Below are 57,671 nucleotides of genomic sequence, written 5' to 3'. Positions count from 1 at the left end.
CATTCATAGGCTTTTAAAAAAGGCTGCAAAGTTAAACAGAATCACCTCTAAAACACCAGATTTAACCCTATGTTTTTACTTTTTTGCGTATTCATTATTTTTGAAGGAGGTTTTTTTGAAAATTATAGTCCATTCGGTCTAAAAAAGATTTACAAGTCTTGTGTGATTGAGTTATTTTAAAAAGACCAGGTGTTCTAAATAAGAGTCTATATAGACTTTTAAGAAATGAGTAAGCAGCAAATTGATAAAGGTGTGTTATGAAAATTGATTGGCAAGTTCCAGCAATTCGAGCGGGATATAAAGGTAAATTAGATAAGCTAATTGGCCCTGGGGCAACACGTGCAGAAAAAGATGTGCAGACTTACATTCCCTTTATTGCCGCTGGTATCTTAGCTTTCTGTGTGTATCAAACAGGGATTGACTGGAGTTGGGTTCAATATCTGATCGCAATTTTATTGACTGTCGATATGCTAGGCGGGGTCATTACTAATGCGACTTCAAGTGCTAAACGCTGGTTCCACCGTGAAGGTGAAGGTTTCAAGCAACACATGAGCTTTATTAGCATTCATTTTATTCAGCTAACGATATTCAGTTATTTTTTCCTTGAGTTTGATCTCTGGTGGATTGCTTCTGCTGGGGCTTATATGTTGCTTGCTTCGGCGGCAATTCTACTTACCCCGCTTTATCTACAAAGACCTATCGCGCTCACTTTGTATTCTGTGAGCCTTATCTTGAGTTTGTATGTGTTTGAGACGGCTGTAGGGCTAGAGTGGTTCTTGCCTGTGTTTTATTTGAAGCTGCTGATTAGCCATATTTTAAGGGAAGAACCATATCGACCAGAACACGAAAGTAGCAAGGACGCATAGCCTTGATAATTCAGGCTTTGATAAAGGAAAAGAATAGGAGGTAAATGATGCAAGCAAAAATTCTTCTTGCCGGAGCAACAGGTTATTTAGGGCGTTACTTAGTACAAGCGTTACTTAAACAAGATAAAGGCTTTGTTGCTTTAGGTCGTTCACTTAAAAAGTTAGGGGCTATGGGGCTTGGTGAAGCGCAAATTAAATTGGCTCAGGTTACTGATCCTATGAGCCTTGCTGGCTGCTGTGACGGTATAGATATCGTTATTTCTTGTGTTGGTATTACTCGACAAAAAGATGGCCTTAACTATATGGATGTGGACTATCAAGCCAATATCAATTTGCTTGAAGAAGCAGAAAGGTCAGGAGTAAAGAAGTTTATTTATATCTCTGCTTTCAATGCGCCTAATTATCAATCGGTACGAATGTTGTACGCTAAAGAACAATTTGCGCAGCGCTTATTATCTTCTCAAATGCTAGAGCCCTGTGTGATACGGCCTAATGGTTTCTTTTCTGATATTGAAGCCTTTTATGCCATGGCAAAAGCAGGACGTGCCTATTTATTTGGGTGGGGAGATGTGAAAGTGAATCCTATTCATGGGGAAGACCTAGCACGCTTTTGTTTAGAAGCTGCTGAGCTAAGCTCTCATCAGGGCTCTCAACCTACAGATAGCGATTTAAATGACTCACCACATAAGGCCAAACAAACATGGCGGCCTAGACAAGATAAACGTGAATTAGCCATTGGTGGTCCAGATATTTTCAGCATAAAGGAGCTGGCGCAACTTGCCTTTAAAGCAATGGATAAACCAGAAAAACTCATGTACTTACCAGATTGGGTAAGAAAATTAGCTTTGGAAGTGGCGAAACAATTGCCAGAAAGAGTGGGTGGCCCAGCTGAGTTCTTTTTAACTGTCTCTGGTCAAGACATGGTAGCGCCTGCTTATGGTGAACACCATTTATTAGAGCACTTTAAAAGCTTGTCGTGAGCAGGGCGGAGAGACACTAAGCCGTATCTCTTAGTGTCTATTAGGTTGGCCTTTTTCTAGCCAAAAGTAAAAGATCGCTAACCCTACAAAGACGGTGGCTGACATGAAAATAGGGGTATACAAGGCAAGGCCTGATTCGAGTAAGGTTCCAAAGCATAAATAACCCAGAGGTACGGATAAAAAGCGAATTGAGGTAAAGAGAGTCATGGTTCTGGCAAAAAAGCTTTCTGCCACTTGAGTTTGTATCAAGGTGACTTCTATTGGGCCTGCAAAGCCAATACTTAGCCCTATGAAAAATAGCGGAATCAGAATGAGTATTTGGTTTTGAATAAATGGGATGGAGGCTAGCGTGAGGGTAAGGCAAAGGTAACCAACTAGTATGATGTTTTTTGCCTTAATATGCTTACCAAAAAAGCTGTAGGCGAGTGAAGACGCGGTTGTGCCTGCGCCAAAGCAGGCCATTGAAAGACCAAAGTTAATCACAGAGTCAAACACTAGCTTATTCATAAAAGGTAAATAAACTAGCAAAAAAGGTGTGATAACAATATTGACGATAGCACTAATAAAAAGCACAGCGCTTACCTGATTCAGAGAACGAATATAAGTTAGGCCATATTTAAAGTAACGCCAACTTAAATGAACTACCTCTTGCTGGTCAGCCTTTTCCTGGCTGGTTATTACATGATCAAGACTCTGGTATTTTTTAAGCAAAATCAAAGTAAAGGCAACAACCAAGAAACTTGCCGCATCAAAATACAAGGCAGTTATTGTCCCTAAGCTAGCAACAATAATGGCTGCGATAAGTGGGCCTGCTAGATCGCAAACATTTTCTATCGATGTGTTTAACCCATTGATAAAACTCTTGTCATAATTTCCTTTTGTAATTTCTTTCATTAAGAGCACATCTTTCGCTAAACGTCCCGGAGAATCCAGTAATGTACTTAGGGCAAGCAAAACGGCTAAGAGAGCAAAATTTAGCATATCTAAGCGATAGAAAAGGGGAATAAGTAAGACGCTTAAAAAGTTAACAAAGTCGGAAATGATAGATGTTCTAAAGCCGCCAAACCTGTCGACTAAAGGAGCACTAAAAAAGGTTGAGAGAATTATAGGTAAAATTTTGGCAGACATAACGGCAGCGACTAACCCTGGGCTATCCGATATTTCTAGGATTAACCAAGGTATGGCAACTTCTGTCAGTGCATTACCTAAAATCGTTATGCCATTGAGACTTAAAAGGGTGAAAATTGGCCAAGAAAACCCTTTAGTCGCTCGCTGAGATAGCCGCTTCATTAAAATCCTTTTTAATATTAATTGAATATATTAAGAGAAATGAGAGCTATTCCTCGTATTTAGGGCAGCCATTTTCCGGATGGATGATGAGGGCATTTTATGCTGCTTTAGTGCTATCTGTCATGCCTCTTCAGGTAATTAAAACATGAAGACTTTGTTACTAAAAGTGCTTAAAAATCGCTAAAAGCATAATTTAAGTAAATTTCAGGCATGATAAAAGAGCAGTAACACATAGTAAATGGATGTAGGCACAAACAAGATAAAATTATCCTGTTTGTACCTGTACTCATTTATTTCTATTTTTGGGGAGGGAGTCTGAGATTAGATTTTAAAGGTTGAAATCAGGTCTCTTAATTTTTCCGTCTGATTTTGCATCTCATTGCCAGCTTGTACTGTAGATACAGCATCATCAGAAGTTTGCTGTGCGACGGCACTTATCTCGACCACGTTATGCATGACATCTTGAGTGACTTTTGCCTGCTCTTCTGAGGCGGTAGAGATTTGTACTATCATCTCTTGAACTTGTTTACCGGATAGCGTGATTTTATTTAGAGAATCGCCAGAGATATTAGCTTGCTTAATGGTTTCCTCTACTTTGGTTTGGCTCTTTTGCATCATGCCGACAGCTTCGTTTGATCGTGTTTGAAGTGCTGTAATTATTTCATTAATGCTGGTGGTTGATTCTTGCGTTTTTGACGCTAAAGATCTGACCTCATCTGCGACCACTGCAAACCCACGCCCTTGCTCTCCGGCACGTGCCGCTTCTATCGCTGCATTCAAGGCTAGTAGGTTGGTCTGCTCTGCTATAGTCGCGATAACTTCTGATACTGAGCTTATCGACTGACTTTCTTGCTGAACTGTGGTGATGACATCAGATGCATGGTTAATATCTTGAGATAGCTCCTCTATGGTGGCGACTGTGTTTTTCACATTCTGCTGGCCATCTAATGTGATTTGTTGCGACTCTTCTGTAATTCTCGCGCATTCACTTCCATTTTCAGCAATATCATTCACGGTTGCTGTCATTTCTTCTATGGCTGTGGCGACTAATTCAAGCTTTTCATTCTGGGAGGTGATGTTAGTACTCGTATCATTTGCTACACCCAAGGTTTGGTTAGAGGATGTGGCTAAACTCTCTAATACGGACTGAATATCACTGACAAGTTGCTTTAAATTATTGCTCATTGTGATCATAGACAAATACAGACCACCGGCTTTTAAGTTCTTGTCGAATCGAGTCGACAAGTCACCATTTGCTATACGGTTTGCAAGATCTGCCATGTCATGAGGTTCACCACCAAGAGGTGTTGTGATGGAGGTGCTGATCAACCAAGATAGTAAGCTACCTAAACTGACAATTAAAAATAAGCCAAAAAACAAAATACTATAAAGAAAGTCGACATTTTCCATTAAGGCAGCATGATCATTCTGTGACAAGGTGATTTGAGATGCACGCATGTCAGCCAAAATTGCCTGAATTTGTCGTGCTTTTGGCGCGGCTTTTGTGCCTAACCAAGCGTTTGCCTTGTTCCAGTCATCACTAGCACGAGAGGTGAACATTTGATCAACAAGAGGGCGGAAGTACTCTCTATTCTCTTGATACTCGTTCCATTCTGTAATTTGACTATTTGATAAAAGTTTAGACTTTGTTGTTAAAATTTCGAATTGTGCTTCGTTCTTCTGCCATAAGTTAAGAAAGTTGGTTTTAAACTTTTCATCACCAGATAGAAGGTAGGCACGAATATTGGCTAAGCCTAAGGCAAACGAAGCGCGACTATCGGCAAGAGTTTTTAGCAGGGCTTTGCGCTGTGGGTTTGAAGCCTGATCCATTTCTAATTCAATTAGATTTGTCAGAGATGCGATGGTTTCAGCGGCTTTTGGCGCCGCTTGGTTTAACAAAATATCAAAAGAGGGGATATTATCTTTTGTATGAGCGATATCTTCAATTTGCTGCTGAGCATTACGAAACTCTTTAATGAGAGTATTCATGCCTTTCAGTTTTTCTATATTAGCCGCCACTGTCCAGTTAGCTGAAAACTGGTTTAATGCAGTGAGTGCTTTATCAATATCTTGCCAGCCAAGTTGGCGCTCATTCTTGAAAATATCCGCCTTTTTAGGATCATCCCCAAGAATCAAATAACCTCTTAAGCCAGATAAACTCTGATTAATACCACTGGTTAACATTAAGCCAGCTTCAACAGTGGGCGCTCTAACATTTAAAAGTAGCTCTTGATTACGTTTGGTTTTTTCTAACTGAATATAAACAAGAGAGGTACTAATTACTGCTATTGCAATAATTAATCCGAAACCGAGAATTAGCTTTTTTTTTGTCGCAACACTGTTTAAGAACTGCATAAATTGACTCTAAGAAAATGAAAGTTGTGGCTGGTTTGAACATACTGAGTAAATGAAGTTGAGCACTTAAACATAAGTTAGGTAAACGTTAAGTGAACGCCATGATAGTTATGAGAATTATTAGGTAAGTTTTTAGAAAAAACTCTAAAAACTCTGATAAGAGTATCTATATCAAGTAGTTGGAAGGTTCGTAGTACTCAATCTCAGTATTTAAAATGAGGTATGAAAGGGGGTTTACAAACAACTAAATAAGAATGATAATCATTTAAAGTCTTGAGTGAGGTTGTTTTTATGTTGCAGCTTAAACCTTTTGTACCTTTAGAAGATCATTCACAGCAGCTTTTACCTTTGTTGTTAGCCGCTGTTGAAAGCGAATGTCTGAGTAGCCATTTGTATTATCACTTGCTTAATGAGTTAACGGTTTTGACGCCAACTTTGGTTAAGGGTCTTCAAGCCTCATTGGTTGAAACGAATACCCATCATGAAGATATGCTTAAGGTTATTAAGCGGTTAGGGGGTAAACCTCGCACTAAAACAGCAGCAACTCGTTTTAGTGTCATGAAGCTAGAGCCTTATCAGTTGATCAATATGCTGTACGAATCAGATGCCTTTTTAGCTGCAACCTATACGGATATTTGTACTTTAACCATGGAATACGATTACCAAATTTTTGATTTGTCTTATCGTAATTTGTCGGAAAAAGTTCAACACCTAGATCAAATCAAACCCATTCTTCAAATCCATGCAAAACAGGCGAATAAAAAAAGAGAAACGTATCATGACAACTAGGGTGTTAAAGAAGCTTAACCTAGCAAAGCTTTCTGTGATTCTGCCAAGCTTTTCTGCGGCTGTGACGAAAAGTCTGCTGCTTTTTAGCATTATTCTTTGTGTGCTTGTTTCTCTTTACCAGATTGATCATGGGCTTTTTGATGTCATAGTATCCGCTTTAGCTGATGCTTATCTTGGTGTCAGTATCTTTATTGCTTTAACTTTGGGGGGCTTTTACTTTCTTGATCAATGTTTTAAAGCCGACCTTACCCAAGTATTGAATCAAGGAGGGCCTTTACAAGTGCCTGTTGCGGCATTTTTAGGGGCATTACCTGGCTGTGGTGGCGCAATCATTGTTGTAACTCAGTTTGTGAATGGAAAAATGAGTTTTGGCGCTTTAGTTGCTGTTTTGATATCGACCATGGGTGATGCGGCATTTTTATTACTTTCTAAAAAGCCTGATATAGCGTTATTAGTCTATGGTGTGAGTCTAATAGCAGGGATAGTGACAGGTTACTTGGTTAACTGGTATCACGGTCATAATTATTTAAAGACAAATAGCCCAGGGCCTAAAAATGACGCTTATGTATTGCCAAGGCTTCCTCCTCTATTAGTATTTATTTTCATTCTATTATTAGCTCCCGCTACTGTGTTTGGTGTACTGGAAGCCTTTCAGTGGGATTCAAATCAGCTTTTTGGAGAGTGGGCTCACCTTGAGCCAACAAAATGGTTCGCTTTTGTTGGTGCGCTTTTATGCATCTTAGTTTGGGTGTCTCAGCCGCTAGACTCATGGTCGGCTCGTTTTGCTGAAAAAGCAGAAATACGTTATTTAAAAGAAACGGTGGTGGCAGAAACTAGCTTTGTTTCTGTGTGGGTAATAGTTGGCTTTCTCGCTTATGAGCTGCTGATTTATGCTACAGGTATTAATCTACAAGCTGCGTTTTCTAGCTTAGGTGGCGTGACTATCTTGTTAGCTATTTTAATAGGTTTTATTCCAGGCTGTGGCCCCCAAATTGTTATGACAAGCCTTTATATAAATGGTGTTGTGCCTTTATCCGCACAATTGGCAAATGCGATTAGTAATGATGGTGATGCATTATTTCCTGCGTTAGCCTTAGCGCCTGAAGCGGCCGTAAAAGCCACTATTTATAGTGCAATCCCTGCATTTATAGTCGGTTACACGAGTTTTTATATGGGTTATTAATTACTGTCTATCGGCAAAATAGTCTCTAATAAAATCGAGAAAAACACGGACCTTCAAAGGAACGTAATCGAGTTTTTGATAATAAGCCCATAAATGAAAATCTCGGCTGGTTAAATGTGTGAGGATTGGCTGTAGCTTATTCTCCGCCAGTTCTCGGGTAATAATCATACCTGGAATATAAGCTATCCCTTGAGCGGCAATAGCGGCTTGTATAATCACCTCAGTATTATTTGTTAAGAGTTTAGACTCAAGCATGATGCTCGCTTCACTCCCTTTACTATCAATAAATGACCAAGTATTAGGAGACGTTAACCCGTAGGGCAAACAAGCCTGATGTTTTAGATCCTCTAAAGTCCTGAGCTCTGATGTTTGTGCCTTTGCTAAATAAGAAGGTGAGGCAAAGAGAGCGTTTTGGTATCGGCAAATAGGCAGGCCTACCGTTGTGGCTGTGTCTAATTTCTCCAACATGCGACAGAGTGAAATATCAGCTTCAGCAAGAGGGAGCTGAGTATATTCAGCTGTCTGCAATACGACCTCTATTTGCGGATGAACTTGCCTAAATACTGTTACCACATCTAGCAATACCCTTGTTAGTACGGGCTGGGGTGCTGCTAATCGTAAGATACCTTTAGCTTCTTGCCCTAGGCTTGCTGTCTCATCAAGCAAACTTTGCCATTGGCCATCAAGGTGGCGCATCTGCTTATAAAAATTTTCACCTGCTTCAGTTAATGTCATACGACGAGTGGTGCGCCTTAACAGCTGCACGCCTAAGGCATTTTCTAATTCGGCCAGCCTTTTACTGACAACCGAGGGGCTTATATTTTTTAAGCGAGCAGCACCTGCAAGAGAGCCTTGATCGACGACTAATAAGAACAAGGAAGCTTGCTCAAACTGATTCATATACATTCCAAAATGAGAATAGTGAAGTTCTAATTTTATCGATTATCTATTAATTGAAATTAATTAACATGGTTTTTTATCGATTTAAGAGGAAATGACAATGTACGTAACTGAAGTATTGAGTTGGCAAGCAATGGCGAATGTATCAGATCAAGATATGATTAATGCTGTTGAAGGCTTGTTAGCTGATCTTAAAACCTTACCCGGATTTTTATTCCAGAATCTCAGTAAAGACAGCAAAGGACGATGGGTAGAAGTCTACTTTTGGCAAACAGAAGAAGATGCTCATAACTCAAATAGCTTGATGGCAGATAAAGTATCTATGGCTAACTTAATGGGGCTGATAGAAGTAGAAAGCATTAGTATGGAGGTGATGTCGCCTTTACAGGATTCAGGGGCTTTGACTTTAAATTCTTAGTTTTCCTTGCACTAATACTTAACGGCCCTTCAAAATACTTGCCTCTGATTGGGTCGTTTTGTAGTACTTGCCTAGCGCTTTATCACTGGCTCGACGCTCAGCTAAATTAGCGGAATTAAATGCATCTTCTTTTAAGAGTTTTTGATAATTTGCCAAACGCCTTAGCTCTAGCTCACCTTTAGAGATAGCCTTTTCTATCGCACAGCCAGGCTCTCCTTGATGTTGGCAGTCGGAAAATCGGCATTGGGCAGCGATTGTTTCAATATCTGAAAAAGTTGTACTGATACCTTCTTTGCTATCTGTTAGCTGTATTTCTCTCATACCTGGAGTATCAAGAATTAAACCCCCATTTCTCATAACCATAAGAGAGCGACTCGTAGTGGTATGGCGGCCTTTACTATCCTGCTCTCTAATTCCATGGGTTTCTTGTTTAAGTTTACCTAGCAACGTATTGGTGAGTGTGGATTTCCCTACGCCTGATGAACCTAATACAGCAATGGTATTACCTTGTTTTATCCAAGGTGATAGCTGTTCAATACAATTAGGGTCTAAGCAATTTAAGGCCTCAACAATGATTAGAGGGTCAAGGCTTTGTACTGCTTGAATATAATCTTGAGGTGAACTCGCCTGATCGCTTTTGCTTAAAATGACGACTACATCTGCTGATGACTCGTGTACAAGTGATAAAAAACGCTCTATACGGTTGAGGTTAAAGTCTTCGTTCATTGAACAAAGAATAAAAGCCGTATCTACATTGGCTGAAATAAGTTGTTTTTGAAGCTTGCTGCCTGCAGCTTTGCGAGAAAAACTGGTTTTTCGATCCAGTAAACGAATGAAGTCTCTTTCTTGATCTCTATCTAAATTCTTATTTTCTTTTTTACTAAGGAGTAACCAGTCTCCAACTGTCATTTCAGGCATTTTATGGTTTAAGCTTAAGGTGATAATGCCTTCTTCTGTAGCGACTTTAACCTCGGATCTGTGTTGCTCTATAACACGGCCAGCCTCAGTACTTTCCCACTCTTCAAGACTAAGTTGCTGTTGAAAGAATGCTTGCCAACCTAAGCTGGTAAGTGAAATCAAATCCGTCATGATAATTGTCCTGATGATTCAAATGCACGCACTATAAAGGCGTTTAAGTCGTCTTAATCTTAGTGGTTCATGGATAAAAATGATTGAACAAATGCGTCAATTTGTTAGATGTTCTGAGTAAGAAATACTTAAGAATAGATATTATATTTAAGAAAGGTGCGATGGGCAGGGGTTTAGCTTAAATGTATTGCGTCACCAAATGCTAGTTTGGTGTCAATTTAGGTGACGCAAACAGTTAGCGCTGATTAAGCACTATAAATCACAAAAACTTTACGTAGGGTTTCATGTACTGTCCGGTTGCCACACCAGCCAACTGGGAATACAGCACTTGAACCTGCTGTTAGCGTTACTGGCTCGCCGCCATCTTCTACTACTGTCATGCTGCCAGAAAGAACATAAATCACCTCACCGCGCGTGGTAAATTCCCAGCGTGACTCACCTTCTTCACATTCCCATGTACCTGATTTAATTGATTCATCTTCCGTGTTGTAAAAAGCGTGGCTACGGGTTGTTATCTCGCCTGTAAGAGCTTCAGCAGTAGGTTGTTCTAACGGTTTTTCTGTTAGTTGTGCTTGCGTCATTTCGCCTGCGCGATAGTGAATTGTCATGCTGTTATCCTTTTAAAAAGTATTTAAACCAAGTAATACGTATCTATCCTATTGATTAATAAGACTAATATAATATTTCTTGAGTTTTAGTTGATGTTGTTTCTGTGTTGCAAGATAACAGCTTGGATTCGACGCTATTTATTTAAGTGCGTTAAAATATTAGTGAAAAATCACAGATTCATAATGTGGAAAAAAGAGGGGTGTTGTGTCGTTAACTTATTGTTTCTGAATTAAGTTCACTTAATTTACAAAAAGTTTGCACTAATTCTATAAAAATGTTTAAATGCGAACCGTTATCATTATCAATTAGTAATTGGCAGCTAAACATGTCTTCAATTAAACCAACGATTAGCGATACTTCTTTGGTATCGACAGAAAAGTTAATGCAGGGAAAAAGCGAATTAACCATAGTTCATAACGAACAGCATTACAGGTTACGTATCACACGCAATGGAAAGCTGATACTAACGAAATAACTCTGCAGCGTGACTGCAAACAAAATAACAGAACCCCTTTATCTTGCCTAAGATAGCCACCTTTTTCGGCAGCCAGTTAGAGCAATTTAAATCAATTTTTAAAAAATAGATTTAAAGCAAGGTGTTAGCGAAAGCGCTATGAGCGCTGAAACTTAACCAATAACAGGTTGTATCCCAAATGAGAAACAAGGCTAAATTAATTGCCGGCGCAGTCGTGCTTGCAAATACTACAAACATCAGTGCAGTTGAAACTGAAGACACCATTTTTGTAACCGCTAAAGCGCCAATCGCTGCAGAAGAGTTTTCTGGCTCGGTGAGTGTCGTGACTTCTGAACAAATCAAATTAAGTGGTGCGACTACCGTTTCAGAAGCCTTGGGCAAATTGCCTGGTGTATTTGTAGGTGCGGGTACTGGCAATGCGCAAAACGAAATTCGAATCCGTGGTATGGCAGGTGAATACGGCTTGATCTTGATCGACGGCAAACGAGTACCAAATGCCGAGCGTAATATTTCCTCAAGCCCTGCAAACCGTACTAACTGGGTGAGTATCGAAAATATTGAGCGTATTGAAGTGATTCGTGGTGCAGCCTCTAGCTTGTATGGTGCTGATGCATTATCAGGTGTCATTAACATAATCACTAAAAAAGCAGGGGATGAATGGCGTAACAGCATTACTGTATCTGGCGGTGATGTGGCAGGAGAAGGTGGGGCATACTCAGGTATTAACCTTGCAACTTCTGGCAAAATTAATGACACCTTTGATTTCAGCCTCAACCTTGATCAACAAACTGAGGATGAAATTCTAAATAGTGATGGTACGTCACAGCGTTCTGAGCGTGATCTAACCAATACTCAAATGAAGTTGGGCATTAACCTAGATGAAGAAGAAAGACTTGAACTGGGTGTGATTTATGGGGAAGAAGAAGCAAAAGCGGTAGATGATAATCTAGAACAAGAAAAAACACTCTTGTCCCTTGATTATACGAACACCTTTAATGGCTTTAATACAGCGGTTTCTGCCTCTGCAGGTCGTGATAATGTCGATGACGATGGCACAGATTGGGTTATCGAAGATAAGAATTTAGGTTTTGATCTTGATGGCTCTATTAGTGAAAGCCAGTATATCAATGCGGGTATTAGCTATCGTGAAGAATCGGCAGAGCGTGATAATTTAAACTTCTCTGATACGTTCAAATCGAGCTCTTTATACGGTCAAGATGTTATCAAGCTTAATCAAGATAACTCACTGACACTAGGCTTCTCCTTTGAAGATCATAACAAATACGGGTCTGCCTTTAGCCCTAAACTCTACTGGGGGAACACACTAAGTGATGAGTGGGGGATTAAACTTGGTTACTCAGAAGGTCGTATTGCGCCGGCTGTGCGAGAAGGCTCATCTGATTATGTCATTAATGCTGGCCCAACACGAACCTACCGTGGTAATGACGATCTAAAGCCTGAAGATAGTAAAACCACTGAATTTAGCGTGAGCTATGGTGGAGATGACGTCTTTGCTTCTATTACTGTCTTTAATTCCGATGTTGAAAACCTGATTACCACTCAAGACGTTAATAGCAGTGCAGCTATTTCTGACAATGTTTATAGCAATGTTAACAAGGCAGAAATTCGAGGACTCGAAGGCGAAATTAGCTGGGATCTGAATGCCATTTCTCAACTGTCCTTTAACTACACCTACACAGATGCGGTGAATAAAGATGGTGGAGATGATGATGGAAAGCAAATTTCTGATCGTCCTAAGCATGTTGCCAATGTCACCTACAATCAGGAAGTTAACAGCATAGATGCCAGTGTTTATGTGGCGCTTCAAGGTGTTAGTTCTCAGTACACAGATTCAGCCAATACCAATGAAGTAGCAGGTTACGGTACCCTAGATTTAGGCTTAGTAAAACAAGTAACTGACAACTTGGAGCTAAGAGCCAACATCATCAATATCAATGATCGCGTGGTTTTGGATGATAGCAACAAAGCTATTCATGCCGGTAGAGAGCTACGTTTGGCGATCACGGGTAACTTCTAATCTTCAAACTAATGAATGGGCTAATCAGTAGTTAGTCCTTTCTTTTTGATAGCAAAAATAGACAACTTACAAGATATAAACCTCAAAGAGACCTAGATATGCAGTTACTTAATACCATATTTGAATCGGCAGCCAATAAAAATAGCCTTCCATTAAAAGCCAAATACGAAAGGCTTATGCAGGATCAGCCAAAACTTCGTCGTCGTGATGCAGCAGAACAGCTTAATGTTGCAGAGGCGAAGTTATTAGAAGCCCAATGTGGTTTACGTAGTGTGCGATTATCAAACAAATTCGCCGCTATTATTCGTGATTTTCCAAGTCTAGGTTACATCATGACTTTGACACGTAATGACAGCGCCGTGCATGAGCGTAAAGGTATTTACGATAATGTCAGTATCAATGGACCTATGGGATTGGTGATTACGCCAGATAGAAAAATTGATTTACGTATCATTATTAGTCGTTGGGATTCAGGTTTCGCTGTAATCGAAGATTTAGATTCAGGCCCCCGTTATAGCTTGCAGTTTTTTGATGTTGAAGGCATAGCAATTCAAAAGATTTACCTACAAGCCGATAGTAATTTTCAGGCATTTGAAGCGCTAGTAGATAAGTACTGTAAGCTTGATAGCCCTGCATTGACCCTGAAACGCGACCCAGATGTGATTGAGTACGCAGCAGACAAGGATGTGGATACAACTGCGCTGAAAAAAGAATGGGGTGAGATGAGTAATGTGCACCAATTCTTTGGTTTATTAAAGAAGCATCAAATCTCCCGAGTACAGTCTTTTAGGCTAGTTGGCGCACCACTAGCTCAAGAGTTTGATCCAGAATTGATCGAGCCATTGTTAAATGAAATTGCGGCAACAGACTTATCTATCATGTGCTTTGTGGGTAACCGCGGCAATATTCAAATTCATACGGGTCCGATCAATAAAGTGAAAAGGCTAGGTCCTTGGCTAAACATACTTGATCCAGAGTTTAATCTTCATCTGTTAACGGCCAATATTGAATCCGCATGGTTGATCCGTAAACCAAGTGTTGATGGAACTATCACTTCTGTCGAATTATATGACAAAGCGGGTGAGACCATTGCTCAGTTCTTCGGTCAAAGAGAAGAAGGAAATCCAGAAAATGCGCAGTGGCGCGCTTTTGCAGAAGGCTTGATTAAAACGGAAGCAGTGGCATGATGAAATCCATTTCAATTGCCTTAACTATGTTGTTAGCAAGCCAGTTTGTGCTTGCTGATGAGGTTAAGCGCATCGTCTCTGCAGACGGGTCATTAACAGAAATTGTCTATGCTTTAGGCCAAGAGGATAAACTTGTAGGGGTAGATACCACGTCAGGTTTTCCTGTGAGCGCTAGATCTCTGCCTCAAATTGGTTACAAACGTAATATTTCTGCTGAAGGGGTTTTATCATTAGAACCACAAGTGCTGATAGCGACACAAGATTCAGGACCGGATAAGATTCTAGACCAAATAGAAGGTGCGGGTGTTGAAGTCTTTAAATACAGTGCTGAACCTAGCCTCAATGCTGTACGTGAAAAAATCTTAGCGGTCTCAGCGTTATTAGATAAAGAAGCCGAAGGCGAGCAGTTGTGGCAGAAAATAGAGCTTGATGTCATAGCGGCGAGACAAAATCTGGTCAATATCCAAGACAAGGTAAAAGTCTTATTTGTGCTGAGTATGCAGTCTGGTAGTCCTGTGGTGTCAGGTGCTGATACTCAAGCTGCAGAAATTATTTATCTAGCTGGTGGTGTTAATGCGGCTCAAGGTTTTAGTGGTTATAAACCTATGCCTGTCGAAGCGGTTATTGCGGCTCAGCCTGATATCATTTTAATGATGGATCGAGGTGGCGATCATGGTGCGAGTATCGAGCAACTTAAAGGTGCTGGATTTAGTCTAACACCTGCTGGCATAAACCAACGTCTTGTTACTATGGATGGTATGAAAATGTTGGGCTTTGGTCCGCGTATTGCCGACGCGATTCGTGAGCTTGGGCAAGCGTTTTATCCTGCAGAGCAGGAGATAAACAAGCTATGATCTCAACCCTGTCTACTCCCATAAATGAATCTTTGCTCAGTGCGAGAGAGCGGCGAGTTCGTTTTGCAACTCTCTTACTGATTATCGCATTAGCGGTCTCTTTTCTAGCTTCCGTGGGTATTGGCCCAATGCAAGTTAGCATGCTGGATTCTCTAAGTGTGATTACAGCCAAATTAGGTCTGCACGAGTCAAATGTTAGTGCCACTGTGGATACCATCATAAGTGCAATTCGTTTGCCTCGAACCTTACTCGCTATTTTGGTTGGTGCTGCGCTTGCTGTTTGTGGTGCAGCGATGCAAGGCTTGTTTCGTAATCCATTAGCAGACCCAGGTCTTGTGGGAGTGACAGGTGGAGCCTCCTTAGCCGCGGTTTCCATGATAGTACTTGGTGGCACTAGCCTGACTTTTATCAGTGAATGGTTAGGGCAATATAGCTTGATGGTGGCGTCATTTTTAGGAGCGCTATTAACCACTAGCCTAGTGGCTAGAATCGCAACGACTAAATATGGTACGTCTGTAACGAGTATGCTTTTAGCAGGCATAGCGATAGGCATAGTGACAGGTGCCGCAGTCGGTTTTCTAACTTACCTAGCTGATGATAGCCAACTGAGAACCTTGACCTTTTGGGCTATGGGAAGTGTTGGTGGAGCCACTTGGCAAAGTGTACTGACAGCTGGGTCTTTCATTGCTATTCCCTTGGTTTTAATTCCACTTTACGCTAAAGAGTTAAATGCACTTTTGTTAGGTGAATCTGAAGCGAGGCATTTAGGCATTGATGTTGAGAAAGTAAAACGTCGCCTGATTCTTCTAACTGCCATTGCGGTGGGGGCCTGTGTTTCTGTCTCAGGAATGATAGGGTTTGTTGGTTTGATAGTGCCGCATTTAGTACGTCTAACCTTAGGGCCAGACCATAGGTACCTCTTGGTGCTAAGTGCCTTGTTAGGTGGTTTGTTCTTGCTTGTTGCGGATATCGTTTCTCGTACGATTATTGCGCCAGCAGAGTTGCCAATAGGGTTAATTACTACCTTGATTGGCGGGCCCTTCTTTATTGGTATGGTGGTATATCGCGCTAGGAGCAATGCATTATGAGCCTTGAAGTTAAAAACCTAAGTTTAAAAATAGGTACTAAGAAACTGCTATCTGATATTAATTTTAAATTAGGCAGTAATGAAGTGGTTGCGATTCTAGGGCCAAATGGTGCTGGTAAATCGACATTGTTTAAGGTGCTTAGCGGGGAGCACAGACATTATGAAGGCCAGGTCATACTCGAAGGAAAAGATTTAAAAAGCTGGAAAGCATCTGATGTTGCAAAACTATTAGGTGTTTTACCTCAATCATCAGCCTTGGCGTTTCCCTTTAGCGTGAGTGAAGTGATTAACCTAGGGCGATTACCTCATAGTACAGGTCGTGTACTGGATCATCAGCTTATCACTGAAGCCATGTCAAAAGCAGATGTTTCTCATCTAGCGGATGCACTTTATCCCTCATTATCTGGAGGGGAAAAACAAAGAGTTCAGCTTGCTAGAGTGCTAACCCAAATTTGGCAAAAAAATGATTTAGGTGAGCGTTATTTGTTGCTAGATGAACCCACATCAGCGCTTGACCTTCCTCATCAGCATCAAACCTTAAGCTTAGCTCGTGATTTAGCGAAGGAAGGTGTGGGGGTTTTGGCTATATTGCATGATCTCAACCTTGCAGCCCAATATGCTGATCGGATTATTTTACTGTCAGAAGGCTTATGTGTAGCGCAAGGTGACGTGAAAACCGTACTGACACCTCAACAAATTGAAAGCCTCTATGGCATTAAGGTAACTGTCATGTCGCACCCAGAGCATCATTACCCACTGGTGGTTGCAAGCTAATCTTAGTCAACATTAGGTACTCTTTCATTGAGGGGAAATAGGCTAGAAGAAGCTTAGGGAGAAGTGAGCAAAAATACTCACACTCCCATTTTTTATCGCTACAAATAAACAGTCTTTTACAAAAAACGCTATCACAAGATTTATAATGAACTAGTATTCATAATGCAAATACAAAGATTTTAGTCAGAATAGTGTCAAAGTTAGTAAACTGCTTTGAAAGTTGCAATAAGCTATTTGAAATTCTTGATTAATTGAATGGACTCATTGCATGCAAGGGTTGCTGTTAACCTTTAGGGGAAAACAAGCATGAACTTAAGATACAAGATATCGCTTTCTTTGATTGTAACAACCCTAGTTCCTGTCTCTATTTTGATCTTTTTTGTACTTTGGCATGTTACTAACGATGCGGAAAAAGATACCAAACATACCATTCAAAACTATTTGCAACTTATGTCTTCTAAACTCTCTGATGAGTTTTATAGCAGTATCCGCGAAGTTGAAATTTATGCTCAGATTGAGCAAGTAAAATCCTTAGAGCCAACTCAGTTTATACCTCTTCTTAAAAAAGAGTTATTACGTCAGAATGGACGTTATGAAAAACTGCTTGTGAGTGATAAAGAAGGGCACTTATATAACACTGCCTGTGGTAATTTAGCCCAGAATTATAAATGTACCTTTGATGATACAGACCCAAACTCTAAAGCAAAATTTTTAACTTCTAGGGAGTATTGGCAAGAAACCGTGGGCAATAACTTGTCAGAAAAAACCATTACTCACCTTTCTGACCCTATCATTTCTTATTCTACTGGCGTGAGCCAATTGATCATAGCAACCACAGTATTTGATGATAATCAGCTTAAAGGCATGGTGGGTGCCTCGATAGAGTGGGATCGCATCTCCACCATGATTACTGATTTAACCCGTACTATTTTTTCGCAATTTAACTGGACACCAAAGGTTATGTTAATCAGTTCGAGTGGTACATATTGGTACCATTGGGACCAAGATAAACTGGTGCGATTAAAACAAAATGAAAAGGGTGAAGTAGTTAAAGACGCAAAAGGTCTACCTATTTCAGTATCCAGTAATATTTATCAAGAACCTGAAGTTGGCCTTCATGAATCTCATACAGCCATGATGCAGAGACTGTCTGGTGTGACAGAATTTACTTTAAAAGAAACGGGCGAAACCAACTATCTGTTTTATAGCCCTATTGCCTCTAGTCAATATTCTATTGCCTTGATGGTGTCAGAAAAAAACATAAACCAAGTCTCTTATGAACTAAAAAACCTTTACGCTTTTATTTTTGTCATTACTTTGTGCGTTTTTATGCTTGCAGCAATATGGATTGCCAAAGCGATTACTGACCCGATTAGTCGTCTAGTCGACCAAGCAAACCGTTTAAAAGAAGGAAATTACCAAGCAGAAAGTGATACTACAAGTACTGGAGAACTGCGTGAGTTATCCCAGACTTTCTCACAAATGGCCAAGGTGATTCTGGATAGACAAAAGCGCTTAGAAATGAGTGAAGAAAGGTTCGAATTGGCAATGAAAGGTGCTAACGACGGCCTTTGGGATTGGCATCTAGATACTAATAAAGTGTATTACTCACCCCGCTGGAAGCAGATGCTGGGCTACGATTCTGATGAATTAACACAAGACTCAAGTACCTACTTTAATTTGTTAGATAATAAGGAACATAGGCACTTAGAAGAAGAGATTGAGTCGGTGCGAAACTCAGATAAGAACACCTTTAAATATAAGGTACGTATGCGTCATAAAGAAGGTCACTTAGTTCATATATTGACTCGTGGAATCGTGGTTAGAGATGACGAAGGCCAAGCGCAGAGATTTGTTGGCACCCACGTAGATATAAGTGAGCTTACTGAGAACGAAGAGAAAATTAAAAAGCTCAACAGTGACTTAGAAAAAACAGTGAAAGAAAGAACGCTTAAGTTGGAAGTCGCTAATCGCCATTTAGAAGAGCTTGCTATGCTAGACATGATGCTAAATATAGGCAATCGCAGGGGCCTAGAAAGGCATTTAAACCTGACTCATACCCGTTTCAAAGAAGAAGGCCAAGCCTATGCTGTCCTTCTATTTGACGTTGATTACTTCAAAAAATTTAATGACTTTTATGGCCACCAAGAAGGCGATAACACCCTTATTCAAGTCGTTAACTGTTTGAATGCTCACCTAGTTAAATCGGAGCAAATTTACCGATTTGGAGGAGAAGAGTTTATTTGTGTCTTGCCTGAATCAGACCTAGATAAAGCTTATGCACAGGCTAGAAAGATGGTAGAAGATGTTAAAAAACTCAAAATTAAGCATGACAAAAGCCATTATGAAGTCGTTACTGTGAGTGTTGGCTGTGCTCAGGTAGGTATTGGTGATGTGTCATGGGAACAAGTTATTAGACGTAGTGACAAGGCGCTTTATTTGGCTAAAGCCAATGGCCGTAATCAGGCTTCGAATACTTGTTTGTCAAATGAAAAAATCATGGACAGTAAAATGGCTTAAAGCAAAAAATTGTATTTCATCTGCTTTAAGCCAGTTATCTTAATGCGGATAATTATGCACCTCTAATAAAAGTATGTTTTTAAGAGATTGGTTTACGCAATAAAAGTTTAAGGCCTGATGCAATGCGTTTATGTCCATTAACGAGAACTATGCCCAGCATGACTAAAATGGCGCCATAGATAAAACTCATTTCAAGTGGCTCATCTAAAATCCATACTCCAAACCCTATACCAAACATGGGTGTCATAAAGGTAAACACACCAAGTTGCGAAGCTGAATATTGCCTTAGTAACCAGAACCAAATGAGGTAACTTGCAAAGGTGACAATGATTCCTTGGAAAACTAGGTTACCCATAACGGTTGGGGTCAATGAATATTGGGTTTGCCCTGTTACTATCGCCACAATAAAAATGACGACAAATGAAACAATCAACTGATACCAGAGGGTTTGTGTTGCTGGGGCTGAGGCTAAACTTGATTTACGCACAAGTACGGTTGTTGCTGACCAAGAGATAGCACCGAAAATAGCCAACAAATCTCCCCAAAGCATATTTGGCGCACTTGCTGTACCTGATTCTGCTTCTCTTAAAAGGAATGTCAGCGATATCCCGATAAAAGCAACGATAATGCCGAACCATTGAAGTGGCTTGAGTTGTTCTGACTTAACGGTGAAGTGAAGGCTGAATGCAACAAAAATAGGGGCGGTATACATGAAGACAACCATGTGAGACGCTGTTGTATGGCGTAATCCTTCGCCGACAAAAAAGAACTCAAGAGAGAAAAGTAAGCCTGCGATAATTCCTGGTTTGAAGGTGCTGCGATTGATTAAAGTCTCTTTTCACCAAAGCATGACACTTGTTACGAGAATAGCTGCAATGCCAGATCTTAATGCAATTTGTAAAACAGGTGACATATCGGATGCTACTGCTTTAACAAAGACTTGTTGTAAGCCCCAAATTAAGCTGACTAGGGCAACGATCGTGATGGCTAAACGATCAATATCTTTACGTGAATTCATCAGTTATTCCTCTTAAATGATGTGTTGCAGTATACCCATATTGGAAATTATTTAATGTTGTAAAAAGCCGATTAACTTATTTGAAAAGATCAAACTATTATTGATGGCGTGAATTGCTGGGAGAATGCCCAAAATAAATTGAAAAGCGGTGGCTAAAGGCTGAAAGGTCTTGATAGCCGACGCTATTCGCTACGATATTCACGGGGGTATCTGTATGAGCAAGTAGTCCTCTTGCTTTAGTCATACGAATAGATAATAAATATTGGCTGGTGGTCTGGCCTGTTTCTTTTTTAAAAAGATTTTTAAGTTGGCTCACACTTAAGCAGGCTACTTGCGCTAATGTAGTTAGGGAACCTGCGATTAAGTCACCTCTTCTCAGTCTTTTCAGAAAAAGTACCAATCAAGGCATCACTTTGAAGTAATGTAGGTACCTTTCAAAAAGGGATAACGCAGGGTGTTACTTTTTCTGAAAGACCCGAAGGGCGTGGTCTAAAAGCCCTATCTTGACGTTGAGGAGCTTATCAATAGAATAACTATTAAGTTGCGCACCTCGCCATAAATCTAGGTGCTTTTATCCACACGCTGAGGCGGGAGGACTTATTCGCAGGTTCCCAAGACTCGGTGTCACACTAATATCTTTTTCAAAGTATTCTAAAACTCTGGCAATTCTTGGATCTAGTCTTGGAATAAAGGTCTGTTCTTCTAGTATTGTCATAAACATTTCCCCCATAGATTCATATAAATGCTTACTAATAGGGTATTCCAGCTGTTTTTCAACATAACCACAAAAAAGCTGAAGTGCAGGAGGAATGCTAATAACAGGATGAGAAAGGCACGCTAGGCTAGGAGGGAGTTCTTCCATGTCTGCCACTAAAAAGCTTGAACCTTCATCCGGTACAAACTTGTGCTCACATCCTTTAGGAAAGACAATACATTGACCTGGGCCGATACGCCCGCTTCCCATTTCGGTGAAGTTATCAGCAGCACCACGAATAGGAATAACCAACTGGCTATAGTCGTGAAGATGCGTATATGTGGCAAAGCTAAAAGAACGAATATAGAGTTTTGCCGACATCTTGCCTCCCAAAGAAATGTTATAAGTTAAAGCTTAATAGTATCAATTGATTATACAGAGGACTTTGTTCAAAAGCTTATTTTCTTACTTGGTAAGCTAACTTCAGTTTTTAGTCATTAGTCGCTATTTAATGTACGGACTCCATGTTGAGATCAGCTCACCCAATATCTCCATTGATAAAACCAAGCGCTAATCTCACATTATTTAATAATCTTGTTGCCTGTTTTAAGAGGTTCAAACGGTTGGAATTTAACTGTTAGCAAAGTGAGGTAACAAGGTGAATCTATCTGATAAGGTTTCAAAAGCAAAGTCGAAAAAGCAGGCAATAGATAAAATCGATGGGAGTAACGTAAAGAAGAAAATAGATATGTCTAAGGTGAAAGACACACTTAATCCTCAAAAAATTAAGGCAAAATTAAAGTTTAAAAAAGCTAAACCAGAAGAGTTAAAAAGCATGCTTTCATTCTATGCAGGCCAATTTAGTTTAGAAGCAGGTGAATCTATTGAAACCAAAACTCGCATATTGAGTATGCAGGGTGATGGCAATCTTGTTTTGTACAAGAAAGACTCTGGCACTATCTCAAAAGCTTTTTGGGCCAGTGGTACAAATCAGGGATCAGGTTATCGCGCTATCTTCCAAGGCGATGGTAACTTGGTTATCTATGATGCAAAAGGTAAGGCTAAATGGGCTTCAGGTACTCATCCAAATGGCAACCGAATTATCATGCAAAGCGATGGTAATCTCGTGATCTATTCAGATATTGGTAAAGCACTCTGGGCAACGGGTACCAATTAATAGATTAAGTCTTGCTAGTAATGTCTCCTTTTTATTCGAATAGAGAGGAGGCACGCTAGCGATAATGGGATAAATAGCAACTCGTGAATGCTTTTTGAGATAAGGCTTTGCCTTTTTTAACCTGCTTATGCTCTTATTAGCGCTTGATGCAAAAAGATTAACATCCGATTGTAAGAGGTAAAAAATGAAAGGAATCATAGTTGGCGCAGGTATTGGTGGATTAACAACAGCCATAGCGCTTGAATCTCAAGGTATTGAGTATCAAATATTTGAAGCTGCACCTGAACTTAGTGTTAAAGGTGCAGGCATACTCATTCCACCAAATGCTATGGCTGTATTGGCTCAATATAATCTGGTTGAAGCGTTAAAACCCTTTGCTCAGCCGATTCAATCCATGGTGATTATGAATGCAAACGGGGAAGTGCTTTCATCTTCATCAACAAATTATGCATATCATGGTAAACGCTTTCAAACCCATGCAATACACAGGGGAGAGCTGCAAAAACTGCTACTAAACAAGCTTAACAATAAGCAGATCAATCTTGGTCATAAGTGTGACAATCTCAATTTTAACGGGAATAAAGTAAAAGTGGATTTTTACAATAAGGTTAATATCAGTGCAGATTTTGTGATTGGTGCAGACGGCCTTAGGTCCAAGGTAAGAAACAGCTTGTTTTCTCGTCATTCTGCTGAGTCCAGTTTACGTTATTCTGGGCAAATTTGTTGGCGTGGTGTCGCTAATATCGAACTCGATGAAAAGTGGCGTACTCAGCTCACCGAAATTTGGGGGCAAGGCACCCGGTTTGGGTTCGTGAAAATTGCACCTGAGCAAGTCTACTGGTATGCAACGCAACATCAAAAATTTCCTTTAGAACAAAGTGTTGATTTTCCATCAGTGATTAGTCAATTCGAAAACTACCTTTCTCCAGTGCAAGCCATAATAGAAAGCACTTTGCCAAACCAAATTATTCAAGATCCTATTTATGATCTTGCGCCTTTATCTAATTGGTCAGATAGGAACGTAGTTTTGATGGGAGATGCGGCTCATGCAAGCACACCTAACTTAGGGCAAGGTGGTGCCCAAGCTATTGAAGATGCACATCTTCTTGCGCAAACTCTGTCATCAGCTATCAGTCAAGATCAGGATGCTGAAGCGGCATTTAAGATCTTTGAAAAAGCAAGACGAAAGAAAGTGGACAACCTAGTTAAAACCGCTTGGCAAATAGGTCAATTAACAAATTTTTCTAACCCAGTTGCCTGTTATATGCGAGATACTGCGGTTAAACATATGTCGAAATTCATGATGCAGAAAAGTGCGCAGCTGATGTACGCTTGGCCTTAATCTGAAAACAACAGTCGTTCCATGGGCACTAAAGGGCTAATATCGAGCCCTTTTACGTCTATATTTTTTGCTTCTATATTTTTAGGCTATGTTCTCGTTTTTGTAATTTGAATAAGACCTCTGTCTCCTAACATCTGCTCATATTAATCCAATTAAAAAGCTTTAAATCTAAATCACACTTCAACCAATTTAGAAAAAGAAACACCAGCCAAAAAGTCTCAACCTTTAAGCAAATTGACTACCTGATTTTTAATCTTTTTTAGATTCATCATGTTAGACGTAAGCGCTCTATTTGGATCAATTTACTCAGTTTTAAAAATCTATTTTTTGCTAAGAGCTGCCTAAAAAACGTTTTTACCCTTTTTCTTTTTAAAAAAACAGAGTCTTTTTTTTGCCCTATAAAAGCATGAAAATATTTTTTTTATTGTTACTAATCAGAATCTTAAGGCGATATTTTCTCCTTCGTACATCATCCAAAAAGAGCGAGTCAGGTAATTGAAATATAAATAATGGCCGTATTGTGGTTGACATGTATCGTTTTGCGGTACAGTATTTATTGCAAGACTAGCTAAAAAGAGTCGTTTATCCATTTGTTAATTACGTTTCTTTTTAAGCACCAAAATAAAAATAAGAGCAATAGATAATGCAAAATATAAACACAATCGCCGTTATCGGCGCAGGTCTTATGGGCGCTGGCATTGCACAGGTTTTTGCTAGCCAAGGTAAGCTGGTTAGGGTTTATGACCCTGTTGAATCTTCGTTGAAAAGCCTAGCTGATCGTCTGCGTCAGAATTTAGACTTGGTAAAAGAACCTCATGATTGTCTTGAGAATCTTATCGTTTCAAACAGTCTTGCAGAGACGGTAGATGGTGCTGATATTGTGTTTGAAGCCGCGCCAGAGCAGCTTGAGGTCAAACGCGCCATTTTCCGAGAGTTACTTCCTTTAGTTAAAGAGAATGCCATTCTGGCAAGCAATACCTCTGTTATTCCCATTAAAGAAATAGGCCAAGACTTGGACCATAAAGGCCGTCTTGTTGGAACCCATTGGTGGAACCCTGCTTATCTCATTCCGCTTGTTGAAGTTGTTCAGTCAGAAACCACCAGTGATTGGGTTGTTGATCAAACAATTGATTTGTTAGAGCAGGTCGGTAAGAAGCCTGTACATGTCAAAAAAGATGTTGCGGGGTTTGTCGGTAACAGACTTCAACATGCCTTATGGCGCGAAGCTATTGCGTTAATCAATGACGGTGTTTGTGACGCTGAAACCGTCGACGTGGTTGTAAAAAATTCATTTGGTCTGCGTTTACCTGTGTTAGGCCCGATTGAAAACAGCGATCTGGTTGGCTTGGATCTTACTTTAGATATTCACAATGTGATTTTAAAAGGTATTAACCGAGATGAATCGCCATCGCCGCTTTTACAGCAAAAAGTCGCGAAGGGCGAACTGGGCATGAAGGCTGGTAGAGGCTTTATGTCATGGTCAGAAAAAGAGGCCAATAAAGTGAAATCGGACCTAGTTGATTATCTCTTAAAAGTGAATCAAACCCAGCAAAGTTAAGCCTTATATTCTTATTCTGGTGGTCCAGAAAGGCCACTTTTAACTCAACCTATTTCAAGATCGAGGTTCACCATGTCACTTGAAGATAAAGTTATATTAACCGTTGCATGTACCGGGGCTTGGCCCAAAAAAGCTGACTCACCTTATGTGCCATTAACACCGCAAGAGGAAGCGGATGAGATAGTACTTTGTGGTGAAGCAGGAGCCTCAATTGCGCATATTCATGTTCGAGACGATGAAGACAACGCATCCATGGATTTTGATAAGTTTGCTGAAACCGTTGAATTAGTTCGCTCTCGTTCAGACATAGTGATTAATCTCACCACATCGGGTGGCCTTGGGTTGGATGACGAAACCCGTATGCGACCTTTTCAAGAGTTACGTCCAGAAATAGCCTCTTTTGATGCTGGCACTATGAACTGGGCTCACTCAACCATCTTTGAAAATAGCCCTAAATTTCTGGAGAAGCTTGCAGTCGCAATGGCGGATTGTCATGTGAAACCTGAGATTGAGATTTTTGATGTGGGCATGATTTACAACCTGCTTTATTACATCAAAAAAGGGCTGATTCAGACCCCCCCTCATATTCAATTTGTACTGGGGGCACCAGGTGGTATGACGGCGGAAGTGAAAAACCTCATGTTTTTACTGAGTGTTTGCAAAGACAACCTTGGTGACAATTTTACTTGGTCTGCACTGGGGATTGGCCGTGGTCATCTTCCCATTATGTATGCCGCTCTAGCCCTAGGTGGAAATGTTCGTGTGGGCATGGAAGACAACATCTTTTATCGAAAAGGCCAGTTAGCGAAATCAAACACTGAGTTTGTTGAGCGCACCAAGCGAATGGTGGCAGAGCTAGATAAAACAATCGCGACCCCAGATGAAACACGACAGATTTTGAGCTTACAAAACACCCCCGAGATGTTGCTGGCTCGTACTTAAGGTTTCACTAAAAACAATTAATCATCCACCAAATTAAGGTGGTCAATCATCTAATTTCACTATGCAGGAGAGAAATTATGGGTAAGAAAGTACTTGTTGATTTAAGCCATCCATTTGGCCCTAACATGCCAGTTTGGCCTTATTTTAAAAAACCAGACATAGATACAGTGCATGGTATCGCTAAATCTGGTGTGTTAACCCAATCACTTAAAATTGTGATGCATTGTGGTACCCATGCTGACTCGCCGCGTCATGTTATGGATAAAGAATTCGATGGAAGGCGTGCTCGGTATACTCACGAAATGGAGCTTGATGAGTATTATGGCGATGCTGTTTGTCTAGATATTAAAACCCATGTTTGGGGGTTAATCACCGCTGAAGATCTTGATGATGCCGTCCGAAGAGCCGGTATGAAGAACGAAGAGCTAGAAGGCATGATAGTGATTCTAAGAACGGGTATGCACCTAAACTGGGATGATTCAAAAGACTACTTCCACTATGCCACAGGTTGTGGTGTAGAAGCAGGGCATTGGTTCGTGAAACACAAGGTGAAAACTGTGGGTATGGACCAACAAGCCCTAGACCATCCTCTACATACCTCTATGGGGCGTAATGGCATTCCTATGAATCTCATGGGTAAAAGTGGCAAACCTATTGTTGATGAGTTTATTGAAAAGTTTGGTGAAGATGCTTACGCCTGGTTCGAAAAAGACCGCTTTATCAAGCTCCATGGTGAGTCTGCCTATTATGAGTTGTACGGTGAAATTGAAGAAAAAGCAGGCACAGGGGGAACTTGGGAACCTTGTCATAAGCTCATGCTAGGTAATGGCATTACCGGATGGGAAAATGTCGGTGGTGACTTGGAAAAAGTGGTGGGTAAACGCTTTAAGATCATGGGCTTCCCAATACGTTGGGTAGAAGGAGATGGTTCCATGGTGCGATTAGTCGCTGAAATTGACGAAGCCGATCTCAATGATGTACCAACCCGAGTTTACCCATACGGTGATCACTAGGTTATTACCAATTTAAGAAAGAACCCTAAAAGGTGAGCTTAATAGAATATTGGGCTCATCTCATCTAATTCGTGCTCAATGAGGTGATAAAGAATGAAAAAAGTATCACTAGATAAGGTTCAACCTTATAACCCTCCAGCCCATTTTGATATGACTGCGCTTAAGCTTCAAGGCAAAGAAGAAACTGGGATTACTCAGTTTTGGCAAGGTCTGTCTTATTTTTTACCTAAAGGTGGTGCTGAGATGCAGTATGAAAAAGGCAGCTTCGGAGCCGAGTTTGAAAAAACCTATTTCATCGTAAAAGGCGAGCTGACAGTAACCAGTGCTAGTGGCGAATCCCTTTTATTAGCAGAGGGGGATTCGATTGCCATATACCCGAATGAAGGTCGCAGTGTGTTTAATCATACTAATAAAACGACAACGGCTTTGGTGACTGTATCGACGCATTAAGTCCCATCAAAACCTAAAAATCAGGCTAAGAAAAATAAAAAGTGAGTCAATTATGTCTATGACAGAAACCTGGAGTAATACTTTTGCTCTTAATATATTCAACCTAAAAGAAAAGGTGGTTGTCATCACAGGGGGGAATGGCACCCTAGGAGCGGCATACGCTCAAGCTTTTGCCTTGCATGGTGCAAAAGTGGTGGTGACGGCAAGAAATATGTCCACCCTTGAAGAAACCGTTGCCAGTGTCAAACGCGTTGGGGGCGATTGCATTGCCATCGCATCAGATGTGACCGACCCAGTTGGATTGCAAAGCTTAGTGGAGAAAATCGATCAAGATTTTGGGAAGATAGATATCTTGATTAACAATGCCGGCATGGCTTTTAGGGCGGCAGCAGAGGAAATGCCCGCCGATAAGTTTAATCAAGTTATGCAGGTAAATGTCACAGGCACCTTGATTCCATGCCAGGTATTTGGACGATACTTTATGCAACAAGGGCATGGCAAGATAGTCAACACCTCTTCGGTGAGAGGCTTTAGTGGTCATCCAGATGGTTATACTGCCTATGCGGCATCAAAGGCCGCTGTGGATAATCTGACTAAACAGCTTGCAACTGAATGGGCGTTTAAAGGCAGAGAGGCTGGTTTTAATATTAATGTGAATGCGATCGCACCGACGTTAGTTAAGTCTCCTCTTACTCAAGAAATTTGTGAAGATCCAGTTCGAATCGCCCCATTTTTAGCGCGTCTTCCTATGGGGCGTGTGGCCGAAACCCATGACATGATAGGAACGGTTCTTTTCCTTTCTGCGCCCGCATCAGACTTTATGAATGGTCAAACACTTTACGTTGATGGAGGTTGTACCGCCGGTTAATCCTTTGGCATTTAATCACCTATTCTTAATGAATAAATAACCAGGGAAGTGACGAAAGCGGTATTCCCGTCTTAGTGTGTGACGATTTGTTTTATCAGACTGAGAAGAGGAAACTTAAACCTCACTTTCCTATAGATAAAATAAAAATAATATTATCGAGGTTTAGTATGAGCAGTATATTACTCATGGTTCTTATCTATAACATCTTTGTGATTGGTGGAATAGGTTGGTATCTAAGGTGGAAAGAAAAGCAAACTCACTCAATTACTGACATGGCTTTAGGGGGGCGTGATGCCGGTATTGCTATGTTTTCAGTCACTATCGCGATTACCTATCTTGGCTCTGCTCACGTATACGGGTTAATGGAAATGTCCTTTGTGTTGGGGGCCGTAGCGCTTTGGTTTTGCTTTGCACATACCATATTAATTTGTGTTATTTGCTTAGGAACAGGGCGTTGGATCCGTCGAATAGGCACATCGACTATTCCTGAGCTGATTGGCAAACTTTATAACAAGCGGTTAAGAACCTATACCGCCTGCGTTGGTGCCATGGTTGTGTTCGGGCTTGTGACGCTTGAAACTCAAACATTAGGTATAGGTATTTCTGCTATGTCAGATTGGTCATTAGGTTGGTCTTCTGTACTTGGTGCTGCCATAGGTACTGCGTATGTTTGTATGGGGGGAATAAAGCAAACTATGTGGGTCAACTTGATCAATGCCATTGTCATGTATGCCTCTATTATCATTGCTGGTATTTATCTTGCCTTTGTTATTCCCGGCGGTTGGGAAGGGGTGACAGCTCATTATGTTGAGAATGATCAAGCGTTTAAATTATCCATTTTAGGGACGCCGGATCTGTTAGTTGGCTTTGCCTTGGCGGCGATTTTCTCAGTGGTTTTTTCTCAATCTGTTAACCAACAAGGCATGCAATCAGCAATGTCTGCAAAAAATGAAAAGGTCATCAAGCGTTCATTATGGATAGCTGCACCCATAAACGGCATGTTTGGAGTATTTCCTGTGCTGGTGGGGCTGGCAGCCGCAACGATTCCTGAGTTTGCGGCTTTAGGGCCAAAGTTAGCAGGGGCAACCATGATAGTTGAACTTTTACCTTCTTGGTTGGTGGTTTTACTTCAAGCTGGCTTTTTAGGTGCTTTGCTTTCAACCTTTGCCATGTCAGCGCTTGCGCCAGCAACCATCTTTGCTAAAGACATAGTTGGAGCGAATGTTAAAGGTGGATTGTCCGCTAAAATGGAGCAAAGTGTGATCCGTAATGTGATCATTCTAATTGGTATCATTGCAGCTAGTATGACCTTTTTCTTCCAACCAAATGTTATTTTGGCAATTACTTGGTTATTTGCTTGGTTAGTACCATTCTTCTTTATCATAGTGACAGGCCTTTATTGGAAACGTCATTCAGGTGTTGCCCTTATGGTTGTCTTATCTGCATGGATAGTGAACCTGCTATGGTCTTTTAGTGATATCAAGCACAGCATAGGTTTAGCTGCATTTGAAAATGCTCATATCGTTGCCATTGTTTCTTTGTTAACCACCTTGATAGGTAATGCCTTAGTGGCTCATGCAAAACCCGGTTTATTCAGAGAGTCGAAAGACACAAAGCAACCTCTAACAGCACAAGCTTAATTGGATAGGAGAAAAGTAATGAATTTTGCGACAGAACTACTACTTATTTCGTTTGTTACTATTATGGGCATCGTCTTGGCGTCGATTTTAGTGTCTAAAATTATTGAGAAACTAGGAGCTTAATCATGAGTCTTGATGCAGGTACTGAGCTATGGATGTTAGGCGTGATTGCTTTTGGTGTTGTTTTTTACCTAGTCTCCCTTTATTACTCGAAAACCCTTTCTAAAGGAGAGTCGAATGACGAGCTTAAAGAGATGTCTAACAAAGAGTAATTAGGTGCAAGCAAGGAATAAAAAATGCCTTTCTTAGAGATAAGAAAGGCATTTTTATATGTAGGAATAAAGCAATAAGTAAGAAAAATTAAGAAACCTTGCCTAACGCCACTTCTATAATATCGCAGTACTTTAATAAAGTTTTAGCTAACTTGTCTTCATTTCCGTAAAAACGAACAGATGGCACAGGAATAGATAAAGCAAGGTTTTGCCCGTATGGACCAGAAATACAAGCTCCCACAGCGCATAAGCCTTGATGATGTTCTTCTAAATCAAAGGCAACGCCAGTTTTACGAATCTTTTTAATGTCTTCTTGAAGTTCATTTTCTTCAATCAAGGTTTTGTTGGTAGAACGTTCAAGAGGATAGATAAGTAATTTATTAATCTCATCATCATTCATGGCCGCTAGAACGGCTTTACCATTGGCACAGCTATGGATAGGGAAGGGCTGACCGACAGCCGAAACGGCCATTAGTCTTTGCTTTTCAGTGATAATTTGATCGATGAAAATCATGGATGAGCCATCATGGACGGATAGGTCAACAGTTTCTTCAATCTCATCCGAAAGCTGTTTCATGTAGGGCAAGATGACCCTATCAATATCCGCTTTAGCCGCTGATCCAAGCGATACTAAGCCTGGACCTAATCTCACTCTTCCTGTGGGCGAGGCAGCAATGACAAAGCGTTCTTCATCTAATGCATAGACGATACGCTGCACCGTTGAACGTGCTAAACCGAGCGCTTTTGCAATGGCGCCTAAACTAAGGCCATCAGGCTGATTTTCTAGCACACGTAAAATGGCTGCTGCTCGTGCAATTACTTGAACGCCTTGGCGAGAGCTGCTTTCTTTTTCCATAATTTTTCTTTTATCTTATTAATTTTTAATCATTTTATGATTTTGCATCATAACATAGAGAGTATTTATCAGGCAGAACTAAATCTCAATCAAGTTTCGCTTTAATTAGCTTTCATCTTGGCTTAATCGATACAAATCTAAATTGAGTTGGGCCTAGTCTAAACGGCAGGGCCCAAAGCCAACATTTTACCTTTTTAATCAAATGGACATAAATTTATCATCTTAAGTTTTTGCTTATTGAGATAGGTTAAGTATTTGCTGAGTATAAAAATCATAAGCAGCTTGTCCATCGATTCCCTTGCTGTTTGCTTTCTCAATCCACGCTTGTGTCATAGGTAAAGATGCTTGTTTCAAGGCAGCTTCAAAGCTTGGGTCGGCATCGATAATAGTCACTCCTTTTGATTCAAACTTATTAAAAGCTGCTTGCGTCGTGTCTTGCCAGTAACCAGAGGCTAATTGAGCAAAGCTTTCACCGCTTACTGAAGAGAGTGCCGTTTTATCTTCAGGAGATAACCCTTGCCAAACGGTTTTATTCATCACTAAAGAGAAGCCACTTGCATACACATTGTGTTTAAAGCGCGTCATAGATTTTGTATAAGGAAAGAGATTAAACGCACTGACATCGCCAGGGTCTAAGCCAATATGTCCGTTAACCACGCCAGTGCTGATTACTTCACTCGCTCTTACGGGTGGAATAGCAATGACTTTAGCGCCGACTTGGTTCATTAGGGTTTCTAGTACACCGGGTAAAGACCAAAGGGTGCGAGACCTCAGTTCTGACATTGAGTTTATTGGCACTTCAGTTTGACTAAATAGCTCAGCCGGTGAAATTACCCACTGAGATAAAAGGTGAATTTGGTTTAACTCGTCTGGAAAAAACTTTCGGTTTGTTTGCCATAAAGCAGATGACATGGCTCTGGCATCATTGGATGCAACAAAAGGCGTCATAGCAACGAGTGCACCTGTCGTTTGCTCAGGTATAAAGCCATTAAATTGCACGGCGACATCTATGATACCTGCTTCAACCGCTTGAACTTGCTCCTCTGGGCTGGCAGCTGAGTTTGCTAAGACCTTACCTTTTACCCTTCCTTGGGACGCTTTCTCGACCTGCTTTAGCCAAGTGGGTAATACTTCTTGGCAAACTATATGTTGCGCTGGCCAAAAACAATTGACCTTGAGTTCTGTGGCATAACTTGAATTTAGCCAAAATACGCTAGTAACCGATGAGAGAGTAATCGCTGAAATTTTAATATGGTTTTTCATTATTGTTTTCCCATAGTTAAAAATGTTGAAAGATACTTGCTGTAAACTCATTTATTAAACCATATTGCGGTTTATCTGTATCGCATTTTGGTTAAATAAAATATATCAAATTTCTTAATGATTGTTTTATATGGCTTATTTTTTCTTGCAAGAAGGCTGAATTTTCATAAAAGGTGTATTAGAAGAGTGGGAACACAGGTAAGGAGTGCAGGAAATAAGTGAAGACGGGATACTTTGGTGAGTTTGGAAAGAGCCGATCCAGATGTGACGATCGACTCTTTATTGCTTAATGACGGAGTCTCTAGGCTTTTCTAGCCACTCTCAAATGCCATAGGATTAATAATGGCACCAAGGCAAACTCAATAATGGTTGGCGGTACGATTTTGTCACTGACGATACCAAACTCCATGATGTTAGTGACCCTTGCAATACCACCAATAAATAAAGCCAGTAGAGCAAAGCGGAATAAGTTAGTATGTTTTTCAATGTTGGTTAGAAAGAAAGCCAATACCAAGCCTTGGGTAAAGAAAACACCATAACCAAAACGATATTGATTATCAGCAAAGCCTCTTAATAGACTGTCTTGGTCAAAGATCATCTCCATACCAGAGACTCCCGCGCTGGCATTTAGGCCACCAAAGGCGCTTATGCCGCCGGGAACAAAACAGATAAAAGCCAGTATGGCAAAGGGAGCCTATGAATAAGTCCTCCCGCCTCAGCGTGTTGATAAAAGTGCCTAGATTTATGGCGAGGGTCGCAACTTAATAGTCATTCTATTAATAAGGCCCTTAACGTAAATATAGGGCTTTTAGATCACGCCCTTCGGGTCTTTCAGAAAAAGTAACACCCTGCGTTGTCCCTTTTCGTAAGGTACCTACATTAGATCAAAGTGACGCCTTGCTTGATACTTTTTCTGATAAGACTGAGAAGAGGTGACTTAATCATAGGCTCCCTTTTAATTGGAAGACTCTTCTCTCGGCGGTATTAAAACGTGTCATGGGTGGTTCCTTTTCGTTAGTAATTGATTTATCGCTATCTTAAAGAGTGCCCATGTTAATTTTTTGATATTTCTTGCTGACTTGTCTTTGTTTAATGATCGACTCTTAAAGTTAGATTTTATTCATCACAATGATTTGCACCTATGTGTTTGAGAAAACACATTAGCAAGAAATATCAAAAAATCATTTTCTCACCCCTTTATATTTGATCCATACAAACACGCCAAGCTAGAGCGTTATCTAAGCTGGCAACTTTAAAAAATTCAAAATAATAGGTGAACATGATGAAAAGCATTTTAATTACAGGAGCAAACGCAGGGCTTGGTAAAGAGAGCGCAAGACAATTCGCGTTACAAGAAGGTGTTGAGAAGATTTATCTAGGCTGTCGTAATCTATATAAGGCGAGTGACGCTAAACGCGAGTTAGAGCAAGCGACAGGGCGTAATATCTTTGAAATTTTGCAAATCGATGTTTCTGATTTGGACTCAGTTAAGCAAGCCGTAGAGTCTTTGCCTGAACCTGTTGAAGCGCTAGTAATGAACGCAGGAGGAACGGGTGGCGATAAATTTAATCAAAAAACAAAAGAGGGTGTGACGCAAATATTTGCTGTTAACTTGCTTGGCCATGTAGCGTTAACAAATGCCTTATTAAAAGCGAATAAGCTAACGAAAATGGCGTTATATGCAGGCTCTGAAGCCGCTCGTTGCGTAAAAGAAATGGGTATGAAACGTCCTGAGTTGAAACATTCCTCAATCGAAGAGTTTGTCTCTATCTGTAATGGATCTTTCTTTGGCCCTGTTAAAGATGCCACTGTTCCTTATGGCCCAATTAAATATATGGGTGCCTTGTGGATGTCATCAATCGCAAGGGATTATCCTGAAATTCGTTTTGTTACCATGAGCCCTGGCGGCACGACTGGTACAGAAGGTTTTAATACCTTGTCACCTGTAAAACAGTATGTGATGAAAGGCATGATGAGATTAATGCTTTTACTAGGCAAGGTGCATAAAGTGGAAGTTGGGGCAAAACGTTTTGTCGAAGCTGTGCAAAATGAGGTGTATCAAACAGGTGTTTTCTATGCCAGTAAAAAAGGGCTAACAGGCCCAATTGGCGAGCAAGGTCCCTTATTTAAAGACCTGAATGATAAAAAAATTCAAGATAATGCCAGTAAAGCGATTCAACGCTTTTTAAATTAGAGGCTGCTTAGATTAAGAGTGCAAAGGTATAGGAGAGTAAGATAATTAGGTAGCAAAAAAGCGGCTAATCAAAAACGGGTTTAATTTGCTATAAACCCGTTTGAGAGGCCCACTTAAACAAGTGCCACAATATAGCCTATGCAGGCTAAAAAAGAGCTGAAACTTCTTAGGTGATTCCAACGCGTCCATTCTACCCTGTACATAAGCCAAATCTGCCTAGCTTCATTTTCATCTTTGGCATTTTCAAGACGATTGTTCAAAGGCACGTTAAAAAACAAGGTGCATAGGAACATGCCAACGACATAGATAGCCCCAGCCCCCTTTACCCAAGGCGCTTCTAGTGGGTTGTCCACTATGAATATTAACGTTAGAGCCAATATGCTAGAGCCGAAGAACAAGGGCATAAAGCCAGAAGTAAGAATGACTTTATTAATGCTTTGCATACTAGCAACGGCTGTTGGGCTAGGTAATGCTTTAAATGAATCCATAATGAAAACGGAGAAAGCGAAGTAAATGCCTGCCATCATGCCTGTGCTGATGGCAGCTATCCCTATGAAAAATTCGCTGTGTAAAACAGGCATTAACCGTTTTCTACTTCAGGAGTGGGTAGAGACCAAACACCTGATTCAAAGGCTTTGGTGGCGTAATCGAAGAATGAAGTCGCAGGTCGGCCAAGGGCTTTCTGAACACCATCTTGAGGCTCACTATTTCTACCGTCCATTACCACAGTGAATAATTCATTCATTAGCCAAAGGACATCGCTCGGTAGGCCTTGCTCGCCAAGTGCAGAAAGGAACTGCTCGGCCGTGATAGAAACAAATAGAATGTCTCTTTGAGTGACCTTGGCGATAATTCTTGCGCAATCATTCAAGGTGATTGCTTCAGGGCCTGTCACTTCAAACACTTGGTTAATTAAGCGTTTCTCAGTCAAACAAGCAAAAGCCACATCAGCAATATCATCCACATCGATAAAAGGCTCTGGAATATCGCCAGAAGGAAGTGCGATTTGTCCTGATAAAACGCCATCTATTAAAAAGCCTTCGCTGAAGTTTTGTGAGAACCAGCTAGCACGAACCACATTCCAATAAAGACCACTATCAATCAAGATTTTTTCTGCTTTTTGAGCGCCATCTTCACCACGACCAGATAAAAGTACTATGTGATGAATACCTGCAATTTTTGCCTGACGAACAAACTCTGTAATGGCTTCTTGTGCACCAGGTACGGCAAGGTCTGGTTGGAAACAGACATAAGCTCTAGTGCAACCTTGTATTGCATCTAACCAAGTTTCAGGCTTTAGCCAGTCAAAAGATGGATTCGTGCTACGTGATACGGCACGAGTTTCATGGCCTGCTGCGATTAAGCGTTCTTCAACACGGCGGCCTGTTTTACCTTGTTTACCAATTATTAATGTACGATTTGTCATTGCCATCAACCTCTAAAATTAACTTGGGGGAGTCTTTAGAAAAGCAGCCTAGGATTGCACCTTTCTTAAGCGCTTAGTATTCTCGTTTTTTGATAGATGGTTAATGCTTTAGTGTCTAAGAAATTTGATAATTCGTCTAAACTAAGAAAAGTCGCATTTCAAAAACGCTAAATGAATTATCTAAACAGGTTTTGAGTCGAGCTTTGAGTTGAATCTTTGTATCGGGCTTCCTAAATAAAAAGGTAATTAAAATGACATTGGATAATCCTGCTTACCCCTTAGCTAATGATCCCCTTGGTGAGGTGCTACATCAGCTCAGGCTAGATGGCAGCTTGTATTGTCGGTCTCATCTTGCTGGGGATTGGTCTCTCGCTATGCCTGTATTGCCCGGAAAAATGATGTTTCATATCATTAATAAAGGAAACTGCTGGTTAAGCGTAAAAGATGAGGTGCCTATAGCGTTACAACAAGGCGCACTTGTTCTTATTCCCCATGGACTAGGGCATACCTTATCCAGTAACCCAAACCTTGAAGCGACCCCTTTTTTTGATTCAGGTGTTAAGCGAGTTAGCGAGCGTTATGAAACCCTAGACATATTAGGAAATGGTGAAAAAACAGAGTTAACCTGTGGTGTTCTTAGCTTCGATCAGATGACAGGTATGCAATTGGTTGAGTCTCTACCTAAGATGATTTTGTTACAGGAATTAGAAGAGGGAAAGGCCGATTGGATCAAATCAAGTCTTCACCTTATTAGCCACGAAGCGCGCCACTTAAAACCAGGTGGGGAAACCATTATTACCCACCTTGCTGATATTTTAGTGATACAGCTGATTCGCCATTGGCTGGAAGAGTCTCCAGAAGCGAATCAAGGTTGGTTAGGGGCGATTAAGGATAAGCATTTAGGTTTAGCCTTAAGGGCAATCCATCATGAACCCGAGAAAAATTGGACAGTAGATTCTCTGGCAAGAGAGTGTGGTATGTCACGTTCTGGCTTCTCGGCGCATTTCACCTCATTGGTAGGAAATACAGTCAAAAACTATTTAACTCAGTGGCGTATGAAGCTTGCTTACCAAAGACTTATGAAAAAAAGTGAGCCTATGATCAATTTAGCAGAAGAGTTGGGCTATAGTTCAGAGGCTGCATTTTCAAGAGCTTTTAAGAGGGAGATGGGGTTTCCACCAAGTAAATTGAGTAAAAACTAAATTCCGAATTTAAAAAAGCAGTCTTGTCTATAACAGTGAAACTGTCAGGAATACTGAGGTAATAGGGTGCTTTGATAACCTCAGATTTCTAAAAAACGAATCCTATAAAAACAATAAAAGGTGAATGTGTGGCTTGTCGATTAAATCACAAACACAGTTTTTATATGCTGGTTTTTAGCGCTCTATTTGCGTTTTCTCTAAACGTAAAAGCAGACCCGCTACAGGCTTCAACGCTTGATTACCCGCCCTATGAATATGTGGAAAATGGCCAAGCAAAAGGTATCGCTGTCGATATTATTAAAGAAGCGATCAAGCGAAGTGGCGACCACAGTGTTGAGTTTAGTTTTTATCCTTGGCGCAGAGCGGTGAACTCGGTTGAATTTGGTACAAGCGATATCTTATTTAATGCGGGTAAAAATGAAGCAAGGCAGGTTTGGGGGTACTATGTTGAAAGCCCTTTAATTCTTCAGAAATACGTGCTGTTTAAGCGTAAGGGCGATGAGCTTAAAGTCAATGCCAATTTTGATAATGTTAAGTCATTAGCCATCGCAATTCGCACAGGTTACTTATATGGCTCTGGTGTTTTTAGAAAAGCTTTAGATAGAGACAAATTCAGTTATCTCGTTAAGTCTGAAACAACGAAGCAAAGCATTGATTTACTCTTGAATAAGAGAGTGGATATGTTTGTTGGGGATTACCTTCCTGTAATGCATTACATTCAGAAAAACGGCTTAGATAGCGAGATAGATATTGTTGTAGAAGAGCAACAATCTCGTCCTCTCATTGTGCTGACATGGCCTACTTATATTCTATTTTCAAAAAAACGTACTGATATTAGCTATGTTCATAAAATTGACAGCATTTTAAATGAGATGAAACAAGATGGTACTTATGACATGTTTTTTCATAAGTACCAAAATGTCCATGATTAGCTGCGACTTGTCTCTAAAGTGGCTAATGGTCAGTCGCTATGAGTACTGATCAGCAAGAACGCATTTTACAAAATCACCGCATTAAGTATTTCACGAATTTCTTTAAGGCCAAGTGCTTGATTTTCACCAATCGCGGTAAGGCCGTGAGCTTCAATTTGAGCCATTAACCTCTCAATGCTGTTGGTTTTATCTTCCCCTTCAGGCTTAAAGCGAGTTTCTAGATTCAAACTCTGATAAAAGTGTTCAATCGCATCGATTGTTTGCTCAGCCAGTGTTTCTGAGTCATTCAAAGCAAACACATTTTTACCCATTTGCTCTAACTTGCCACGTTTTGCTTCGATTTGATGACGAAGGAGTGAAGGCTGTACCAGTGTTAATGAACGGGCATGGTCTACGCCATAAAGCGCGGTAAACTCATGTCCTATCATATGGGTTGCCCAATCTTGCGGCACACCCACACTGATTAAACCGTTCAGTGCCTGATTGGCAGTCCACATTAGATTTTCACGCCAAGCATCATTGTCTCTATTGTCAAAATCCTTAGCTAAGATAAGCAGGTTCTTGAGCAGGGTTTCTGCATAACCATCTTGTACCATGGCTCCGGTTGGATAAGTAATGTATTGCTCGCACACGTGAACCCAAGCATCAACTAAGCCATTTGCTAATTGACGTTCAGGCAATGTTTTCATCACATGGGCATCTAGAACAGCAAAAGTCGGTCTTACAATTGGGTTATAAAAAGAGAGCTTCTCTTGGGTGGCTGCGCGTGTAATCACAGCTGCAGGGTTGGATTCTGACCCTGTTGCTGGCAATGTTAAAATTGCGCCAATAGGTAAAGCCGATTTAGGTGAGTGTTTGCCTTCGAGAATATCCCAGCCAGCCCCATCATAAAGGCTAGCTGCTGCCACATATTTAGAGCCATCGATAACAGAGCCTCCGCCCACCGCCAAAATAAAGTTAACGCCTTCTTGTTTAACAAGCGCAACCGCTTTATCTAAGGTTTCCATTGTTGGATTAGGCTCAACACCTGAAAACTCAACCCAAGCATGGTCTGACAAAGCATCAACAACTTCTTGGTAAACGCCATTTTTTTTAATCGAGCCACCACCGTACATGAATAAGACTTTATCATTGGGGCTAATGCTATTTTTAATGCTAGCAATTTGACCTTTACCAAAATGTATCTGGGTGTGGTTTACATATGAAAATTCCATCTTTTACCTCTTTGAGTCTTCTGATAATGAACAAAGGCGTTCACTTCCCCTTAAAGTGAATGCCTTTATTTTATGATTGCATAATATCATTACATTTTTGACGTAAGTAGAGTGTTTAATAGATAAAACTTGCCTATTTCTGTTTTACTCATTATTTATTATCAATTATATTTAGCTTAATTTACGTTTGAATGAACACCAAGCTGGGTCTTTTATGTCAAAACTTGCCTTACTAATGCAGTCGTACGCCGATAAAAAAAATTTAAACCAACTTGATGGTGTCGCTAAAACATTAGTTGATGGCGTCTACTTTTATCGCAGCCCACTTGGAAATAAGCGACAACCTTTTCTATATCAGTCTGGGATTATCGCCATGGCACAGGGCCATAAAAAGATCTATCTTGGTGGAAAAAGTGTAACTTATGGAGCAGGGGATTATGTCGTGGTTGGCGTGCCTATGCCGCTAGAGTGCGAAGCCTATACACAAGATGATAAACCCATTTTGGGCTTATCTATCGATGTAGATGCTCAGCTTTTACATACCTTAGTGAATCAATTAACTGAAGGTGCTTTTTCTCACAGGCACGAAGCCGAGCTATTCGCCCCTTACCTTAAAAACAAAGAACAAAAAGAGAAAAAGCTTAATTTAGGGCTTCAATCTGAAAGTCTTAATGAAGAATTAGACGATGCATTAGCACGCCTACTTAAAGTGTTGCATTGTGACAGGGATGCCAAGGTTTTAGGCGAGGGCATAGTGAAGGAAATTGTCTATCGCACCCTATTAGGCCGTCATGGACATATCTTGTTTGATCTTGCCCAGCATGATGGACATTATGCCCGTATAGCTAAAGTGCTTAATCATTTACATCTGGCTTATGCGGACGAAATTAGAGTTGAAGATCTCGCGCAACAGGTACATATGAGTTTGTCTGGCTTTCATCGTGCATTTCGTGAAGTGACGAGTGAAACCCCTCTGCAATATCTAAAAAAGATACGTCTTAGTAAAGCTAAAGATCTGATCAACTTAGAAGGTAAGCGAGCAAGCGAGGCTGCACTTTTGGTTGGGTACGCAAGTCCAGCTCAATTTAGTCGTGAATTTAAACGCTACTTCAATAGCACACCAAGATCTTTTGCTTAAGGCATCTGCAAATCAGTCCTCCTGCCTCCGTGTGTGGATAAAAGCCGTTAGATTTATAGCGAAGGGCGCAACTTAATCGTTATTTTATTGATAAGGCTCTTGGCGTAAAGAAAGAGAAGAGGTGACTTAATAGCAGGTTCCCTAATTGTGGTTCCTTAAACAATGGGGTCTTGAAAGGCTTGAGGAAGAGGAAAGCGTTAGCCTGATTTTTTCTAAATGATAATTATTCTCTCATTTTCTTGAATATCACTATTTTACGACTCATAGACTAAATAGTTTAATTAGATCCATTATTTAATCTGATATTAGTCTGTGTGAGGTATCTGAATTTCAGTTTAATAATAATGTATTTATATTAAAAATAACCTTTCTAGTTCTTTGGTCTAATGTAGTTATTTTAACTTGTCCTTTAATATAACTAAAAGCCTATGGTATTAAACTAACCGGTCGGTTCTTGTATTAGGCTTATCAAATATAGTAATAATATCGAAAAACGAAAACATTAATACCTAAACGAAAATGAAAAAATTTATTTTTATAGAGTACTTTTCTCTTTGAATATTAATTCAATCTCAAAATTTGATACCGATAGTTCTATTTTTAAATGGTTTGGTTTTACCTGGCTTTAATAACTGGCCTTATATGTAATAACTGGTGTACGAAATATAACCAGGGTTATAGTGATTAGAGTGGTCTCTTTCAGTTAAAATCTGGTACGAAGGATAAAAAAGTTAATTTTTTAAAAAATAATTTCATCTTTGATTTTTGTGCAGGTTATGTGCATGAATTGTCTTAAAGATGGAATTTTATTGTGATTTTTAAGCTAGTTTTACTTGTCTATTAGAGCGATTCCACACATAGCTAACTCATCTCCATAACTCTTTAGTTTACGTTAAGGGCAATATCTAACCTATTGAATTTATATAAAATAAATTTAGACCTTTTAACTGATATAAATATTAACAACATAAAGTTTACGCTTTTTATATATATGTTTTTGAATTTTAAATATGAGTTCATTTTCTGTTGTAGATTAAAAAATATTGTTTGTTTAAGCTTTGTTTGAATCTAAGGTTTTTAATTTTTCTGCAATAAAAATTAAGTTGACAAAATAAAATATGGATTTTAATTTAATCGAAAATAAAAAAATGACTAATAAGGTTAAGTTGTTTTTAAGAAAGCTTGGTTGAGAAAGTTGGTTTTTTCATTTGGTGATTTTCGTATTCTAGATTTTTAACTAGTAGGGTTTTCCTCTAATTACTTTTCTTGTCGAATGTTTATCTGAAGTGTTTTCTCTTTAGTTTGCCTTTAGCTGAGTTTCAATAAAGTGTTTATTGTTGAATAAACGCTAACGGATTTTTATGGCCAAAACTAAATGGATGTTAAGGGAGTAAAATGTATGCTGTTCACATTGGCAGACCTGTTTCACAAGGTATTAAAAGGAAAATGGCAAGGTAAGATTGGTTTCTACCCTAGTGCCAAGCAGTTTGATCTAGCAGGTTTTGAATCTTATTCTGGTCAATTGCAAAGCAGACTAGATAAGCAAACAAATTTAAAATTTGGTGATGCAGTTCTAGTGACAGATGAACCGACTCCTCAAACATTAGTGAATATGCTTTACCTATGGAGTAAAGGCGCAGTTGTAGTGCCTGTTAGACATACTATGTCTGAGCAAGCTAGGTTAGCTATCGCACAAGACTGCCATGCCAGTGTGTGTTTGCATGGTGATGCACTCATCCATTTAGCTCCTTTGAATAAAAACCAAGATGAGGCTCATGGAAAACAGACTAGCACCACTAAGTTTAATTTTAAAAGTGAGCGCAGAGTAACGGGTGCTGACTTAGCTTTAATCATTTATACCTCAGGTAGTACCGGTAAACCCAAAGGCATCATGCTTAGCCATGCGAATGTCTTAAATGCCATGTTTTCGATTGGTAATTATCTTTCTTTACACCCTGAAGAACATATTCTGTGTTTATCACCCTTATCTTTTGATTATGGTTTATATCAACTGCTATTTAGTTTGGCTTACGACTGCCAATTAACCTTATTCGAAGGTGACTTCCATCCTATCAAGGTACTTAAGGCCTTGGAGTTGAGCCAAGCAAGTTTAGTACCTGTGGTCCCTGCGATGGCGAGTGCACTCGCGAAAATGATTCAAACCTTTAAAAAGCCTTTGCCTCATTTCAAAAAACTGACCAATACGGGCGGTCACTTGGCCGAAGATAATATTCGATTGCTCAGTGAATTATTACCTCAGCTGCAAATCTTCGCCATGTATGGGTTGACCGAATGCAAGCGTGCTTTGTATTTACCGCCAGAAGACAGCTTGCGTAAATTAGGTTCTGTGGGAGTGCCTATTCCGGGTTTAGAGGCTAAGATTTTTAACCCGGTAAAAGGAGAAAAAGAGTCTGTTTTTAATGAAGTTGAGCAAGGTGAAATTGGTGAACTCTTTATTCGTGGCGCAAGCTTGATGCAGGGTTATTTTGGTATGGCGAATGCCGGAGCCTGTATTTTAGCGGGCGATTATCGAGATGATAACTGGCTAGCCACAGGGGATTTATTTAGCCAAGATGAGGATGGATACTTTTTCTTCAAAGGTCGTTCTAAAGACCTAATCAAGCAAGCTGGGTTTTGTCTGTACCCAGCAGAACTTGAGTCTCAAATTGAGCAGCACCCAAATGTTTTTCTTTGCGCCATCGTGCCACATAAAGACAGATGGGGAGATGAAATTGCCTGCCTGAATGTCCAGCTTATCAATCCTGGTGTGGAAGAAGAAAAAGCATTTAGAGATTGGTTAACCACTCAAATTGAAGATAACTACCGACCCAGACAGCTGATTTTTATTGATGAATTAGCCTTAACTCAAAATAGTAAAGTGGATAAGCAGCATCTAATGGCCAGCTTATCCTCTGGTTAGCTTTCAAGCATTTTTACGCTTTAAAAATAACAATAAGCCTGTTGTATGTGATGTGAAAACACATCGCTTTGGTTCTTTGCGTCCCAAACAGGCCAATATCAAGCAGTTGGAGAATGAAAGGTGAGTCAAATGGATAAGATTAAGGCCTTATTGCAAGAGAATGCAGGGCAGATTGAGACCCCATGTTATCTCTATAGCGTGTCCCAAGTAGCACAAAACTATCAGGCCTTATCCAAGGCGCTAGGTACCAAGTTAATCTTCTCAATGAAGGCGAATAACAACGCGGATTTATTGATGCGAGCCAGTCACCACCTTGATGGTGGTATCGAAGTTGCCTCCATTGGCGAACTTAACCTTGTGGCTGGTGGTGATAGTGAGAAGTTTATTAATAACCCTTCTGCTGATAAGAAGTTTCTAAGAGCTGCCGTAGCATCACGTTCAACCATTATTCTTGATAACTTGGTTCAGCTTGAAGCTTTGCGCGAATTTGTCGGTAAACGCCCTTTAAAACCTGTCCTTTTGCGGATTAATTCTTCTGTGCTAAAGCGTTTTAATCAAGATTTGCCCAATATCCGTGCTGATCAATTTGGTATGGATTGGGACACAGTGACAAAGGCGATTCGCTTATGTCGAGAGTTTGATATCCCCTTAGCTGGATTCCATCTATTTAACGGCTCTTATAGTTTTACTAAGGCGGCTAATGCCACGGCCGTGGCTGCTATCGCTATCCTTGCAGAAATGGAACGTCTTTATGATCAAGCGCTAAGTTTTGTCAATTTAGGCGGTGGTTTTTCCGAGCAGTGGCAAGAGCAAGGGTTTGACTTTGAATCTTATCGCCAGCTTCTTGGCGAGTTTCCTGCTCATATAACCCTTGCCCACGAAACAGGCAGAGGCCTGATGGCAAGTGCAGGCTACTTTGCTGCTCGGGTTCGATACACCAAGCAAATTGAGGGTAACCACTTCGCTATTTGTGATGGTGGTATTAATCAAAACTTTTTATTGGCTCAAACGGAAAACACCTTTCGTAAACTGAAAACGCCTTTGTTATGGCGCAAGCCTAATGCTGACTCAAGTATCGGTGCTACTTCTGATGAGACGGAAAAGGGTGCTTGTACTTATGTCGGGAGCTCTTGCTCTAAAGACGATGTAATCGGTAAGCAAACGGATGAGCATCTATTGCCGCAAGCTGGCGACATCTGTGTTTACGATCACTGTGGAGCCTATAACGCTAGCTATACGGTCACGCCATTTCTCAAGCTTCCCCAAGCTAAAACTTACATTATCGAATAGGCCATCATTATGAATGATTTATCACAACTTTTTGGTGGCTTTATCACTGCGCCTTTGGCTGGCTACAAAGCCTTGCCTGAAAGCCTAGATCGCATGATTAACCAAACTTGTTTATCGCTATTAGATTCGGAAATTTTGATTGAAGATGATTTCAGTCAACGTTTGCCCTTAAGTGTTGCCAAGGTAAAGCAGCCTTTGCCTCAGTTTGAGCAAACCTTTGTTATTGATGAGTTAACAAAGGCCATAAAAGAGACGGGCTTTGGCCCACATTTTCATCAAATTATCGGGCTGTTTGGCTCTATTATGCTCAACCTGACAGCCACAGAAGCGCAGCAAACTCAGGTAGATGCTTGGCTTGAGAAAGATATTTTTGGACATTTTTTAATGACAGATGCAGGTGGCCCAAGCCTAGCTAATTGGTCTACAGAGTTGTCGGTGAGTCCAGATGAAACCGATATGTATCATCTAAAAGTCAATAAAAAATGGGGGATAGAAGCTCATAATTTAGGCTTTGTCATGCTGGTGGTTAAACAATCAGGTAAGCCTTACCCCATTACTTTAATGCTTACTCCCGAGCAGTCAAAAGAACTCAAGCAGGACAAGGTCGGCAGTGCTTATCTTGATGGTGCTTTGCAATTAGGCAATGTGGTGGGTGAGGTGAAAGTCAGCCCAGATCAGATCCTGAAGAAAGGTGGCATGGCCAGTGTAAACCGCTTTTTAACCTTAGTGCGTCCACGTTTTGTCAAAGCCTTAATGCACCACCTTTTGTGGCTAGATAAAGAAAATCGATTAGATATGGATGCCGAACTTAAAACCAATATCGATTTTATCTTGGGTTTTGCCGATCACTTTTTGGCTCAACCGGATTTCTCCATTCACAGCGTAGATCAGGTGTTAGCGCTGAAGTTTGCTAGTAATGAGCTATTAGCAAACTTGGTAGCAAGCAATAAAGTAAAAAGCTTTGCTGATCAAAGGGATTTACTGGGTTTCACTAAAATGGAAGGAAGCTCGTACCGCTGCTTTTTCGAGATATACGCTAAGCAAAAGAGGGCGAGACGATGAGTGCTTTAACCGTAAGAGGGATAGGTTTTCAGCCGCTTAAGTCTTGCCTTTATCAGCAAAGGCCAAGTATAGAGGCAAGTTTTGAATGGCTGTCTGGATTAATTCATACCCAGACAGAGCAGGTGCTCGCCAAGCTTTCAGAAGAGGAAAGAAACCAGATAGATAGGCATTTCCTGTGCTCGACCATGGTAGAGATGCCATTTACCACAGGGGATATTGCTTGGTCTGATGTGGCTGAAAAGCTAACGGCGCTTGGTCCTAATAATCCAGATACTTATATCAATGCCTATGAATGTGCCTCTTGGGGTTATTCCTTACGCCATTATCTAACTTATGCCAAGGCAGAGAAGAAGCGCTTCCTTTTGGTCAGTATTTTAGATGCCAATCTCTATGATCTGACTTTTTGGCGCTATAACGAGAACTGGCATGAGTCTGGTTTTGGTATCACTACGGTTTTGCTTGAAGTCACAGGTGAAGTCAGTAATGAACTCATTACTCAATGTGCGCTGACCCATAACTCTATGGCTGAATTTGCCACAGTCGTAAGGCGTACCGTGACAGGCAGAGATAATGTTTGTCTGGCGTTGCCGTTTTTTCCTGAACACATTCAAGAAATGTTTAACAAACTATTGGCTAAGCAATGGCGCTTGCCGGATTTACACCATAACTGGGGCCATTGTTTTGGTTCAGATCCTTGGTTATCCATACTTTGCCATAGCTTGGAAAACCCACCCTTAGAAGAGCAAAAATACATGGCAGCCTCGCTTGCACTGAATGGTTATTTTGCCATGGCAGAGGTGCGAGTGAATCAAGACACTCATTTAATTCTGAATGAGGAGGCGAGCTATGAATAGGCTGCATTTTAAAGGCGAGCTTAAGCGTGTGCCTTTTGAAGGTAAGTTGTCTGCTGCTCTTGCGAGATATATGCCGCTAGAAAGTGAAAACGACTTTGAAGTCTTTGCTTTATTGCCTTCCAGTAAGGCACCGATTTACCTGAATTTTGCTGAGCACTATCAAATTTTAGAGCGCTTTGTGAAGCAGGCAAATGCGTGTTTTGAAGGCGAAGTAAACTTTCTTATTCGCCTTTCAATGCCAGGTGGTATGCGTTTACCCGCTGTTTTATTAGAACCTAATGTGCTCTTGATGCAAGACATTCAGCCTGAAGTATTACGTCTAAAAGAGGGTGTATCAAAAGGTGACGTCTCAAGGCTGTTGGTGATTGATGATCACTTGCTTAGGTATCAGCTAGAGCAAGGTGAAAATCAAATGCATCTCAGTTTGTATAGCCAAAGCCAGTTTGATGTTTCTCGTGAAGAGGCCTGCTTTGCTCAACTTATTGAATCATTGGCTGAGTTTGGTATTGCTGCCAAAGAGGAGTGTGATAATGCAATTTGATGCTTCTTTTAGCTCTGCGCCTACAGAAAACCTTGCTGTGGCTAGCATGGTGATTGAGTCCCTTTGGGCAAGGCAGGTGCTTTCGGTGGGTCATGGTTTAAGTTTGCTTGAAGCTCAGTTAAATCAGCTAACGACTTTGCCAGAGCAAGTGCTCTTGATTAGCGCAGGAGAAGTGAAGCCTTTGCTAAATACCAAAATTCGCGAGTTTGCTCGGGATTTGATGCAAAAAGGCTGTCAGTTGCGATTTGTCAGCGCCGCTTGTACCAGCTTTCATGCGGCTGTGTTTGAGGCGAGCCAATCGCAAAGCCAAGATTGCTTGGTGATTGCGCTAGAGCTAGATCAAGGCTTGCAGCAAGCCTGTTTAAACTCTTTAGGTGTGGGCAATGACGACGAACAAGATGGTTTAACTGTGCTTAATTGCGTTGGCTTGTGTGTATTGCGTAAAAAACACGCTGAACCAAAAGACATCATCATAATGCAGTGCGACATACTTTCTCAGCCCCTTGGTATGTCGGGCACACAAAAACTTTTGCTGATGTTCGAAGACTACATCAAGCAACTACCAGAGGCGACTCAGCCTGTTTCCTTTGCCATTAGTTCCCAATGGGGAAAGAAGTTAGAGCTTGCCTTACAAGAGCGGCTATCTGGCCCTTTTGCCACCAGTGAATGGCTTGCGAGTGCAGAGCAGGGGCAGCAACACTTTTTAAGCCTCAAGCCTCTTTTTGAATTGCAGGGATACCAAGCAGCATTGGCGAAAGGCCCTTTGTTATTGATGACATTGGGAGGTGGCGGTCGTTTAGGTTGCATGCTGATAAGTCGTGGCCTTAAAGCCGATCAAGCCTTAACTCAGTCATCACTCAGTGAGTGCTGTATCAAATCAGATCAAAGTGCTTATCAAGCGGCTTTGCATGTCAAAAACGAATGTAAGGCAAGTTACTACCAGCAGGTAAAACATACCCTGAAATACCCGCAAACCCAATATCGGGGTATCAATAATCATTATTTTCGCTGGTCAGAAACGATCACCGAATAATTAACAATGTGACACTTAGGAGTAGATAGATGAACGGAATGTCTAGCGTGACTGAGCAAGTAAAAGCAGGCCCTGCTTTTATGCAAGCTAACCTAACCACCAAAGTTAAGCCTAGTTATGATGTGGTGATTATTGGTGCGGGATGGGCGGGGTTAACCTTAGCAAGGCAGTTGAAAATGAGCCGACCAGAGCTTTCCATTGTGCAGTTGGATGCGGCCACTGAATACAAGGCGAAAGTCGGTGAAGCAACGGTTGAAATGACAGGCCATTACTTCATGCACCGTCTTGGTTTAGCGAACTACTTGTATCGTAATCATCTGCCAAAAAATGGCTTGAGGTTCTTGTTTGATTCAGAAAATCATGACTTAGAGCTGCACGAAATGAGTGAGCACGGCACTTCAAATATTCCGCCACATCCAGCTTTTCAGCTTGATAGGGCAAGGCTAGAAGAAGACTTGGTTGCCATGAATCGCGAAATGGGCATTGATATTCTGCTTGGTGCGCGCGTTAAAGATTTGGAAATAGATGAGAGTATCCATGCGGCGCCACATCTAGTGCAATTTGATTGTCCAGCACTTGGAGAAAGTATTGACCCTATGGGGCAAACCGTCAGCTGTCGCTGGCTGGTGGATGCTAGTGGTAAAGCGGGGCTTATCGCCAAAAAATACAAGCTGCATCATAGACGTGATGTGCCGCAAAACGCTTCTACTTGGGCGCGTTTTAGCAATATCAAAGATATCGATGCACTAGGGCCAAAAGAATGGCGTCGTAAAGTGAATGGACGTTTCCTATCGACGATTCACTTTACGGGAGAAGGGTATTGGATTTGGGTCATTCCGTTAAGTGGTGGCTTTACCAGTATTGGTGTGGATTGTGACAAAGAAAGGATGAAAAAACGCCCTGTAAAAAGGGATGAATTCATGGCTTTCTTGAAGAGTCATAAAGGTCTTGCTGATCTTCTTGACGGCGCGCAAATGGAGGACTTTGAAGCTTGGGGGCAACTTGCTTACCGAGGTGAGAAGTACATGAGCGAACATAGGTGGGCAACCACAGGTTTTGCTGCCATGTTCCTAGACCCTTTGTTCAGCTTTGGCGGCGATATGATTTCGCTTTTCAATGATGGTATTTGCAAAACCATCTGTGAGGACTTTGCCACTGAAGATGAAAGCGAAGCCATTACAAAATTAGCGCAAAACTTGCCGGTACTTAACCAGCAAGCCCATGAGTTCTACCAGCGTATTTATAGTCATGTGAACAATGTGACGCCCGTGCTGGATTGTGGTGAGTTGTGTTCTCCTATCTTGGCTTACATCACGGCGACCTATTTCTTAGAAACCGCTTGGGACTACATGGCGGATAATTTTGTCGACCTTGAAAGGTGGCAATCTAAGAGTCATTTACGCCGTGGTTATTTGGCGTTAGAGAAAAAGCTCAATCGACAAATTCTAGAAACAGCTGAAACTCTAAACTACGAAGGTCGTTATTTTGACCGTAACTCGATTGGCTTTTTTGAATCTGGTGCCGAAATTTATCGCTATTTTGTTTTCGAAATGGGCGACAAGGGTAAAGATGGTCGTCGTATCGATCTACATACCAAACTCTGGGCCAGTATTTATCTGCAAGTCACAGGAAGTCGTTTGAATCTTAAAAAGTTTGCTAGCCGTAACTTGGTGCAAGAGTGTTTGAACCTACCGCAAATCCTGACGAAAGACAGTTTCACTAAGGCTGATTTGCCAGACTTGATACAGGATATTAATGTCGCTTTAACGCAAAAACTTATTGAGCAAAGTGAGCTGGAATTTCAAGAAGGCGAGCTTGTCGCAAGTATTGATGAGATGTCGTTTGAATCAGGCGATGTTTATATTGCCTGCACTAAAAATGGGTTAACTCAGGATGATATGGCACTTCTGACAAAGCAAGCTAAGGCGTTGTGGGCACAAGAGCAAGAATACATTCACATGCCTTTCACCGTGCCTTATTTCTTGCAATTCTGTCGTCAAACCGATGAAAGCATCATGAGTGACCCTATTCAGGATGTCGAAGTGCCAACCCGCAAAATCGCGGCAGAAAGATTACTTGCGCAAATGGAAAGAGAGTCGCAAACAGTTGACGCAGAAGAGCGTGTGCAGCTTGGTCAAGAGGAAGCGACAGAGACTGAAAAGGAAGGCACATGCTAATGGAAAAAAGGAGCTTTTTAGCCAGGGATGGTGTGCGTCTCGCCTATGATGAGTTTTCTCCCGAAGGGGCGTTAGCTCAAGATATCGCCGCAAACAGCAGTGATGAGATTAGCAAAGTGTGCTTCATCTTCCTTCATGGCAGCACCTATAACTCAAGACGTTACGCCAATATTGCTAAGGCTCTGTCTGGTAAAGGTTACCAAACTTGTCTGCTTAATTGGCGTGGTCATGGGGAATCTCAAGGTAAGCCGGGGGATCTTCATTATGTGGGTCAGTTAGAAGATGATCTGGCTGACATGATTGCCCATATCAAAAGCCAAGATGAAAAGGCTGCCATTGTGATAGGTGGGCACTCAGCGGGTGCTGTGGTCTGTTTGCGCTATATCGATAAGTACAGCTGTGATGAGATTAAGGCTGTGGCCTTCGTTTCTCCTGCGATCAATGGGCCATTAGAGACGGTGCGATACCCTCAGCCGTCTTCGGCTTTGCAATATAGGTTGACTTACTTTCGCCAAGCGAAAGTCCATGGCCCCGTGCCAGAGGCCGCTTTGCAGTATGCGCCAATACTCAATATGAAGGCTTTTTGGTTAGCCAAGTTGATTCCAGGTTTTCGTCATAAGCCGATTTTGAGTTTTCCGGCGAGCGAGCGGATGGCCAAACTAGAAGGGCGTGTGTTGGATTACAGCTATAACCTCATGCTGTCTTGTGACATCAATGATTATCCCAATGCCTTTAATCGTATCAAGGTGCCAACCCTTATGTTGGTTGGTGAAGAGGATGAGGTCATTCACTCTAGCTTGCTTGATACGGTATTTCATTGGCACTTAGGGCCAGATTTAGCTAAGTCCCTAATTAAGGTGCCAAAACTAAATCATATTCGTATTTTACCCGCTGCGTGTCAGGTGTTGCCTAATTGGCTTGCCAGCATTTTTGAGATGACCGCTTCAAATGATCAGACAGACGACCAGATAGACGATCAGACAAGTGAAAGCGAGCTGGATGATCAAGCGGAAGTCAGCCCGATTTCAGCTAAAAAGCAGGATAAAGCCGCATTTGTGAAGAGTGGCCCAGTGAAAAGCGAGGCTGGAAAAAGCGAAGCAGAGCAAGGAGCGCAGGCATGATATGTGATCATAATAGCTTTCTTTTCGATGGTTATTTAACTAACCGCCAAAGCCTGATTCAAGAGTTAGAGTTGGCAGAGGATACCTCTTTGCAGACTTTGCTAAAAGCGGCTTTTCAAGCGTGGAAACTGGACTTCAATCAAAAGGTATTGGGGGATTATCGTCTGATACTGCCAATCGAAGGCTCATCAGATAAAAGCAATCTACCTGAGTGTTTTATTACTTGTTCTGCTTTTTCAAGCTACCGCCTTTTTTATAAATCGAATGAGGCTGAGTTTGCACTAAGCTCTAGCATGAATGACTTCATAACAGGTGCCGAGTTAGACGCAGATGCCATAGGCCAGCTCTTTACTCAATCTTATCTGGTGCCGCCATTAACTCTAGTGAAAGGAGTGAGGCAATTAGCCAATGGCGAGAGCCAAATTTGGCAGATTGCCTCTGGACAAACGGGCATTAAAGCAAAATGCCTTGCCCATAAAACTCTAAGTCTGCAAGAAAAGCTTTGTCTTAATCAGCTTGGCTCTCAAGCGGCTAAGTCAGAATCCCAAATGGCTAAGGCAGAATCTCAAGCGGCTAAGTCAGAGTGCGGGCAACTAGAAAATAAGCAAGCCAGTGTCAAAGAAGATGAAGCAATTGGCCTGTTAAAAGAGGGTAAGTTCAATGCATTTATGGCGTTACCTTTGGTTTCAAGGTTATTAAGTGAACCTGTCACTCAGTTAGGACAACTCTGCTTATTGGATAATCTGATGGCGGATTCATCAGACGCTTATCAAAGTAAAACAGGCTTATATCGCTTGCAAGGTCAGGCGGAATCTACACAAAGACAAGTAGCTGCTCTTGGTACTGGTCTTGGTATTGCTAGTCAGCTGGCTGAGTTGAATCAGGCCTGGGACAAGAATGCCTTATTAGACATTAAGTCGCTTAAATCCTTATACGGACCGCTGTTTAAATCTGGGTTAAGTCAGGCATTTAAGCAGCAGCGCCAAACACAGCTTAAGTTAAGGCAAGAGTATCAAACTCAAATGCTGAGCTTTCATCAGGGTCAAGTGACAACGCCTAGTTTTGAACTTTGGTTAGATCTTACCGTGCGTTTACCTAACCAGTGGCAGCAAGAAAGGCTACTCGCCGAAGGTTTAGGAAAAGAGGTGCAGTTTGTCGCTTTAACACACGGGTTTGCGGCTAGGGTGATAGAGCAATCCGTACTTGCATTGATTCCAAATGATAACCAGTGGCTTAAAACGGCCTCTAAGGTCTATTTTGACCCGCAGGATGACAGCTTGGTGAATCTCTACGATGCCATGCAAAGGCTGATGCTGCATGGTTATAAACCGGTGACACACAGCTTGCTTAAAGTCGCTGCACCGCCTCTCACAGCCAAACTGATTAAACAGCAAGATAAACGGTCGCAAGTGGATGCTTTTTGCATGAAAAGCCTAACGCTAGACCATCTATCACGCCATTTAGGCTGCTCTTTATAGAAGGTTTTCTATTGAGAGCGCGTTATAAAACGTTCTCTAAATCTCAATTAAGTCTTCAATGAAAGCTTAATTGAGCAATGTAATTGGTAATGATTTTAGTTAATTAAACAACAATAAAAAGGAAACAAAATGTCAGATAAAAGCCAACTAACAGACCTACAAGCACAAGTTGCCGAAATGCTAAACAAGGATGCTATCGATGCTGATACGCCCCTTGGTGAGCTAGGGGTGGATTCATTAAATGTGGTGGAGGTGATTCTCATTTGCGAGCAAATTTATACAGATGTGAGTGATCCAGAAGCCTTGATTTTTGATGAGTTCACTACGCTGCGTGATATGGATGCTCAGCTACTTGAAGCGTCAGATAACTTTGTTTAACCCAGAATAGGAAGTGTTCGCACCGGCATGACCTAAGTTAAGAGGCCTAGCTTAAACGCTTGGTTCTTCTTGTCTGGGTCAGCTTATTTGTATGCGTCAGAGGGAAAGAGAATGAAAAAAGTCCTGAGTTTTGTATTAACGAGTTTCATTATTGGCAATGTGGTGGCCTGGTTCACGGGTGCTGCGCCAATTGAGTTTCCTAAGCAGGCTTATAACAAGGATGCTCAAATGAATATGGCTGCTCTAAAGCAATCGCTTAAAACAGAGCCTGAAGATTTGGATCTACTGATCGAGATAGGTAGCCAATACACCTTACATAACGACATAGCGCTGGCTGCTGACTACTTAGGGAAAGCTGTCGAGTTAGCACCAAATGACCCTCTAGCAAAAGCTTGGTACAACGCGAATAGAGCGAAAGAATCGGGTGCAATGTTGGATTTATCCATGGGGCTATACAAGCTTTATAAGCTAAATGACTCGCTCAAGAATATTAGCCAAGCTGTGATTGCAGCGCCTAATGACTTATCGGTTCGTCTTATCCGTATGGCGACCTTTGCCAACATTGGTGATATCAACCCCTTGTTCGATCAAGTATTTGAAGATGAGAAATGGTTTACCAGCCTGCTAGATAAACAGGGGCAGTATATTCCTGATGAGGTGAAGTCTCAGTTTTACCTATCTATGGCACAAGCTTACCTGTTTAAAGGTGATGCTGTTGATGCTAATAAAATCCAAACTTATTTAGAGCTTTATAAGGCTATCCCTGAGAAAAAAGCCAGTGATCTTGAACATTTCAGCAAGATGGAAGCAGACTTTATCTCGATTCATGATGGCGAGCGAGGCGCAGCATGAGGTTGGTTAACTTAGCTAAGGTGTCGCGCTTTTTTACCCTAGGCCAAAGCCGAGTTTGTGCCCTAAATCAAATTGATTTAGCGGTAGATAAAGGGGAGTTCTTGGTACTGAAAGGCGCGAGCGGCAGTGGTAAAAGCACCTTGCTAAACCTAATTGGCGCGATGGATGAAGCGGACGAGGGTGAAATCGCCATTGCTGGCAAGGCACTTGGGCCTATGAGTGACAGACAAAAGTCCCATGTGCGCCGCGATCATATCGGCTTTATCTTCCAGTCTTTCAATCTCTTGCCTGTGCTGACGGCCCTTGAGAATGTGCAATATCCACTGTCGCTAAGAACAGGGGGAAAAGCGGCGGGGGCTTCTAGTCATAAAGAGAATAAAGCAAAAGCCCTAGTCGCCTTGGAAAGAGTGGGGTTGGCGGACTTTGTTAATCACAAGCCCAATCAGCTTTCTGGCGGGCAAATGCAAAGGGTGGCGATCGCAAGAGCTTTGGTTACAGAGCCAGATATTATCCTCGCGGATGAGCCAACAGCGAATCTGGATTCAGAGAATGCCCAAAGCATTATGGCGCTGATGAAGCAGCTCAATCGCCAAGGCATCACCTTTATTTTTGCCACTCACCATGACTATGTGTTGGAGCAGGCATCTCGTGTCATTGAGCTTAGGGATGGCTGTATCTTGCAGGATAAACAGAGGGTCGCGGCATGAGGCGTTTTTTTAAACAATCTCCTAACGCAATAAAAGCACAGCTCTTTTTGCCTTTGGCGCTAACAGCCAGCTTGCTGGTGGCTTGCTCAGACGAGGCGAGCATTAATGCGAATGCAGCATCAAGCAAGGTGGCAAATGAAGCTCAAAATGCTGCTCAAAATAAAGTTAAGCAAACCTATTTGCTTTCGGATTACCAATTACCCAGTGCTATAGGGGCGGATCAAGCTGAGCAAGAAGCCTTATTAAAGGTACTAAATGAAAAAGAAGGCTCAAACACAGGTTTGACGCAAGAAGAGGTAAAACAGCAGCTCTTATTGAGGTTGACTCTCTTTTCCTCGGATAAAAACCAGACCTTAGCCAAGCTTGAAGCCATTACCCAAGGGTTAACTCGTGCCAGTGAATTCAGTGCAGAACAAGGTGAGCAGGACTATGAATTGATGGCGGCCATGGGCAGCGCATTAAGTTATCAATCCATCTTCTATCAAGCGGATCTTGGGCAGATGAATCTCTTGTCTCGTAAAGGTATGCGCTATATGGATAGAGCCGTGAAAAAAGCCCCAAATCACCTAGGTGTCAGGCTTTTGCGTGGGCTCAGTTACGCCAATATGCCGGCCTTTTTAAATCGGGCGAGCTTTGCGGTTGAAGACCTTTCGCTACTGAAAAATGTTCTTTTACATGAGAAGGAAGGTGGGCAAGTTCAGGATTCTAAATTGCTTTCTAAATCGATAGTCGAATCAGCTAAAAAATCACCATTAAAAAAACAAGATAAATTATTTATTGAATTTGTTGATTATTATTTGGCCTTATCTTTTTATAAAAATGATCAGCTAGAAAGTGCGAAATCACTCTGGCAGGCGCTATCAAATACGGCGAGTGAAGGCTCTGATTCAGCATCAGGCCCCGTATCGCAATCTAAGTGGTCAGTCCTTGCAACTAAAAGGCTAGAGGAGGTTTAAGGTATGTTATCGATTAACTTTTTTCGCTATAAAATCGCACTATTAAATGTACTGAGAAACCGTCGCCGTAGCCTGATTACCTTGTTATCTATCCAGATTGGTGTCGTGAGCTTGATTCTTTTTGGTGGCTTTGTGGCCTCTATGTACGAAGGTATGCGTGAAAACATGATTCGCTCACAGCTAGGTCACTTACAAATCTATCAAGCAGGCTTTAATCAATATGGCCATATTGAGCCAGAAAAGTATTTGTTAATCCAAGAGCAAGTGCAGCAAGTTTCTGACTTGGTGTCAGGTCTGGCTGAAGTTGAGCTATTAACCCCAAGGTTGGACTTTTCTGGTCTGATCACGAACGGCAATCAATCGGTCGCTGTGGTGGGGAATGGTATAGACCCAGATAAAGAGGCGCTTTTAAGCTCAGCCATTACCTTGATTGAAGGGGAAGATTTGTTCCCAGAAGATCAAGCGGGTGCGCTCGTGGGGCAAGGCCTTTATAACGCCTTAAATGCCAATATTGGGGATTACCTTACCTTATTAGCCTCAACGGCTGATGGCGCTGTGAATGCGGTAGATGTGCAAATTGTCGGGGCGATAAATACCGGTACCCGTGAAGTGGATAACCGACTATTGCGTATTAATTTAAGCCACGCTCAAGACCTGCAATTTACGCAAGGGGTCAGTCGCTTAGTCGTGCTGTTAAAAGACACAGCACAAACCCAAATCGTGATGGATAAGTTAAGCCAATTGTTTGAACAAGAAGGGCTCACCCTTGAAATGCGTTCTTGGTCTCAGCTTGCTGATTATTACCATGAAGTGGTGAATCTGTTTGATGGGGTCTTTGGTTTTCTAAAAATCATTGTGCTCTTTATCGCCGCTTTGAGTATCGCCAATACCATGATGATGGCCGTGATGGAGCGTACACCAGAGATCGGCTCTATCCGTGCGTTAGGGGCTACGCGCCACGAAGTTATGATGCTGTTTCTCACCGAAGCTAGTTACTTAGGGCTTTTTGGCAGTGCGTTAGGGGTGCTGCTTGGCATCTTTATGGCCAATAGCATCACCTTGGCAGAGTTCATCATGCCGACCCCCCCTGGTAGTAGCCAAAGCTATCCCATCCGTATTTTTGTGGAATGGACCGTGGTGTGGCAAACCGCCTTAACCGGTGTGCTGGTGGCTGTACTTGCGAGTATTTATCCCGCCTTTAAAGCCTCTCGTTTGTTGATTAACCAAGCCATGCGCTCCGCGTAAATTTCTCTAAAGGATAGCAGTATGTTTTTTAATGATTTTTTAAGAGCCGCTTTTAATAGGCGTCTTCTGATCTCAAGCGGCATCGCCTTTCTAGCTTGTTTTGTAAGCGGCGTGAGCCAAGCGCAATCTTCTATCACGGCAGAATTGTTGGTTGAGAAGATTGATGCTTTTCGTGGCCTTGATAACGCTGGCTTTAGCTTTGACATTACCAATGTGAGTTATAAAGCGGGTCGTGATGCACGCACAAACCAGTTAAGTGTGGATGTAAAGGCGGTGAAGTCTCTAGTGACTTTTGAGTCTCCCGCAAGACAAAAAGGCCGTGTCTTGCTCAAACAAGATAATGATATGTGGCTTTATATTCCAGGGACTCGCAAGGTTATTCGTATCTCTCCTGCGCAGCGTTTATTGGGTGAAACCAGCAACGGCGATGTGACAGGTTCTAAC

Annotated in this window: 55 protein-coding genes (1 of these 55 only partly in view); 40 read left to right on the top strand and 15 right to left on the bottom strand. The window is 41.3% G+C overall.

What is annotated here, in order from left to right:
- Window positions 1-257 precede the first annotated feature (257 nt).
- Both OA91_RS11040 and OA91_RS11035 read left to right on the top strand, forming a co-directional pair.
- Window positions 258-866 carry a hypothetical protein gene (locus OA91_RS11040; RefSeq protein ID WP_063338272.1) on the top strand — a complete coding sequence of 203 codons (609 nt, stop codon included), beginning with the start codon at window positions 258-260 and terminating at the stop codon, window positions 864-866.
- A 44-nt stretch (window positions 867-910) separates the two neighbouring features.
- The gene (locus OA91_RS11035) at window positions 911-1,846 is read left to right on the top strand and encodes an SDR family oxidoreductase (protein WP_231870353.1); all 936 of its coding nucleotides are present in this window, start codon (window positions 911-913) and stop codon (window positions 1,844-1,846) included.
- Between the two features lie 30 nt (window positions 1,847-1,876).
- Here OA91_RS11035 and OA91_RS11030 read toward each other — a convergent pair whose 3' ends face one another.
- Together OA91_RS11030 and OA91_RS11025 are read right to left on the bottom strand one after the other, a co-directional pair.
- Window positions 1,877-3,136, bottom strand: a complete 1,260-nt coding sequence (locus OA91_RS11030; RefSeq protein WP_063338270.1) for an MFS transporter — start codon at window positions 3,134-3,136, stop codon at window positions 1,877-1,879.
- A gap of 321 nt (window positions 3,137-3,457) precedes the next feature.
- Window positions 3,458-5,491 (bottom strand): HAMP domain-containing methyl-accepting chemotaxis protein, encoded by a 2,034-nt coding sequence (locus OA91_RS11025; RefSeq protein WP_063338269.1) that lies wholly within the window; start codon window positions 5,489-5,491, stop codon window positions 3,458-3,460.
- A 291-nt stretch (window positions 5,492-5,782) separates the two neighbouring features.
- Between OA91_RS11025 and OA91_RS11020 the strand changes: the two genes are divergently transcribed.
- Both OA91_RS11020 and OA91_RS11015 read left to right on the top strand, forming a co-directional pair.
- Window positions 5,783-6,280 carry a hypothetical protein gene (locus OA91_RS11020; protein ID WP_063338268.1) on the top strand — a complete coding sequence of 166 codons (498 nt, stop codon included), beginning with the start codon at window positions 5,783-5,785 and terminating at the stop codon, window positions 6,278-6,280.
- Window positions 6,270-7,463 (top strand): putative manganese transporter, encoded by a 1,194-nt coding sequence (locus OA91_RS11015; RefSeq protein ID WP_063338267.1) that lies wholly within the window; start codon window positions 6,270-6,272, stop codon window positions 7,461-7,463. The genes OA91_RS11020 and OA91_RS11015 overlap by 11 nt, the downstream gene beginning before the upstream one ends.
- Here the strand turns inward: OA91_RS11015 and OA91_RS11010 are convergent, their stop codons facing one another.
- Window positions 7,464-8,363 carry a LysR family transcriptional regulator gene (locus OA91_RS11010; RefSeq protein WP_063338266.1) on the bottom strand — a complete coding sequence of 300 codons (900 nt, stop codon included), beginning with the start codon at window positions 8,361-8,363 and terminating at the stop codon, window positions 7,464-7,466.
- 100 nt (window positions 8,364-8,463) lie between these two features.
- Between OA91_RS11010 and OA91_RS11005 the strand changes: the two genes are divergently transcribed.
- Window positions 8,464-8,781 (top strand): hypothetical protein, encoded by a 318-nt coding sequence (locus tag OA91_RS11005; RefSeq protein WP_063338265.1) that lies wholly within the window; start codon window positions 8,464-8,466, stop codon window positions 8,779-8,781.
- Between the two features lie 18 nt (window positions 8,782-8,799).
- On the opposite strand, the gene rsgA is transcribed toward OA91_RS11005, so the two are convergent.
- Both rsgA and OA91_RS10995 read right to left on the bottom strand, forming a co-directional pair.
- The gene (rsgA, locus tag OA91_RS11000) at window positions 8,800-9,870 is read right to left on the bottom strand and encodes a ribosome small subunit-dependent GTPase A (protein WP_063338264.1); all 1,071 of its coding nucleotides are present in this window, start codon (window positions 9,868-9,870) and stop codon (window positions 8,800-8,802) included.
- A gap of 245 nt (window positions 9,871-10,115) precedes the next feature.
- Window positions 10,116-10,478, bottom strand: a complete 363-nt coding sequence (locus OA91_RS10995) for a cupin domain-containing protein (RefSeq protein WP_063338263.1) — start codon at window positions 10,476-10,478, stop codon at window positions 10,116-10,118.
- Between the two features lie 326 nt (window positions 10,479-10,804).
- Here OA91_RS10995 and hemP point away from each other — a divergent pair, with 326 nt between their 5' ends.
- From hemP to OA91_RS10965, 7 genes are all read left to right on the top strand, one after another.
- Window positions 10,805-10,954 carry a hemin uptake protein HemP gene (hemP, locus tag OA91_RS24040; RefSeq protein ID WP_082827891.1) on the top strand — a complete coding sequence of 50 codons (150 nt, stop codon included), beginning with the start codon at window positions 10,805-10,807 and terminating at the stop codon, window positions 10,952-10,954.
- Window positions 10,955-11,132: 178 nt separating this feature from the next.
- Window positions 11,133-12,992 carry a TonB-dependent receptor plug domain-containing protein gene (locus tag OA91_RS10990; RefSeq protein ID WP_063338262.1) on the top strand — a complete coding sequence of 620 codons (1,860 nt, stop codon included), beginning with the start codon at window positions 11,133-11,135 and terminating at the stop codon, window positions 12,990-12,992.
- 98 nt (window positions 12,993-13,090) lie between these two features.
- Window positions 13,091-14,179: a hemin-degrading factor gene (locus tag OA91_RS10985; RefSeq protein WP_063338261.1), complete on the top strand. Its 1,089-nt coding sequence runs from the start codon at window positions 13,091-13,093 to the stop codon at window positions 14,177-14,179.
- Window positions 14,176-15,033 (top strand): heme/hemin ABC transporter substrate-binding protein, encoded by an 858-nt coding sequence (locus tag OA91_RS10980; RefSeq protein WP_082827890.1) that lies wholly within the window; start codon window positions 14,176-14,178, stop codon window positions 15,031-15,033. Before OA91_RS10985 ends, OA91_RS10980 begins: the two co-directional genes overlap by 4 nt.
- Window positions 15,030-16,121, top strand: coding sequence for a FecCD family ABC transporter permease (locus OA91_RS10975; RefSeq protein WP_063338260.1), 1,092 nt, complete (start codon window positions 15,030-15,032; stop codon window positions 16,119-16,121). Before OA91_RS10980 ends, OA91_RS10975 begins: the two co-directional genes overlap by 4 nt.
- Complete coding sequence (locus tag OA91_RS10970; RefSeq protein WP_063338259.1) at window positions 16,118-16,894, top strand: heme ABC transporter ATP-binding protein; 777 nt, start codon at window positions 16,118-16,120, stop codon at window positions 16,892-16,894. The genes OA91_RS10975 and OA91_RS10970 overlap by 4 nt, the downstream gene beginning before the upstream one ends.
- A 306-nt stretch (window positions 16,895-17,200) precedes the next feature.
- Window positions 17,201-19,414 carry a sensor domain-containing diguanylate cyclase gene (locus tag OA91_RS10965; protein ID WP_063338258.1) on the top strand — a complete coding sequence of 738 codons (2,214 nt, stop codon included), beginning with the start codon at window positions 17,201-17,203 and terminating at the stop codon, window positions 19,412-19,414.
- 79 nt (window positions 19,415-19,493) lie between these two features.
- Here the strand turns inward: OA91_RS10965 and OA91_RS10960 are convergent, their stop codons facing one another.
- The 4 genes from OA91_RS10960 to OA91_RS10950 form a co-directional block, all read right to left on the bottom strand.
- The gene (locus OA91_RS10960) at window positions 19,494-20,213 is read right to left on the bottom strand and encodes a DMT family transporter (protein ID WP_442919125.1); all 720 of its coding nucleotides are present in this window, start codon (window positions 20,211-20,213) and stop codon (window positions 19,494-19,496) included.
- A gap of 39 nt (window positions 20,214-20,252) precedes the next feature.
- Window positions 20,253-20,432 (bottom strand): hypothetical protein, encoded by a 180-nt coding sequence (locus OA91_RS24430; RefSeq protein WP_197477796.1) that lies wholly within the window; start codon window positions 20,430-20,432, stop codon window positions 20,253-20,255.
- 97 nt (window positions 20,433-20,529) lie between these two features.
- A complete protein-coding gene (locus OA91_RS10955; RefSeq protein ID WP_063338257.1) occupies window positions 20,530-20,832 on the bottom strand; it encodes a helix-turn-helix transcriptional regulator in 303 nt (100 codons plus the stop codon).
- Between the two features lie 171 nt (window positions 20,833-21,003).
- Window positions 21,004-21,507, bottom strand: coding sequence for a hypothetical protein (locus tag OA91_RS10950; RefSeq protein ID WP_063338256.1), 504 nt, complete (start codon window positions 21,505-21,507; stop codon window positions 21,004-21,006).
- Window positions 21,508-21,784: 277 nt separating this feature from the next.
- Between OA91_RS10950 and OA91_RS10945 the strand changes: the two genes are divergently transcribed.
- The 9 genes from OA91_RS10945 (at window position 21,785) to OA91_RS24295 (ending at window position 30,388) form a co-directional block, all read left to right on the top strand.
- On the top strand, window positions 21,785-22,303 hold the full coding sequence (locus OA91_RS10945; RefSeq protein WP_063338255.1) for a hypothetical protein: 519 nt from the start codon (window positions 21,785-21,787) through the stop codon (window positions 22,301-22,303).
- Between the two features lie 184 nt (window positions 22,304-22,487).
- Complete coding sequence (locus tag OA91_RS10940) at window positions 22,488-23,645, top strand: FAD-dependent monooxygenase (protein WP_063338254.1); 1,158 nt, start codon at window positions 22,488-22,490, stop codon at window positions 23,643-23,645.
- A gap of 643 nt (window positions 23,646-24,288) precedes the next feature.
- Window positions 24,289-25,203: a 3-hydroxyacyl-CoA dehydrogenase family protein gene (locus tag OA91_RS10935; protein WP_063338253.1), complete on the top strand. Its 915-nt coding sequence runs from the start codon at window positions 24,289-24,291 to the stop codon at window positions 25,201-25,203.
- A gap of 72 nt (window positions 25,204-25,275) precedes the next feature.
- Window positions 25,276-26,145 carry a 3-keto-5-aminohexanoate cleavage protein gene (locus OA91_RS10930; protein WP_063338252.1) on the top strand — a complete coding sequence of 290 codons (870 nt, stop codon included), beginning with the start codon at window positions 25,276-25,278 and terminating at the stop codon, window positions 26,143-26,145.
- Between the two features lie 77 nt (window positions 26,146-26,222).
- Window positions 26,223-27,158, top strand: a complete 936-nt coding sequence (locus OA91_RS10925; protein WP_046016467.1) for a cyclase family protein — start codon at window positions 26,223-26,225, stop codon at window positions 27,156-27,158.
- Window positions 27,159-27,251: 93 nt separating this feature from the next.
- Entirely contained in the window at window positions 27,252-27,608 is a 357-nt protein-coding gene (locus tag OA91_RS10920; RefSeq protein ID WP_046016468.1) for a cupin domain-containing protein, read from the top strand.
- A 52-nt stretch (window positions 27,609-27,660) separates the two neighbouring features.
- Window positions 27,661-28,476, top strand: coding sequence for an SDR family NAD(P)-dependent oxidoreductase (locus OA91_RS10915; protein WP_063338251.1), 816 nt, complete (start codon window positions 27,661-27,663; stop codon window positions 28,474-28,476).
- Between the two features lie 167 nt (window positions 28,477-28,643).
- A complete protein-coding gene (locus OA91_RS10910) occupies window positions 28,644-30,116 on the top strand; it encodes a sodium:solute symporter family protein (protein WP_063338250.1) in 1,473 nt (490 codons plus the stop codon).
- Between the two features lie 125 nt (window positions 30,117-30,241).
- Complete coding sequence (locus OA91_RS24295) at window positions 30,242-30,388, top strand: hypothetical protein (RefSeq protein WP_157196905.1); 147 nt, start codon at window positions 30,242-30,244, stop codon at window positions 30,386-30,388.
- Window positions 30,389-30,476: 88 nt separating this feature from the next.
- Here the strand turns inward: OA91_RS24295 and OA91_RS10905 are convergent, their stop codons facing one another.
- From OA91_RS10905 to OA91_RS10895, 3 genes are all read right to left on the bottom strand, one after another.
- A complete protein-coding gene (locus OA91_RS10905; RefSeq protein ID WP_063338249.1) occupies window positions 30,477-31,244 on the bottom strand; it encodes an IclR family transcriptional regulator in 768 nt (255 codons plus the stop codon).
- A 234-nt stretch (window positions 31,245-31,478) separates the two neighbouring features.
- Window positions 31,479-32,507, bottom strand: a complete 1,029-nt coding sequence (locus OA91_RS10900) for a TRAP transporter substrate-binding protein (RefSeq protein WP_197477794.1) — start codon at window positions 32,505-32,507, stop codon at window positions 31,479-31,481.
- Window positions 32,508-32,808: 301 nt separating this feature from the next.
- A complete protein-coding gene (locus OA91_RS10895; protein ID WP_231870364.1) occupies window positions 32,809-33,156 on the bottom strand; it encodes a DUF4345 domain-containing protein in 348 nt (115 codons plus the stop codon).
- 633 nt (window positions 33,157-33,789) lie between these two features.
- Here OA91_RS10895 and OA91_RS10890 point away from each other — a divergent pair.
- The gene (locus OA91_RS10890) at window positions 33,790-34,701 is read left to right on the top strand and encodes an SDR family NAD(P)-dependent oxidoreductase (RefSeq protein WP_197477793.1); all 912 of its coding nucleotides are present in this window, start codon (window positions 33,790-33,792) and stop codon (window positions 34,699-34,701) included.
- Window positions 34,702-34,814: 113 nt separating this feature from the next.
- Here OA91_RS10890 and OA91_RS10885 read toward each other — a convergent pair whose 3' ends face one another.
- Both OA91_RS10885 and OA91_RS10880 read right to left on the bottom strand, forming a co-directional pair.
- Window positions 34,815-35,282 (bottom strand): anthrone oxygenase family protein, encoded by a 468-nt coding sequence (locus tag OA91_RS10885; protein WP_046016474.1) that lies wholly within the window; start codon window positions 35,280-35,282, stop codon window positions 34,815-34,817.
- Window positions 35,282-36,127, bottom strand: a complete 846-nt coding sequence (locus OA91_RS10880) for an NAD(P)H-binding protein (protein ID WP_063338375.1) — start codon at window positions 36,125-36,127, stop codon at window positions 35,282-35,284. The genes OA91_RS10885 and OA91_RS10880 overlap by 1 nt, the downstream gene beginning before the upstream one ends.
- Window positions 36,128-36,378: 251 nt before the next feature.
- Between OA91_RS10880 and OA91_RS10875 the strand changes: the two genes are divergently transcribed.
- Both OA91_RS10875 and OA91_RS10870 read left to right on the top strand, forming a co-directional pair.
- Window positions 36,379-37,329 (top strand): AraC family transcriptional regulator, encoded by a 951-nt coding sequence (locus OA91_RS10875; protein ID WP_063338245.1) that lies wholly within the window; start codon window positions 36,379-36,381, stop codon window positions 37,327-37,329.
- A 128-nt stretch (window positions 37,330-37,457) separates the two neighbouring features.
- Window positions 37,458-38,261 carry a substrate-binding periplasmic protein gene (locus OA91_RS10870; protein ID WP_063338244.1) on the top strand — a complete coding sequence of 268 codons (804 nt, stop codon included), beginning with the start codon at window positions 37,458-37,460 and terminating at the stop codon, window positions 38,259-38,261.
- A gap of 65 nt (window positions 38,262-38,326) precedes the next feature.
- Here OA91_RS10870 and OA91_RS10865 read toward each other — a convergent pair whose 3' ends face one another.
- Entirely contained in the window at window positions 38,327-39,475 is a 1,149-nt protein-coding gene (locus OA91_RS10865; RefSeq protein ID WP_063338243.1) for an iron-containing alcohol dehydrogenase, read from the bottom strand.
- Between the two features lie 214 nt (window positions 39,476-39,689).
- Here OA91_RS10865 and OA91_RS10860 point away from each other — a divergent pair, with 214 nt between their 5' ends.
- The 16 genes from OA91_RS10860 to OA91_RS10785 form a co-directional block, all read left to right on the top strand.
- Window positions 39,690-40,613: an AraC family transcriptional regulator gene (locus OA91_RS10860; RefSeq protein ID WP_063338242.1), complete on the top strand. Its 924-nt coding sequence runs from the start codon at window positions 39,690-39,692 to the stop codon at window positions 40,611-40,613.
- A gap of 1,399 nt (window positions 40,614-42,012) precedes the next feature.
- Window positions 42,013-43,533: a class I adenylate-forming enzyme family protein gene (locus OA91_RS10855; protein ID WP_063338241.1), complete on the top strand. Its 1,521-nt coding sequence runs from the start codon at window positions 42,013-42,015 to the stop codon at window positions 43,531-43,533.
- Between the two features lie 129 nt (window positions 43,534-43,662).
- On the top strand, window positions 43,663-44,823 hold the full coding sequence (locus tag OA91_RS10850; protein WP_063338240.1) for a PLP-dependent decarboxylase: 1,161 nt from the start codon (window positions 43,663-43,665) through the stop codon (window positions 44,821-44,823).
- A gap of 9 nt (window positions 44,824-44,832) precedes the next feature.
- Window positions 44,833-45,885: a hypothetical protein gene (locus OA91_RS10845; RefSeq protein ID WP_063338239.1), complete on the top strand. Its 1,053-nt coding sequence runs from the start codon at window positions 44,833-44,835 to the stop codon at window positions 45,883-45,885.
- Window positions 45,882-46,739: a hypothetical protein gene (locus OA91_RS10840; RefSeq protein WP_063338238.1), complete on the top strand. Its 858-nt coding sequence runs from the start codon at window positions 45,882-45,884 to the stop codon at window positions 46,737-46,739. Before OA91_RS10845 ends, OA91_RS10840 begins: the two co-directional genes overlap by 4 nt.
- Window positions 46,732-47,280, top strand: a complete 549-nt coding sequence (locus OA91_RS10835) for a hypothetical protein (RefSeq protein ID WP_063338237.1) — start codon at window positions 46,732-46,734, stop codon at window positions 47,278-47,280. The genes OA91_RS10840 and OA91_RS10835 overlap by 8 nt, the downstream gene beginning before the upstream one ends.
- Window positions 47,270-48,313, top strand: a complete 1,044-nt coding sequence (locus tag OA91_RS10830) for a hypothetical protein (protein ID WP_063338236.1) — start codon at window positions 47,270-47,272, stop codon at window positions 48,311-48,313. Before OA91_RS10835 ends, OA91_RS10830 begins: the two co-directional genes overlap by 11 nt.
- 29 nt (window positions 48,314-48,342) lie before the next feature.
- A complete protein-coding gene (locus OA91_RS10825; RefSeq protein WP_231870352.1) occupies window positions 48,343-50,490 on the top strand; it encodes an NAD(P)/FAD-dependent oxidoreductase in 2,148 nt (715 codons plus the stop codon).
- Window positions 50,484-51,611 (top strand): alpha/beta hydrolase, encoded by a 1,128-nt coding sequence (locus tag OA91_RS10820; RefSeq protein WP_063338235.1) that lies wholly within the window; start codon window positions 50,484-50,486, stop codon window positions 51,609-51,611. Before OA91_RS10825 ends, OA91_RS10820 begins: the two co-directional genes overlap by 7 nt.
- Window positions 51,608-53,089 (top strand): hypothetical protein, encoded by a 1,482-nt coding sequence (locus OA91_RS10815; protein ID WP_063338234.1) that lies wholly within the window; start codon window positions 51,608-51,610, stop codon window positions 53,087-53,089. Before OA91_RS10820 ends, OA91_RS10815 begins: the two co-directional genes overlap by 4 nt.
- Before the next feature lie 129 nt (window positions 53,090-53,218).
- Window positions 53,219-53,467, top strand: a complete 249-nt coding sequence (locus OA91_RS10810) for an acyl carrier protein (protein ID WP_046016487.1) — start codon at window positions 53,219-53,221, stop codon at window positions 53,465-53,467.
- Window positions 53,468-53,578: 111 nt separating this feature from the next.
- On the top strand, window positions 53,579-54,319 hold the full coding sequence (locus OA91_RS10805; RefSeq protein WP_063338233.1) for a hypothetical protein: 741 nt from the start codon (window positions 53,579-53,581) through the stop codon (window positions 54,317-54,319).
- Window positions 54,316-55,026 (top strand): ABC transporter ATP-binding protein, encoded by a 711-nt coding sequence (locus tag OA91_RS10800; RefSeq protein WP_082827887.1) that lies wholly within the window; start codon window positions 54,316-54,318, stop codon window positions 55,024-55,026. Before OA91_RS10805 ends, OA91_RS10800 begins: the two co-directional genes overlap by 4 nt.
- Window positions 55,023-55,982: a hypothetical protein gene (locus OA91_RS10795; protein ID WP_063338232.1), complete on the top strand. Its 960-nt coding sequence runs from the start codon at window positions 55,023-55,025 to the stop codon at window positions 55,980-55,982. Before OA91_RS10800 ends, OA91_RS10795 begins: the two co-directional genes overlap by 4 nt.
- A 3-nt stretch (window positions 55,983-55,985) precedes the next feature.
- The gene (locus tag OA91_RS10790; RefSeq protein ID WP_063338231.1) at window positions 55,986-57,227 is read left to right on the top strand and encodes an ABC transporter permease; all 1,242 of its coding nucleotides are present in this window, start codon (window positions 55,986-55,988) and stop codon (window positions 57,225-57,227) included.
- A 21-nt stretch (window positions 57,228-57,248) separates the two neighbouring features.
- Window positions 57,249-57,671: the 5' portion of an outer membrane lipoprotein-sorting protein gene (locus tag OA91_RS10785; RefSeq protein WP_063338230.1), read on the top strand. The gene runs 360 nt beyond the window's last position; 423 of the gene's 783 nt are visible here — the first part of the coding sequence; it begins with the start codon at window positions 57,249-57,251; its stop codon lies beyond the right edge, outside the window.

The sequence above is a fragment of the Marinomonas sp. SBI8L genome (genome assembly GCF_001624705.1).
GTDB lineage: Bacteria > Pseudomonadota > Gammaproteobacteria > Pseudomonadales > Marinomonadaceae > Marinomonas.
This window is presented reverse-complemented; position numbering and strand designations above follow the sequence as displayed.

What these genes read in the sequence shown, in the direction of transcription:
- OA91_RS11040 (WP_063338272.1), top strand. Translation starts at nt 258, where the DNA reads ATGAAAATTGATTGGCAAGTTCCAGCAATTCGAGCGGGATATAAAGGT.
- OA91_RS11035 (WP_231870353.1), top strand. Translation starts at nt 911, where the DNA reads ATGATGCAAGCAAAAATTCTTCTTGCCGGAGCAACAGGTTATTTAGGG.
- OA91_RS11030 (WP_063338270.1), bottom strand. Translation starts at nt 3,136, where the DNA reads ATGAAGCGGCTATCTCAGCGAGCGACTAAAGGGTTTTCTTGGCCAATT.
- OA91_RS11025 (WP_063338269.1), bottom strand. Translation starts at nt 5,491, where the DNA reads ATGCAGTTCTTAAACAGTGTTGCGACAAAAAAAAAGCTAATTCTCGGT.
- OA91_RS11020 (WP_063338268.1), top strand. Translation starts at nt 5,783, where the DNA reads ATGTTGCAGCTTAAACCTTTTGTACCTTTAGAAGATCATTCACAGCAG.
- OA91_RS11015 (WP_063338267.1), top strand. Translation starts at nt 6,270, where the DNA reads ATGACAACTAGGGTGTTAAAGAAGCTTAACCTAGCAAAGCTTTCTGTG.
- OA91_RS11010 (WP_063338266.1), bottom strand. Translation starts at nt 8,363, where the DNA reads ATGAATCAGTTTGAGCAAGCTTCCTTGTTCTTATTAGTCGTCGATCAA.
- OA91_RS11005 (WP_063338265.1), top strand. Translation starts at nt 8,464, where the DNA reads ATGTACGTAACTGAAGTATTGAGTTGGCAAGCAATGGCGAATGTATCA.
- rsgA (WP_063338264.1), bottom strand. Translation starts at nt 9,870, where the DNA reads ATGACGGATTTGATTTCACTTACCAGCTTAGGTTGGCAAGCATTCTTT.
- OA91_RS10995 (WP_063338263.1), bottom strand. Translation starts at nt 10,478, where the DNA reads ATGACAATTCACTATCGCGCAGGCGAAATGACGCAAGCACAACTAACA.
- hemP (WP_082827891.1), top strand. Translation starts at nt 10,805, where the DNA reads ATGTCTTCAATTAAACCAACGATTAGCGATACTTCTTTGGTATCGACA.
- OA91_RS10990 (WP_063338262.1), top strand. Translation starts at nt 11,133, where the DNA reads ATGAGAAACAAGGCTAAATTAATTGCCGGCGCAGTCGTGCTTGCAAAT.
- OA91_RS10985 (WP_063338261.1), top strand. Translation starts at nt 13,091, where the DNA reads ATGCAGTTACTTAATACCATATTTGAATCGGCAGCCAATAAAAATAGC.
- OA91_RS10980 (WP_082827890.1), top strand. Translation starts at nt 14,176, where the DNA reads ATGATGAAATCCATTTCAATTGCCTTAACTATGTTGTTAGCAAGCCAG.
- OA91_RS10975 (WP_063338260.1), top strand. Translation starts at nt 15,030, where the DNA reads ATGATCTCAACCCTGTCTACTCCCATAAATGAATCTTTGCTCAGTGCG.
- OA91_RS10970 (WP_063338259.1), top strand. Translation starts at nt 16,118, where the DNA reads ATGAGCCTTGAAGTTAAAAACCTAAGTTTAAAAATAGGTACTAAGAAA.
- OA91_RS10965 (WP_063338258.1), top strand. Translation starts at nt 17,201, where the DNA reads ATGAACTTAAGATACAAGATATCGCTTTCTTTGATTGTAACAACCCTA.
- OA91_RS24430 (WP_197477796.1), bottom strand. Translation starts at nt 20,432, where the DNA reads ATGAATTCACGTAAAGATATTGATCGTTTAGCCATCACGATCGTTGCC.
- OA91_RS10950 (WP_063338256.1), bottom strand. Translation starts at nt 21,507, where the DNA reads ATGTCGGCAAAACTCTATATTCGTTCTTTTAGCTTTGCCACATATACG.
- OA91_RS10940 (WP_063338254.1), top strand. Translation starts at nt 22,488, where the DNA reads ATGAAAGGAATCATAGTTGGCGCAGGTATTGGTGGATTAACAACAGCC.
- OA91_RS10935 (WP_063338253.1), top strand. Translation starts at nt 24,289, where the DNA reads ATGCAAAATATAAACACAATCGCCGTTATCGGCGCAGGTCTTATGGGC.
- OA91_RS10930 (WP_063338252.1), top strand. Translation starts at nt 25,276, where the DNA reads ATGTCACTTGAAGATAAAGTTATATTAACCGTTGCATGTACCGGGGCT.
- OA91_RS10925 (WP_046016467.1), top strand. Translation starts at nt 26,223, where the DNA reads ATGGGTAAGAAAGTACTTGTTGATTTAAGCCATCCATTTGGCCCTAAC.
- OA91_RS10920 (WP_046016468.1), top strand. Translation starts at nt 27,252, where the DNA reads ATGAAAAAAGTATCACTAGATAAGGTTCAACCTTATAACCCTCCAGCC.
- OA91_RS10915 (WP_063338251.1), top strand. Translation starts at nt 27,661, where the DNA reads ATGTCTATGACAGAAACCTGGAGTAATACTTTTGCTCTTAATATATTC.
- OA91_RS10910 (WP_063338250.1), top strand. Translation starts at nt 28,644, where the DNA reads ATGAGCAGTATATTACTCATGGTTCTTATCTATAACATCTTTGTGATT.
- OA91_RS24295 (WP_157196905.1), top strand. Translation starts at nt 30,242, where the DNA reads ATGAGTCTTGATGCAGGTACTGAGCTATGGATGTTAGGCGTGATTGCT.
- OA91_RS10905 (WP_063338249.1), bottom strand. Translation starts at nt 31,244, where the DNA reads ATGGAAAAAGAAAGCAGCTCTCGCCAAGGCGTTCAAGTAATTGCACGA.
- OA91_RS10900 (WP_197477794.1), bottom strand. Translation starts at nt 32,507, where the DNA reads ATGAAAAACCATATTAAAATTTCAGCGATTACTCTCTCATCGGTTACT.
- OA91_RS10890 (WP_197477793.1), top strand. Translation starts at nt 33,790, where the DNA reads ATGAAAAGCATTTTAATTACAGGAGCAAACGCAGGGCTTGGTAAAGAG.
- OA91_RS10885 (WP_046016474.1), bottom strand. Translation starts at nt 35,282, where the DNA reads ATGCCTGTTTTACACAGCGAATTTTTCATAGGGATAGCTGCCATCAGC.
- OA91_RS10880 (WP_063338375.1), bottom strand. Translation starts at nt 36,127, where the DNA reads ATGACAAATCGTACATTAATAATTGGTAAACAAGGTAAAACAGGCCGC.
- OA91_RS10875 (WP_063338245.1), top strand. Translation starts at nt 36,379, where the DNA reads ATGACATTGGATAATCCTGCTTACCCCTTAGCTAATGATCCCCTTGGT.
- OA91_RS10865 (WP_063338243.1), bottom strand. Translation starts at nt 39,475, where the DNA reads ATGGAATTTTCATATGTAAACCACACCCAGATACATTTTGGTAAAGGT.
- OA91_RS10860 (WP_063338242.1), top strand. Translation starts at nt 39,690, where the DNA reads ATGTCAAAACTTGCCTTACTAATGCAGTCGTACGCCGATAAAAAAAAT.
- OA91_RS10855 (WP_063338241.1), top strand. Translation starts at nt 42,013, where the DNA reads ATGCTGTTCACATTGGCAGACCTGTTTCACAAGGTATTAAAAGGAAAA.
- OA91_RS10850 (WP_063338240.1), top strand. Translation starts at nt 43,663, where the DNA reads ATGGATAAGATTAAGGCCTTATTGCAAGAGAATGCAGGGCAGATTGAG.
- OA91_RS10845 (WP_063338239.1), top strand. Translation starts at nt 44,833, where the DNA reads ATGAATGATTTATCACAACTTTTTGGTGGCTTTATCACTGCGCCTTTG.
- OA91_RS10840 (WP_063338238.1), top strand. Translation starts at nt 45,882, where the DNA reads ATGAGTGCTTTAACCGTAAGAGGGATAGGTTTTCAGCCGCTTAAGTCT.
- OA91_RS10835 (WP_063338237.1), top strand. Translation starts at nt 46,732, where the DNA reads ATGAATAGGCTGCATTTTAAAGGCGAGCTTAAGCGTGTGCCTTTTGAA.
- OA91_RS10830 (WP_063338236.1), top strand. Translation starts at nt 47,270, where the DNA reads ATGCAATTTGATGCTTCTTTTAGCTCTGCGCCTACAGAAAACCTTGCT.
- OA91_RS10825 (WP_231870352.1), top strand. Translation starts at nt 48,343, where the DNA reads ATGAACGGAATGTCTAGCGTGACTGAGCAAGTAAAAGCAGGCCCTGCT.
- OA91_RS10820 (WP_063338235.1), top strand. Translation starts at nt 50,484, where the DNA reads ATGCTAATGGAAAAAAGGAGCTTTTTAGCCAGGGATGGTGTGCGTCTC.
- OA91_RS10815 (WP_063338234.1), top strand. Translation starts at nt 51,608, where the DNA reads ATGATATGTGATCATAATAGCTTTCTTTTCGATGGTTATTTAACTAAC.
- OA91_RS10810 (WP_046016487.1), top strand. Translation starts at nt 53,219, where the DNA reads ATGTCAGATAAAAGCCAACTAACAGACCTACAAGCACAAGTTGCCGAA.
- OA91_RS10805 (WP_063338233.1), top strand. Translation starts at nt 53,579, where the DNA reads ATGAAAAAAGTCCTGAGTTTTGTATTAACGAGTTTCATTATTGGCAAT.
- OA91_RS10800 (WP_082827887.1), top strand. Translation starts at nt 54,316, where the DNA reads ATGAGGTTGGTTAACTTAGCTAAGGTGTCGCGCTTTTTTACCCTAGGC.
- OA91_RS10795 (WP_063338232.1), top strand. Translation starts at nt 55,023, where the DNA reads ATGAGGCGTTTTTTTAAACAATCTCCTAACGCAATAAAAGCACAGCTC.
- OA91_RS10790 (WP_063338231.1), top strand. Translation starts at nt 55,986, where the DNA reads ATGTTATCGATTAACTTTTTTCGCTATAAAATCGCACTATTAAATGTA.